This is a genomic window from Streptomyces sp. NPDC004065 (assembly GCF_044903565.1).
Classification (GTDB): Bacteria; Actinomycetota; Actinomycetes; order Streptomycetales; family Streptomycetaceae; genus Streptomyces.
The window spans coordinates 1-56345 of the sequence record NZ_JBJDQT010000005.1; the positions used below are offsets into that span (position 1 = coordinate 1).

The window sequence follows — 56345 nt, forward strand, 5'->3', positions numbered from 1 at the left end:
GAATTGAATTCGGGCACGCCGAAATCTTTCCCACTGGGAGGCCGTACTGAGGTGTGGTGTGCCGCGTGTGCGGCGGAAGTCGCTGCCGCAGAACCCTTCCGGTCCCGTGACAACCCGAAGAACCCTACGGACGCCCACAGGCCGTGTCAAGCCCCTGCCCGGGTCCGCTGAGCGGCGTACTGTGGTGGACGTGATGACGCGTACGTGCACCCAGAACTGGTGGGCCGCCTGACCGGCGGCCGCGCTCTCACGTACGCATGCAACGGCCGCCGCCTCGGCGGCCGTTCTCGTTTCCCCCTCCAGGACTCCGAGGGGCGGCCCGCCGGGACGGGCGGCCTCGATGGGGAGATGGAGTGGAGTGGAGATGACGCGAGTCTTCAGCGGGGTCAAGCCGACCGGGCATCTGACGCTGGGGAACTACCTGGGAGCCCTGCGGCGGTGGGCCGAGGTGGACCAGCACCGGTCCGAGGCGCTGTTCTGCGTGGTGGACCTGCACGCGCTGACCGTCGAACACGATCCCGCCCGGGTGCGAAGGCTCAGCCGGCAGGCGGCGACCCTGCTGCTGGCGGCCGGGCTGGATCCGGCGCTGTGCACCGTGTTCGTGCAGAGCCATGTCGACGAGCACGCACGCCTGTCCTACCTGCTGGAGTGCGTGGCGACGGACGGCGAGATGCGGCGGATGATCCAGTACAAGGAGAAGGCGGCCCGGGAGCGGGCGCGCGGCGGGAGCGTGCGGCTGTCCCTGCTGACGTATCCGGTGCTGATGGCGGCGGACATCCTGGCGTACGGGACGGACGAGGTGCCGGTCGGCGAGGACCAGACGCAGCACGTGGAGCTGGCCCGCGACCTGGCGGTGCGGTTCAACCAGCGCTACGGGCACACGTTCGTGGTGCCGAGGGCCACGCGCCCGCAGGTCGCGGCGCGGGTGATGAACCTTCAGGAGCCCGCCTCGAAGATGGGGAAGTCCGACGACTCGGGGCCGGGCATCGTCTATCTGCTGGACGAACCCGACGTCGTGCGCAGGAAGATCATGCGGGCGGTGACCGACAGCGGCCGGGACGTCGTCTACGACAGGGAGGCGCGGCCCGGGGTCGCCAACCTGCTGGAGATCCTCGCCGCCTGCGAGGGCGGCGACCCGGAGCGGCTCAGCGGTGCCTACGACTCGTACGGGGCCCTGAAGAAGGACACCGCGGAGGCCGTGGTCGAGCTGCTCGGGCCGGTGCGGCGGCGGCACCGGGAGCTGTGCGCGGACCCGGCCGGGGTGGACGCGGTGCTGCGGGAGGGCGCGCGCCGGGCCAGGGAGATGGCGCGGCCGACGGTGGACGCGGCGTACCGGGCGATCGGGCTGCTGGCCGCCTGAGGCAGCCTGTCCGCCGGAGAGGCCTGTTCGCCCGCGGCTGGCCGCCCGCCGGAGGGGCCGGTGGGCGCCCGGGCCGGGCGCCCCCGGTGCCGGCGGCGTCAGTTGTTGCCGGAGGCCAGCTCGCGGCTGCGGTCGCGGGCGGCCTCCAGCGCGGCGATGAGCGCGGCGCGCACTCCGTGGTTCTCCAGCTCGCGGATGGCGTTGATCGTCGTACCGGCCGGCGAGGTGACGTTCTCGCGGAGCCTGACGGGGTGCTCGCCGCTGTCGCGGAGCATCACCGCGGCGCCGATCGCGGACTGCACGATCAGGTCGTGGGCCTTGTCGCGGGGCAGGCCGAGCAGAATGCCCGCGTCGGTCATGGCCTCGACCAGGTAGAAGAAGTACGCGGGGCCCGAGCCGGACAGGGCGGTGCAGGCGTCCTGCTGCGACTCCGGGACGCGGAGCGTCTTGCCCACGGCGCCGAAGATCTCCTCGGCGTGCGCGAGGTGGCCGGCGGTGGCGTGGGTGCCGGCGGAGATGACGGACATGGCCTCGTCGACCAGGGCGGGGGTGTTCGTCATGACGCGCACGACCGGGGTGCCGGCGGCCAGCCGCTCCTCGAAGAACGCGGTGGGGATGCCCGCGGCGCCGCTGATCACCAGGCGGTCGGCGGGGACGTGCGGGGCCAGCTCGTCCATGAGGGTGCCCATGTCCTGGGGCTTGACCGTGAGGATCAGGGTGTCGGCGGTCTTGGCGGCCTCCTGGTTGGTGACCGGGGTGACTCCGTGGCGGCTGCGGAGTTCCTCGGCGCGCTCCGGGCGGCGGGCGGTGACCAGCAGATCGGCGGGGGACCAGCCGGCGCGGATCATTCCGCTGAGGAGGGCTTCGCCGATCTTGCCGGTGCCTAGGACGGCGACTTTCTGGGTCATGGGTTCATCCTCGCACCGGCGGTGCGGCGGACGGCGGACCGTCCGGCTGACGGACAGGGGTTCGCGCGGTGCGGCCGCCCCCGGCCGGGTGTGCGGGCGCGTCCGCCCCCGCCGCCGGACGTCGTGCGGGCGCGTCCGCCCCCGCGGCCGGGTGTGGTGCGGGCGCGTCCGCGGCCGTCACGCCGTCCGGCGGCGCAGTGTCGCCGCGCCGAGGCCCAGGACCAGGACCGCGCAGCCCGCCACGATCAGCACGTCCCGCAGGAACGTCGCCGTCATGTCCGTGTGGTGCAGGACCTCGTTCATGCCGTCGACCGCGTAGGACATCGGCAGGACGTCGGAGACGGCCTCCAGGACCGGGTGCATGTTGGCGCGGGCGGTGAACAGGCCGCACAGCAGGAGCTGGGGGAAGATCACCGCCGGCATGAACTGGACGGCCTGGAACTCGGAGGCCGCGAAGGCGGAGACGAAGAGGCCGAGGGCGGTGCCGAGGAGCGCGTCGAGCAGGGCGACCAGCAGGAGCAGCCACGGTGAACCGGTGACGTCCAGGTCGAGGAGCCACAGGGCCAGGCCGGTGGCCAGGGCCGACTGGACGATCGCGAGGGCGCCGAAGGCGAGGGCGTAGCCGGCGATGAGGTCGCCCTTGCCGAGCGGCAGGGCCAGGAGGCGTTCGAGGGTGCCGGAGGTGCGCTCGCGCAGGGTGGCGATCGAGGTCACCAGGAACATGGTGATCAGCGGGAAGATGCCGAGCAGCGAGGCGCCGATGTTGTCGAAGGTGCGCGGGCTGCTGTCGAAGACGTAGCGCAGCAGGACCAGCATCAGGCAGGGGACCAGCAGCATCAGGGCGATGGTGCGGGGGTCGTGGCGCAGCTGGCGCAGGACGCGGGCGGCGGTGGCGGTGGTGCGGGCGGCGCTCAGGGCGCGGGACGGGGTCTGCGCGTGGTGGTGGGCCTGCCCGGTGGTCGTCGTGGTGCTGCTCATCGTGCTGACTCCTTGGTGCGGCCGGCTGCGACCGCCTCGTCGACCAGGTGCAGGAAGGCCGCCTCGACGGTGTCGGCGCCGGTACGCGAGCGCAGGGCGTCCGGGGTGTCGTCGGCCAGGATCTCGCCCTCGCGCATGAGCAGGAGGCGGTGGCAGCGCTCGGCCTCGTCCATGACGTGGGAGGAGACGAGGAGGGTGGCGCCGCGGGTGGCGGCGATGTCGTGGAAGAGGTTCCACAGGTCGCGGCGCAGGACCGGGTCGAGTCCTACGGTCGGCTCGTCGAGGACCAGCAGTTCGGGGGAGCCGAGCAGGGCGACGGCGAGGGAGACGCGGCTGCGCTGGCCGCCGGAGAGGTTGCCGGCGAGGGCGTCGGTGTGGCTGGTGAGGTCGACGTCGGCGATGGCCCGGGTGACGTCGTCGTGGCGGCGTGCGGCCGCGGCGCGGCCCGGGTCGAGGATCGCGGCGAAGTAGTCGAGGTTCTGGCGGACGGTCAGGTCGTCGTAGACGGAGGGGTCCTGGGTGACGTAGCCGATGCGGGTGCGCAGGGTGGGGTGGCCGGCGGGCCGGCCGAGGACCTCCAGGGTGCCGGTGACCTTGGCCTGGGTGCCGACGATCGACCGCATGAGGGTGGACTTGCCGCATCCGGAGGGGCCGAGCAGTCCGGTGATCTGCCCGCGCGGGACGGCGAAGTCGAGGCCCCGCAGGACCGTGCGGGGGCCGCGTACGACGGTGAGGCCCTCGGCACGCACGGCGTCCGGTGCCGGCGCCGACGCCGGCGGACCAGGGTTATTCATCATGTGCTGATTAACTCGCGCGGCACCGGTCGCCGTCAAGGGCCGGGGGGCTCAGGGCTTGGCCGCGAGGAGGAGCAGCAGGTCGTACGTCTCCTCGACGGCGCCGTCCGGGAACGCCCTCAGCAGGTGCGCGCGCTCCTCGGCGAGGAAGGCCGCCCGCCGCTCCTCGGGGCAGACCAGGAAGGCCGAGTGGCTGCCCACGTTGGCGAGGTGGGTGTCGAGCGGGACGCGACGGCTCCACCGGATGACGCGCCTGGTGAAACGGAACCGTCCGGAGGGGTCGGCCCGGTCGGCACGGGCGCCGGCCGCGCCCTTGGGGGCGGGGGCGTCGTCGAGGCCGAAGAACCGGGCGACGCGGCGGCTCTGCCCCGCGATCCACTCGACGTCGAGGGCGTCCGTGTTCCACCACAGGGCCAGCGCGCCGCCCGGGCGCAGGACCCGCAGCGCCTCCGGCACGGAGCGCGCGGGGTCCGTCCAGTGCCAGGACTGCGCGTAGGTGAGCAGGTCGGCGCAGCCGTCGGCCAGGGGCAGCGCGTCGCCGTCGCCGCGCACGACGGGAAGGCCGGGGTGGGTGCGGCGGAACTGGACCGCCATGCCCTCGCCCGGTTCGACGGCCACCACCCGGGCGCCGCGCCGGTGCAGGAGGGCGGTCGCGATGCCCGTGCCGGCGCCGATGTCCGCGACGCGCGCGCCGGCCAGGGGGCGGCCGGTGAGTTCCTCGAGCGCGTCGAGCAGCGCGGGCGGGTAGGAGGGGCGGTTCGCGGCGTACTGGGCCGCGGCGGCGTTGAAGGAGTGGGCACGGGCACGGTCGGTGCGCGCCGGGGAGTCGGACCCCGGGGTGGGGGTGGCGGGTGTGGTGGGGGTGGCGGGGGTGACGGATGCGGTCGTCGTCATGCACCCATGGTGCGCTGCGAAAGGGGGCATGGGGAGGGGCGGGGGCAAGGGGCGTCCGCCACTTGCGGCTCCCGGCTCGGCGGCCGCCGCGCCTCGCGCATCGCTCGTCGCGTGACGCGTGTTGCCCGCCGCGCGTCCCGTGCCGGGCGTTGCCCGCCGGGCCGGCCTGCCCAGCTCACCCGCCCGGCCGGCCCGCCGCGGTCAGGAGCGGCGGCGCTTGCGCGGGTTGCCCGAGCGGCGGGTGGTCCGGCGTTCGTACTGCTCGCGGGCCTGCCGGTACTCCTCGCGGTGGAGTTTCTCGCCGGGGGCCTCGGTGAGGGAGCGGAAGAAGTAGGCCAGGAGGGAGCCGACGAAGCCGATGGCCAGCAGGCCGCGCAGGGAGGCCTGCCGCTCGGGGTCGGGGCGCCTGCTGAAGCCGTCCCAGGTGTGGCGGAAGGCGAGCGCGCTGCAGACGGCGAACATCACGACGACCAGGGCCATGACGAAGGCGCCGGAGTCCGCGATGCGGAGCCCCTCGTAGGCGAAGCGGAGCACGAGGCAGGAGGCCGCGGCGGCGGCGAGCGAGCCGGCGGCGACACCGATCCGGCGGGCGGTGTAGCCCTTGTCGTGGTCCACCCAGGTCGTGCCGAAGAAGCGCAGGGGCTCGGGGCGGGGTCCCGCCGGGGACGCGGGGGAGCCCGCGGGGGTCTCCGGGGTGCCGTTCTCGTCGCTCACGGGACGATTATGGCTCCGGCGGCTCCGCGGGCTCCGGGCGGGATCAGCCGCAGCGCGAGGTGACGTAACCGTCGCTGCCGGTGTGGACGTAGGCGTCGGCCACGTACTGGCCGCTGCCGATGTTGTCCCAGATGTTCGACGTGCCGTACGTGCCGGTGACCCGGGTGCCCGGGGTCTGGCAGTAGATCGGCACGGAGGCGCCCTCGGGCAGCACCCGCACGATGCCGTAGCCGGTTCCCGGGCCGCTGCGCACATTGACCCGGACGCCCGGTGCCACCGGGTAGTACCGCACGGCCGCGGCGGCCGCGGCCACGGCGGTCCGCGCCTCGTCCCCGGCCCTGTCCCCGTCCCCGCCCCGGTCCCTGACTTGCTCGACGTCCTCGACAGACATGGACATACCTCCCCCGTTGAGCCCCATGACCGCCATGGGGTCCCGTTGATTCCCTCCCATCACACACCACTAAACACCTGTACGGAATTCGCACCCCGGCGCCAGCAGGCCGCCTCGGTCCCGTCCGGGCCATGGACTAGGCTCCGTCCGTCGCGCGCGCGGACGAACAGCACGGGGGTGGTCATGACGCCACAGCGCAACACCGGAGCGGGCGCGGAAGCGGAACTTCCGGAGTACGCCGGTCACTACCGCCTCGAGTCGTGCCTCGGCTCGGGTGGCATGGGAGTGGTGCACCTGGCCCGGAGCACCTCGGGAATGAAGCTCGCGGTCAAGGTCGTACATGCCCAGTTCGCCCGGGACCCCGAGTTCAGGGGGCGGTTCCGGCAGGAGGTGGCGGCGGCCCGGCGGGTCAGCGGCGCGTTCACCGCGCCCGTGGTCGACGCCGACCCGGAGGCCGAACGGCCGTGGATGGCCACCCAGTTCATCCCCGGGCCGACCCTGTCCGAGCAGGTGAAGCGGAACGGGTCCATGGCCCCGGCCGAGCTGCGCCGGCTGATGGCCGGGCTGGCCGAGGCGCTGCGCGACATCCACCGGGTGGGCGTGGTGCACCGGGACCTCAAGCCGAGCAACGTCCTGCTCGCCGAGGACGGTCCGAAGGTCATCGACTTCGGCATCTCCAGGCCGACGGACAGCGAACTGCGCACCGAGACCGGCAAGTTGATCGGGACACCGCCGTTCATGGCGCCCGAGCAGTTCCGGCGGCCACGCGAGGTCGGTCCGGCGGCCGACGTCTTCGCCCTGGGCTCGGTGCTGGTGCACGCGGCCACCGGGCGCGGCCCGTTCGACTCGGACAGCCCGTACATCGTGGCCTACCAGGTGGTGCACGACGAGCCGGACCTGACCGGCGTACCGGGAAACCTGGCGCCGCTCGTGCTGCGCTGTCTGGCCAAGGAGCCCGAGGACCGGCCCACGCCCGACGAACTCATGCGGGAACTGCGGTCGGTGGCGGCCTCGTACGACACCCAGGCGTTCATACCGGAGCAGCGCGTGTCGGGGACCCCCGAGGGCGCGGGCTGGGCCGGGTCAGGGTCCGGGTCCGGCGGACGGGGGCGGGCCGGCGGGTCGGCGGGGGCCAGCGGGCACGCCCAGCCCTACGGTCCCATGGAGCCCGGCAGTCACGCGGGGCCGGGCGGGCTCGCGGGGGCCGACGGTGACGCGGGGGCCGACGGTCGGGCGGGGTCCGACGGACTCGCCGAGTCGGGCAGGTCGGGCGGTCCGGGCGGGCTCGCGGGTGCTGCGCGGCCCGGGGAACCGACGGGCGGTGACGAGCCGGCGGGGCAGGAGGGCGGCTCCGCCGGGCAGACGGGTGGCGCGGGGGTCCGGTGGCCCGGCGGCGGGTCGCGCGGGCGGCGGCTGGCACTGGCCGCCGGAGCGCTGGTGCTGGTCGTGGGCGGAAGCCTGGCCTCGGTCGAGCTGCTCGACGGCGCCGGTCCCGCGCGCGGCGCGGCGTCGGGGAGCACCCTCCCCGGGGCGACCTCCGCGGCCTTCCACGGGTGGGTGGCCGCACCGGTCTCCGGCGGCCAGGGCGTGCCCCACTGCTCGCTGGGCGCGGGCAAGCTGGTCTGCGCGCGCGACGGGCTGGTCTACGCCCTCGATCCGGCCGACGGCCGCCTGCTGTGGCGGCACGCGGTGACCCGTGCCGTGCGCGGGACGCCGCCGGTCGTCGCGGGCGGCCTGGTGCAGCCGATGCTCGACCACGGCCGGCGTCTGGAGGCGCTGGACCCCGCATCCGGCAGGCCGCGCTGGCAGCGGAACGTTCCGGCATACCGCGGGATCCGGTACGCGGGCGGCATGCTGCTCCTCTCCGGGGACGACGGCACGGTCCGGGGCGTGGACCCGGCGTCGGGCGCGACCAGGTGGAGCCGGCGGGTGCCGGTGCCGGGCCCTCTGAACTTCTCGGCGTTCCCCGGCGATCCGCTGGCCTACGCGGCCGGCACCTCCGACGACGGCTCGGCCACCCGGATCGTCGCGGTGGACCCGCGGACGGGCCAGGTGCGCTGGGAGGCGCGGCTGCGCGGCACGCTGACGCCCGTGGGCAGCAGGGCCGGCTCGCTCGTCCTGCTCGCCGCCGAGCGGAGTTCCGGCTACGGCCGGGTGGACGCCGTGGTCCGCTACGACCCGGCCACCCGGGCGTCGGTCCGGGTCACGCTGTCCGTGCCCCGCGACTCGGTGCAGGCGGGCGTGCACGGAGACGTCGTCCACCTGCTCGGTGCCGGCGGCTCGCTGGACGCGGTCGACCTGTCCGCGCGGGCGGTGCGATGGCGGCTGGAGACGTCCGTGAGCCGGGGTTCGGCGCCGGTCGCGGACACCCGCCATGTGTACTTCACCGCGGGCGACGGTCGTCTGCTGGCCGTGGACGGCCGCACCGGCGCCCTGGCCGGGCAGACCCGGCCGCGGCTCGGGGCCCACGCGGACCGGGTGGCCGCCTCGCTGCCCACGCCCCTCGTCGCCGGCGGCCATGTGTACGCGGCCGCCCCGGACGGCAGCGTCTTCGCGGTGGACGGACGCGATCCGTCCGGCTGGTGAGCCGCGGCGGCCGGCGACAGGCACCGGGCCCGCGGCACCCGAGGCAGACCCCGGACCCGCCTGACCGGTGACATGCGCGGAACCCCCGGCCCCGTGGCAGGCGCGGGGCCCGACGCACCCGTGACACGCGCGCAGGGCCCGACGGACCCGCGGCATGCGAAGGACCGCCGCCCCATGACACCCGCGGGGCCCGCCGCACCCGCGGAACCCGCCGCACCGCGACACGCACACAGGCAGCCGGCCCCGCGGCACGCGCAGACCCCAACGCCCCCGTGCCGCGCGCGGGCCCGCCCCGCCCGGTCCGTGACGCGCGGGGGCCGCTCCCGTCCGACAGGAGCGGCCCCCACGCGGTCCCGGACCGGTTCAGCCCAGCTTGGACACGTCCCGCACGGCGCCCTTGTCCGCGCTCGTGGCCATCGCGGCGTAGGCGCGCAGGGCGGCCGACACCTTGCGGTCGCGGTTCCTCGGGGCGTACCGGCCGCCCAGGGCCTGCTCGCGGCGGGACAGTTCCGCCTCGTCCACCAGCAGCTCGATGCTGCGGCCCGGGATGTCGATGCGGATGCGGTCGCCGTCCTCGACGAGGGCGATCGTGCCGCCGGAGGCCGCCTCCGGGGAGGCGTGGCCGATGGACAGGCCCGAGGTGCCGCCGGAGAAGCGGCCGTCGGTGATGAGTGCGCAGGCCTTGCCCAGCCCGCGGCCCTTCAGGTAGGAGGTCGGGTAGAGCATCTCCTGCATGCCGGGGCCGCCCTTGGGGCCCTCGTAGCGGATGACGACGACGTCGCCCTCCTTGACCTGCTGGGTGAGGATCTTCTGGACGGCCTCCTCCTGCGACTCGCAGACCACGGCCGGGCCCTCGAAGGTCCAGATCGACTCGTCCACGCCCGCGGTCTTCACCACACAGCCGTCGACCGCCAGGTTGCCCCGGAGGACGGCCAGGCCGCCGTCCTTGGAGTAGGCGTGCTCGACGCTGCGGATGCAGCCGTTCTCGGCGTCGTCGTCGAGGGCCTCCCAGCGCTCCGACTGGGAGAAGGCCTCGGCCGAGCGGACGCAGCCGGGGGCGGCGTGCCACAGCTCGACCGCCTCGGCGGACGGGGAGCCGCCGCGCACGTCCCAGGTCTTGAGCCAGTCGGCGAGGGAGGGGCTGTGGACCGCGTGCACGTCCTCGTTGAGCAGGCCGGCCCGGTGCAGCTCGCCGAGCAGGGCGGGGATGCCGCCGGCCCGGTGCACGTCCTCCATGTAGTACGTACGGTCCTTGGCCACGTTCGGGGCCACCTTCGCCAGGCACGGGACGCGCCGCGAGACCGCGTCGATCTGCTCCAGGCCGAAGGGGACGCCGGCCTCCTGGGCGGCGGCCAGCAGGTGCAGGATCGTGTTGGTCGAGCCGCCCATGGCGATGTCCAGGGCCATCGCGTTCTCGAAGGCCGCGAAGGTGGCGATGGACAGGGGCAGGACCGTGTCGTCGTCCTGCTCGTAGTAGCGGCGGGTGAGGTCCATCACCGTGCGGGCGGCGTCGACGTAGAGCTGCTTGCGGGCGGTGTGGGTGGCCAGGACGGAGCCGTTGCCGGGGAGGGACAGGCCGATCGCCTCGGTCAGGCAGTTCATCGAGTTGGCGGTGAACATGCCGGAACAGCTGCCGCAGGTCGGGCAGGCGTTCTCCTCGATGCGCAGGATGTCGGCGTCGGAGACCTTGTCGTTGGCGGCCTCGGCGATCGCGTCGATCAGGTCGAGGGTGCGCACCGTGCCGTCGACCAGGGTCGCGCGGCCGGCCTCCATGGGGCCGCCGGAGACGAAGACCGTCGGGATGTTCAGGCGCAGGGCGGCCATCAGCATGCCCGGGGTGATCTTGTCGCAGTTGGAGATGCAGATCAGCGCGTCGGCGCAGTGCGCCTCGACCATGTACTCGACGCTGTCGGCGATCAGGTCGCGGGAGGGCAGCGAGTACAGCATGCCGCCGTGGCCCATGGCGATGCCGTCGTCGACCGCGATCGTGTTGAACTCGCGCGGGATGCCGCCCGCCTCGCGGACCGCCTCGCTGACGATCCGGCCGACCGGCTGGAGGTGGGTGTGGCCGGGCACGAACTCGGTGAAGCTGTTGGCGATCGCGATGACCGGCTTCCGGCCGATGTCCGCACCGGGTACACCGGAGGCGCGCATAAGGGCGCGGGCGCCCGCCATGTTGCGGCCGTGGGTGACTGTGCGGGACCTCAGCTCGGGCATCGTCGCTCGCTCCTTCGGAGAGTTCTGCCGGGCGGTCCTGCCGGGAAGTCGTGGAGTCTGGCAGGGCGGCAGAGTTCTGACTCCGTCGAGCGTACGCCGCTCATCCAGGGGTCGGGACGCGGTGTCCGGAATGCGGGACGCGTGTCTCGTCCCGGCGGGCCTCGGGGGGCGCGGTCGGGTGGCCGGGCCTGGTGCGCGGCCAGGTGGCCGGGGCTCGGGGCGCGGCCAGGTGGTGGGGCCTCAGGGCGCGGTCAGGTGGCCCTGCACCACCGGCGCCACCCTGGCGATGATCTGCTCCACGTCCGCCGACGCCAGCGGCTCCACCTTGATCACGTACCGCAGCATCGCGCACCCCACGAGCTGGGCCGCGGCCAGCTCGGCGCGCAGCTCCGCGTCGGGCAGGTCCAGCGAGGCCGCGATACGGCGCAGCAGCTGGGAGGCGATCAGCCGGCGGAAGACGGCCGCCGCGGTCTCGTTGTTCACCGCGGAGCGGACGATGGCGAGCAGGGGCGTACGGGTGGTGGGGTTCTCCCAGACGCCGAGGACATAGCGGGAGAGCCGCTCGCCCACACCCTCGAGCGGGCCGTCGGCGAGCGCTTCCGGCGCGCCGAGGGCGGGCGCGAAGGCGACCTCGATCGCCGCGGCGAAGACCTGCTCCTTGGTGCCGAAGTAATGGTGGACGAGGGCGGAGTCGACCCCGGCGGCCTTGGCGATGCCCCGGACCGACGTCTTGTCGTAGCCGCGCTCGGAGAACTCCTCCCGGGCCACGGCGAGGATGTGGTCGCGGGTGCCGGAGGCCTCCTCGCGCCGGGGGCGGCCGCGGCGGCGGACGGTGGCGCCGGTCATCGGTCCACCTTCACGCCGGACGCCAGGTGCAGCCGCGTGAACGCCAGCGCCTCGGCCAGGTCGGCCTCGCGCTCGGCACTCGACATGGCCCGGCGGGTGTTGACCTCGATGACGACATGGCCGTCGAAGCCGGACAGGGCGAGACGTTCCAGCAGCTCGGCGCAGGGCTGGGTGCCGCGGCCCGGCACGAGGTGCTCGTCCTTCGCCGATCCCCGGCCGTCGGCCAGGTGCACGTGCCCGAGGCGGTCGCCCATGCGGTCGACCATCTGCAGGGCGTCGGTGCGGGCGGTCGCGGCGTGGCTGAGGTCGATCGTGAAGTGCCGGTAGTCGTCCTTGGTGACGTCCCAGTCGGGGGCGTAGGCGAGCATCTCGCGGTCGCGGTAGCGCCAGGGGTACATGTTCTCCACGGCGAACCGCACGTCCGTCTCGTTCGCCATGCGCCAGACGCCGGCCACGAAGTCCCGGGCGTACTGCCGCTGCCAGCGGAAGGGCGGGTGGACGACGACCGTGCCCGCGCCGAGCTTCTCCGCCGCCGCCCGCGCGCGCTGGAGCTTGACCCACGGGTCGGTGGACCACACCCGCTGCGTGATCAGCAGACACGGGGCGTGCACGGCGAGGACCGGGACGCGGTGGTAGTCGCTGAGCCTGCGCAGCGCCTCGATGTCCTGGCTGACCGGGTCGGTCCACACCATGACCTCGACGCCGTCGTACCCGAGGCGTGCGGCGATCTCGAAGGCCGTCGCCGTCGACTCCGGGTACACGGAGGCCGTCGACAGGGCGACCTTCGCATCCGGAACGCGCACGACTGGCTCTGCCATGGGGGACAGGTTACGGGGTGTGCTCGGCGAGTGCGGGGCGCCCGGGCGCCGTTGTGAGATTCGCCGCGCACGTCCGTGCACGGGCGCGGCGGACTCGCGGGGCGGGGCGCCGGAGCGGGGCGGGCACGCGCGGGGCGGGCGGGCGCGGGGGCACGCGCGGGGCGGGGACGCGGGCGGGGTGGCGTCGGTACGGGGTGGCGTGGGTACGGGGCGCAGGCCCCGGGGGGAGGGCGGGCGCGGGAGGCCGGGCGGGTGGGCCGGGGCCCGGACGGGCCGGGGCCCGCCGGCGTGTGGGCCGGCCGGTGGCGTACGGCGGCGGAGGGGCGCGGGCGGAAACCGGCCGCGCCCCTCCCCAGGACCGGTCCGCTCAGGCCGTGCCCATGTGGTCCAGGCGCCGCAGGATCACGCCCTCGCGCAGGGCCCACGGGCAGATCTCCAGGCGCTCCACACCGAACAGGTCCATCGCGGCCTCGGCCACCAGCGCGCCCGCGAGGAGCTGGCTCGCGCGGCCGTCGGAGACGCCGGGCAGCTCGGAGCGCTCCTCGGCGGTCATGCCGGCCAGCCGCGGCACCCAGGCCTCCAGGGACTCGCGCTTCAGCTCGCGCTGCACGTACAGGCCGTCGGCCGAGCGCGCCGCCCCGGCCATGCGGGCGAGCTGGCGGAACGTCTTGGAGGTGGCGACCACGTGGTCGGGGGCGCCGAAGCGGCTGAACTCGCCGACCGTCCGCGCGATCTCGGTCCGCACATGGCGGCGCAGGGCCCGTACGTCCTCCGCGTCGGGCGGGTCGCCGGGCAGCCAGCCGACGGTGAGCCGGCCCGCGCCGAGCGGCAGGGACACCGCCGCGTCGGGGTCCTCGTCGATGCCGTAGGCGATCTCCAGGGAGCCGCCGCCGATGTCCAGGACCAGCAGCTTCCCCGCCGACCAGCCGAACCAGCGGCGGGCGGCGAGGAAGGTGAGGCGGGCCTCCTCCTCGCCGCTGAGCACCTGCAGCCCGATGCCGGTCTCGGCCTGCACGCGCGCGAGGACGTCGTCGGCGTTGCGGGCGTCGCGCACGGCGGAGGTGGCGAACGGCAGCAGGTCCTCCACGCCCTTGTCCTCGGCGGCCTGCAGCGCGTCCTGGATCACCGAGATCAGCCGGTCGACCCCGTCGGAGCCGATCGCGCCGTCCTCGTCGAGGAGTTGGGCGAGCCGCAGCTCCGCCTTGTGCGAGTGCGCGGGCAGCGGGCACGCGCCGGGGTGCGCGTCGACCACCAGCAGATGCACCGTGTTCGAACCCACGTCGAGGACACCGAGTCTCATGTACGGAACGCTACTGCCCCCCGGGCCGTCCTCCGCCCGCTTCGGCCGGGACGGGACGGTCCCGCGGGGGGCACCGGGCGACTTACCCTGGACGGGTGCCAAAGACGAAAAAGGCGAAGACCGAAAAATCGGCGAACCCGACGAAACCGGCGAAAGCGGTGAAGTCGAACGGGAAGGACTCGGAATCCGACGAGAAGGGACTCGACTTCGCGCGCGCATGGGTGGAGTTCCCGGATCCGGCGGACGACGAGCAGGTCTTCCGCTGTGATCTGACATGGCTGACCTCTCGCTGGAACTGCGTGTTCGGCAGGGGCTGTCACGGCATCCAGGAAGGACGCGCGGACGACGGGTGCTGCACCCTGGGTGCCCACTTCTCCGACGAGGACGACGAGAAGCGGGTGGCGGAGCATGTGGCCCGGCTCACCCCGGACATCTGGCAGAACCACGCGGAGGGCACGCGGGGCGGCTGGGTGTCGGAGGACGACGAGGGCTCCCGGCAGACCCGCCCCTTCCAGGGGTCCTGCATCTTCCAGAACCGGCCCGGCTTCCCCGGCGGCATGGGCTGCTCGCTGCACATCCTGGCGCTGCGGGAGGGCCGCGAGCCGCTGGAGACCAAGCCGGACGTGTGCTGGCAGCTGCCGATCCGGCGCACCTTCGAGTGGATCGACCGCCCCGACGACACCCGCGTCCTGCAGGTGTCGATCGGCGAGTACGACCGCAGGGGCTGGGGCCCGGGCGGTCACGACCTGCACTGGTGGTGCACCTCGGCGACCTCGGCGCACGGCGCGGGCGAGCCGGTGTACGTCTCCTACCGGGCCGAGCTGACCGAGCTGATGGGCAAGGCCGGCTACGACCGCCTGGCCGAACTGTGCGAGGAGCGGCTGGCCTCGGGGCTGCCCCTGGTGGCACCGCATCCGGCGGACCCCGCCTGACGGTCGCACCGCACCCACGGACGTCTCCGGACCGGCGTCCGGCGTCCGGCGTCCGGCACGGACCATCCGCAGGCGCCCTAACGATCGTGGCGATCGCGACGATCGGCGCGGTCGGCGCGGTCGGGACGGTCATGACGGCTGGGGCCATCGGGACGATCGGGACGGCTGGGGCCGTCGGTACGGTCGGGACCGCTGGGGCCGACGGGACGGTCGTGACGGTCCGAGGGGCTCGGGTCACCGGAGTCCGAGGGCGGCGGGGACGAGCCGCCCGGGCCGGACGGGGACGGGTCGGTCGCGCTCGGCGTGGGGGTCGGGTCGGGCGAGGGCGGTGGGCCGCTCGGTGACGGGCCGGCGGTGCCCGGGGAGCCCGTGGAGGCCGGTGCCGGGTGCGTGGCGGACGCCGGGGGCGGTTCGGCGGAGCGGCTCGGCACCGGGGCGGAAGAGGCGGGCGCGCTGCCCCGGCCCTCGATGGAGACCACGGCTCCGGCGGGCGCGATCGCCACACGGGCGCTCCAGTGGCCGGACGGCTCGCGCAGATGGTCGACGTACACCCTGATCGTCAGTGACTCGCCCGGCTCCAGCGTGCCCGAGGAACGGCTCAGGTACAGCCAGGACGCCCCGGTGGTGGCGGACCAGCGGACCGGCTCCGGGCCCGCCGCGCGCAGCGTCACGAGCGTGGTGTCGCCGTCGTTCGAGGCGGACACGCTCAGGTGGCCGCGCCGGTGGCCGCCGCCGGGGACGCTGAGGACCTCCACGGAGACTTCGGTCCCGGTCCCCGTGCCGAAGCCGGCGCCCGGCCCCGGGCGGGCGTTGCCCGCGTTCTCGTACCCGCCGCCCGTGTCCGCGTCGCCGGCGGCGCCCGGATCGCCCGCGTGCGCGGTCGCGGAGGGGCCGCCGTCGCCCTCGCCCACCGGGGCGCCGCGGTAGGCGGCCCACAGCGCCAGCACCGGCGCGGCGACCACGGTGGCCACCACGGTCGTCGTGACGGCACGCGCGCGCAGCCGGTCCCTGCGGGCCGCGTGGTCCCTGGGGTCCATCGGGAAGCCCTCCCGGTCCAGCCGGGGCACGGCGCCCCGCGCGCGCGAGTGGTGCGCCATCGCCATGTGCAGGGCCGCGCGGGGCGCGGGGACGAGGGGCAGCTCGGCGGGGGTGACCGTGGCGCCGGGCCAGCGGCCGGGGAGCGCGCGCCCGGCGGTGCGGCGGCAGCGCGGACAGTCGTCGACGTGCCGGACCAGCTCGCGCCGCAGCGCCGGGCTGAGCACGAGCCCCCCGTCCCCGGTGAGGGCGGTCACGCCCGGGCAGGAGCCGGTCTCGACCACGGCGAGGGCCGCGCGGGTGCGCTCGACCTCGCAGGCGGCGGAGGCGAGCAGTTCGCGGGTCGCGGCGGCGTCCAGGCCGAGCACGGCGGCGACCTCGTGGGATGCGAGGTGGTGCCGCACGGCGAGCTCGAGCGCCTCCCGCTGCTCCGGGGTGGTGCCGGCCGCCTCCGGCCACGCCAGCAGGGAGAGTTCGCGCCGGTGCTCCTGCCGTGTCTCGTCGGAGACGGGCGGGGCGGCGCCGGCGGTGGCGGCGGGGCCCCCGGTGTGCTGCCGGACGGGACGCCGGCGGTCGCCGCCGTGCCGGCCGCCCCCCGCGGCGTGCGTGGCCGGACGTTTCTGCTTGGCCTCGGCCAGCTTGCGCCGGCAGGCCCAGCGGGCCAGCGCGTACAGCCAGGCACGGCGCCGTGCGGCGGCCTCGGGGACGCGCTGCCCGCGCCGCTCGGCGAACGCCAGCGCGTCCCCGAGCGCGGCCGTCGCCGCCTCGTGGTCGCACAGCACGGACAGGCAGTAGGTGAACAGGCCGTCCAGATAGGGGTCGTAACCGGCGGGCGGGCGCTGGGCCAGGGTGCGCGCGGCAGCGCGGTCGCGCGCCTCGCGGTGCGTCCGGTGGGCACCGGTCGTGCGGGTCGAGGTCTCCGTACTGCTGCTCATCACCTGTGCGACCGTAGGCGGCGAGGGATCGTCCGCTCTTGTCCCTTGAGCACTTTTAATTCGTACGGGTGAAACGATCCCTCATAAGGGGACAGGAACCTTCCGTTCCGTGGCTCGTTGGCTCGCGCGGCCCCTTACGCCGCCCCTCCACCGCCCCTGCACGGCCCCTCCGCCGCACCTCCGCGACCTCCGCGCGTCCCTCTTCCCGGACGGCCGGGGCCCGGGTTGTCAGTGCCTGCGGCTACGGTTTCGTCCATGGCCACCCGTACCAAGACCGCCAAGGACCGCCCGTCCTACCGCTGCACCGAATGCGGCTGGCAGACGGCCAAGTGGCTCGGCCGCTGCCCGGAGTGCCAGGCCTGGGGCACGATCGAGGAGTACGGCGCGCCCGCGGTCCGTACGACGGCGCCCGGCCGCGTCACCACCTCCGCCGTGCCCATCGGCCAGGTGGACGGCCGCCAGGCGGCCGCCCGCTCCACCGGGGTGCCCGAACTCGACCGCGTCCTCGGCGGCGGACTCGTGCCCGGCGCGGTCGTGCTGCTCGCGGGCGAGCCGGGCGTGGGCAAGTCCACCCTGCTGCTGGACGTGGCGGCCAAGTCCGCGAGCGACGAGCACCGCACGCTGTACGTCACGGGCGAGGAGTCCGCGAGCCAGGTGCGGCTGCGCGCCGACCGCATCGGCGCCATCGACGACCACCTGTACCTGGCCGCCGAGACGGACCTGGCCGCCGTCCTCGGCCACTTGGACGCCGTGAAGCCGTCGCTGCTCGTCCTCGACTCGGTGCAGACCGTCGCCTCGCCCGAGATCGACGGCGCGCCCGGCGGCATGGCGCAGGTGCGGGAGGTGGCGGGCGCGCTGATCCGCGCCTCCAAGGAGCGCGGGATGTCCACGCTGCTGGTGGGCCACGTCACCAAGGACGGCGCCATCGCGGGCCCGCGCCTGCTGGAGCACCTCGTCGACGTCGTGCTGCACTTCGAGGGCGACCGGCACGCGCGCCTGCGCCTGGTCCGCGGCGTCAAGAACCGCTACGGCGCGACGGACGAGGTCGGCTGCTTCGAGCTGCACGACGAGGGCATCACGGGCCTGGCCGACCCCAGCGGGCTCTTCCTGACCCGTCGCGACGAACCGGTGCCCGGCACCTGCCTCACGGTCACCCTGGAGGGCCGCCGCCCCTTGGTCGCCGAGGTGCAGGCGCTCACCGTGGACTCGCAGATCCCCTCCCCGCGGCGCACCACGTCGGGCCTGGAGACCTCACGGGTGTCGATGATGCTGGCCGTGCTGGAGCAGCGGGGGCGGATCAGCGCGCTGGGCAAGCGGGACATCTACTCGGCGACCGTCGGCGGCGTGAAGCTGTCCGAGCCGGCCGCCGACCTCGCGGTGGCCCTCGCCCTGGCGTCGGCGGCCAGTGACACCCCGCTGCCGAAGAACCTCGTCGCGATCGGTGAGGTCGGCCTCGCGGGCGAGGTCAGACGGGTCACGGGGGTCCAGCGCCGGCTCGCCGAGGCGCACCGTCTGGGCTTCACGCACGCCCTCGTTCCGGGCGACCCGGGCAAGGTCCCGGCGGGAATGAAGGTGCTGGAAGTGGCGGACATAGGGGACGCGCTGCGGGTCCTGCCGCGCTCCCGTCGCCGAGAGGCCCCGCGGGAGCCGGAGGACCGCCGGTAGACTTTGCCCTGGTCTCGCCCGTCCGTGCGAACGAAGTGTGCGAAACGGGAGCGCCAGAAGAACCTGCGACCGGAGGAGTGCAGTGGCAGCCAACGACCGGGCGGCAGCTCCCGGAAAGTCCGGCGGGAGTTCCGGTGCCGATGGCCTGATGCGCGCCTCACTGAGCGCCGTGGCACCCGGCACGGCCCTGCGGGACGGTCTGGAGCGGGTGCTCCGCGGCAACACCGGCGGGCTCATCGTGCTCGGCTCCGACAAGACGGTCGAGGCGATGTGCACGGGCGGTTTCGTCCTCGACGTCGAGTTCACCGCCACCCGGCTGCGGGAGCTGTGCAAGCTGGACGGCGGCATCGTGCTCTCCTCGGACCTGTCGAAGATCCTCAGGGCGGGCGTGCAGCTGGTCCCGGACCCGACGATCCCGACCGAGGAGACCGGCACCCGGCACCGCACCGCGGACCGGGTGAGCAAGCAGGTCGGTTTCCCGGTCGTCTCGGTCTCCCAGTCCATGCGGCTGATCGCCCTCTACGTCGACGGGCAGCGCCGGGTCCTGGAGGACTCCGCGGCGATCCTGTCCCGCGCCAACCAGGCCCTGGCCACCCTGGAGCGCTACAAGCTCCGCCTGGACGAGGTCGCGGGCACGCTGTCGGCGCTGGAGATCGAGGACCTGGTGACGGTCCGGGACGTCTCGGCGGTCTCGCAGCGCCTGGAGATGGTGCGCCGCATCGCCACCGAGATCGCCGAGTACGTGGTGGAGCTCGGCACCGACGGGCGTCTGCTGGCGCTCCAGCTCGACGAGTTGATCGCGGGCGTGGAACCCGAACGCGAACTGGTCGTCCGGGACTACGTGCCCGAGCCCACCGCCAAGCGCTCCCGCACCGTGGACGAGGCGCTCGCCGAACTCGACGCGCTCACCCACGCCGAGCTGCTGGAACTGTCCACGGTGGCCCGGGCGATGGGCTACACCGGCTCGCCCGAGACCCTCGACTCGGCGGTCTCGCCCCGCGGTTTCCGGCTGCTGGCCAAGGTGCCGCGGCTGCCCGGCGCCATCATCGACCGCCTGGTCGAGCACTTCGGCGGCCTGCAGAAGCTGCTGGCCGCGAGCGTCGACGACCTGCAGACGGTGGACGGCGTCGGCGAGGCGCGGGCACGCAGTGTGCGCGAGGGCCTGTCGCGGCTGGCCGAGTCGTCGATCCTGGAGCGCTACGTCTGACGCGGTACGCCGGCGCTCGCGCGGCTCCCGGCGCTCCGGGCGGCTCCCGCCGCTCCCGCCGGGGCGGCTCCCGCCGCTCCCGCCGGGGCGGGGCGCGGCCGGCCGGCCCCGCGTCTCAGTCCGCCGACAGCACGAACGAGGTCTGCAGCTTGCCGTGGCCGGGGACCCGTGCCTGCACCAGGTACGTGCCCGGGCCGGCCGAGCCCGCCGGAGGCGTCGCGCACTGCGGGGCGCTCGGCCTGCGGTCCCACTGCACGGTGTACGTGATGCCGCTGCCGGCCGGCACCCGGAACAGCAGGCTCCCGGCGGTCCTCGGGCAGTCGGCGGAGGACCAGTAGTCGTCCCCGCTGCCGGCCTTGGTGACCGTCACCACCGCGGACTTCGGGCCGAGGTCCACCTTGCAGTCCCCGCCCGAGGAGTTCTTCGCGGTCAGCTCGAACACGGGCTTCTGCCCGGGGGCGTAGGAGTTGCGCACACTGCGCAGGGTCAACTTGACCGCGCTCGTGGTGCAGTTGGGCAGTGTGGTGCCGACCGGCAGCACGGCGCCCGCACCGCCGCCACCCGCGCCGCCACCCGCGGCACCGCCGCCCCCGCCTCCGGCCGGCCCGCCGGACGCGGACCCCGCCCCGGAGCCGGCACCGCCCGGCGCGCCCGAGCCGCCGGAACCGCCCGGCGCGGACCCTCCCGAGCCACCGCCGCTCGACTCGTCCCGGCCGCCCGGATGCTGACTGATCGCCGGACCGGACCCGGAGGGCCCCGGCGTGATGGTCGAGGGGGAGGGATTCTTGCCGTCGGCACCGCCGCCGTTGTCCTTGCGGCCCCCGCCGCCCGCCGTGACGATCCACGTGATCAGCAGCGCCAACAGGGCGACCACGGACAGCAGCACGACCCTCCGTCGCCAGTAGATGGAGGGGGGAAGCGGCCCAACGGGTGTACGCAGAGATCCCACGGCCCAAACTGTACGAGAGATCGTGGCCTTCACCGGCCCCACCCGCCGCGTGGAGCGCAACTTTTCCCGATCATCATCACGGCAACGTCCTTACGCGCACCCCCTTGCAAAGAGCGTGACCACGTCCGCACGCTCCGTCACCGCGCGGCCCGCACGCCGCGTCCCGCGGCCTCCCACGGCGGCCCCTCTCCGCGTGGCAGGATCGGAGGCGTCATGACTGCGCCCACACTGCCCCCACACAGCAGCCCCGCCGCCCCGACCGGCCCCGCCACCGAGCCCCCCGGCACCGCGCTCGGGGCGACCCTGCACGCCCAGGTCATCGGCTGGTTCGACGAGCACGCCCGCGACCTGCCCTGGCGCCGCCCCGAGGCGGGCGCCTGGGGCGTGATGGTCAGCGAGTTCATGCTCCAGCAGACCCCGGTCAGCCGGGTCCTGCCGGTCTACGAGGAGTGGCTCGGACGCTGGCCCCGCCCCGCCGACCTGGCCAAGGAGGCGCCGGGCGAGGCCGTCCGCGCCTGGGGCCGGCTCGGCTACCCGCGCCGCGCCCTGCGCCTGCACGGCGCCGCGGTCGCCATAACGGAACGGCACGGCGGCGACGTGCCCACCGAGCACGCGCAACTGCTGGCGCTGCCCGGCATCGGCGAGTACACGGCCGCGGCGGTCGCCTCCTTCGCCTACGGCCAGCGGCACGCCGTACTGGACACCAACGTCCGGCGCGTGCTGGCCCGCGCGGTCACCGGCGTGCAGTACCCGCCCAACGCCACCACCGCCGCCGAACGCCGGCTCGCCCGCGCCCTGCTGCCCGAGGAGGAGGGGACCGCCGCCCGCTGGGCCGCCGCCTCCATGGAACTCGGAGCGCTGGTGTGCACGGCGAAGAACGAGTCCTGCCACCGCTGCCCGATCGCCGCGCACTGCGCCTGGCGGCTCGCGGGCAAGCCCGCGCACGACGGCCCGCCCCGCCGCGGCCAGACGTACGCCGGTACCGACCGTCAGGTGCGCGGCAAGCTGCTCGCCGTACTGCGGGAGGCGCACGCGCCGGTCCCGCAGACCGCGCTCGACCGGGTGTGGCACGAGCCGGTCCAGCGGGCCCGGGCGCTGGACGGGCTGGTCGCCGACGGACTGGTCGAGCCGCTGCCGGGCGGGATGTACCGGCTGCCACTGACCTGACGGCGGCCAACGGCCCCGGCGCGGGGACCGGTCGCCGCCACCGGACCCGGCTTGCGGACCGACCGCCGGTGCCGGAGTCGTGCCCGTGCGGCACGCCTGACGTCCGGTCACCTCACAGCCGTGTCACAGCTCCTGGGGGCGTCGCGGGCCTTCGTGTCACATCTCCGCGCGCCCCGGGGAGATGACCCCGGGGTGCAAATCATCCCCTACGAACCCATATAGGGACGGCCCCATTACCCCGTTCCCCCGCCCGTTACACAACTGACGTACAGCCGAGTGCCAGTCGCAGGCTGCTTCGGACAACGCCGTGACAACCCGTCCGTAACTTCGTTCGCGTGCCCGACCGGCACCGGACGACTGCCGACCACAGTCGTCCGCACCACAGGCTTTTGTGATCCGGCAGTACCCGGGTCGGATGAACGGGGAACGGAGGCGGTTGAACATGACGCAGGGAGAGGTGCTCGAGTTCGAGGAGTACGTGCGCACCCGTCAGGACGCGCTGCTGCGCAGTGCGCGCCGGCTGGTGCCGGACCCGGTCGACGCCCAGGACCTGCTCCAGACGGCGCTGGTGCGGACGTACGGCCGCTGGGAGGGCATCGCGGACAAGCGGCTCGCGGACGCCTACCTGCGCCGAGTCATGATCAACACACGGACCGAGTGGTGGCGGGCCCGCAAGCTGGAAGAGGTCCCCACCGAGCAGCTCCCGGAGGCGTCGGTGGAGGACGCCACCGAGCAGCACGCCGACCGCGCGCTCCTCATGGACATCATGAAAGTTCTCGCACCCAAGCAGCGCAGTGTCGTCGTGCTGCGACACTGGGAGCAGATGTCCACCGAGGAGACCGCCGCCGCCCTCGGCATGTCGGCGGGAACGGTCAAGAGCACGCTGCACCGGGCGCTCGCCCGGCTCCGCGAGGAGCTGGAGGCCCGCGATCTGGACGCACGCGCGCTGGAGCGTGAGGAGCGGGAGCGTTGCGCGGCCTGACCGGCCCCGGGCCCACCCGGGCCCAAGACACTCTTCAGGCGGCGATCACGGCAGTGGCCGTGCTCGCCGCCCTGGCCCTTTTGGTGTCCGCCTGCGGGACGGGCGGCACCGGCGCACGCGACGAGGGCCCGGCGCACGCCGACTCGGTGGCGGGCGCCGCGAGCAGCCCCTCCCCCAGCCCCGCCGACACTCCGCGACGGGTGGACGCCGTCCGGCTCATCAAGGCCGACCCGAAGGTCTCCCCCGCCGTCAAACGCGCGCTCAAGCCGTGCGTCGCGGACGAGTACCCCGTCGACGTCTCCTACGGCGACCTGACCGGCGGCTCCGTCGACGACATCGTGATCAATGTGCTGACCTGCGGGGACGCGGTGGGCGTGGGCGCCTATGTGTACCGGGCGCAGGGCAGCGGCTACCGCAGCGTCTTCCGCGCCGAGGAGCCCCCCGTCTACGCCGAGATCGACCGCGGGGACCTCGTGGTGACCCGGCAGGTGTACGAGAGGGGCGACCCGGTGTCGAACCCCTCCGGCGAGGACGTCATCACCTACCGCTGGACGCAGGGCAGGTTCGCCATGGAGTTCAGCACGCGCAACGAGTACAGCAAGGCCGTCGGGGGCGGGCCGTCCCCGGCGCCGGACAGCTGAGCGCGAGGGGGGGCCGGTGACGGCCTGCGGCCACCGTGGCGGGAGAATGCCGGCGACCACCGCGACGGGAGAATGCCGGCGGCGTGAACCGATCGGGTCCGCCGGTCCGATTCCAGGGTGAACCGGTCACGAGTGAACGCGAAGCGCCCCAGCGGCGTCCACACAGTGAGCGCACCGTGCGCGGGGCGTCCGCCGCGTCCGCCCCGTCACCGAGCGCCACCGCCCACGCCACCGCACCACGAGAAGCACACGAGGACTGAGAGCACCGGGATGGCAGAGCAGACCCACGTCCTGTTCGTCGAGGACGACGACGTCATCCGTGAGGCCACACAGCTCGCCCTGGAGCGGGACGGCTTCGCGGTCACGGCCATGCCCGACGGGCTGTCGGGACTGGAGGCGTTCCGGGCCGACCGGCCCGACATCGCGCTGCTGGACGTCATGGTCCCCGGTCTGGACGGGGTGAGCCTGTGCCGCCGCATCCGCGACGAGTCGACGGTGCCGGTGATCATGCTGTCCGCGCGGGCCGACTCCATCGACGTCGTCCTCGGCCTGGAGGCGGGGGCCGACGACTACGTCACCAAACCGTTCGACGGCGCCGTCCTGGTGGCCCGGATCCGCGCGGTGCTCCGCCGGTTCGGGCACGCGGGCGGTGCCCGCGCCGACGCCGGTGCCTCCCCGATGGACGGCGGGGTGCTGACCTTCGGGGACCTGGAGATCGACACCGAGGGCATGGAGGTGCGGCGGGCCGGGCAGCCGGTGGCGCTCACCCCCACCGAGATGCGGCTGCTCCTGGAGTTCTCCTCCGCGCCGGGCACGGTGCTGTCCCGGGACAAGCTGCTGGAACGCGTCTGGGACTACGGCTGGGGCGGTGACACCCGGGTCGTCGACGTGCACGTGCAGCGGCTGCGCGCCAAGATCGGCCAGGACCGCATCGAGACGGTCCGCGGCTTCGGTTACAAGCTGAAGGCCTGAGCGGGGCGGGCATGCGGGGCAGAACACGGCGCCGGATTCCGGGGCGGCTGGAGCGCGCGGACATCCGCACGGGACTGAGGTGGAAGCTCAGCGCGGCCATCGCGCTGGTCGGCGCGCTGGTGGCGGTGGCGCTGAGCCTGGTGGTGCACAACGCCGCCCGGGTGTCGATGCTGGACAACGCCCGCGACCTGGCCGACACCCGGATCCGGATCGCCCAGAGCATCTACGAGCGTCCCGGCCGCAAGCCGAACTTCGCCGACGCCAAGGTCGACGACCCGCAGCTGCCGGCCGCGCTGCGGCAGAAGGTCCGCCAGGGCCGGCGCGCCACCTACGTCTCCGACCACCGGGGCAACGTGCCCGACATATGGGCGGCCGTACCGCTGAAGGACGGGCACGTGCTGTCCCTGCACACGCACTTCACCGACCGCAGCACCAACATCCTCAAGGATCTCGACCAGGCGCTGGTCATCGGCTCGATCTCGGTCGTCCTCGGCGGCAGCGCGCTCGGTGTGCTCATAGGGGGTCAGCTCTCGCGCCGGCTGCGCAAGGCGGCCGCCGCGGCGAACCGGGTCGCCAAGGGCGAGACGGACGTACGGGTGCGCGAGGAGATCGGCGGTGTCGTACGGGACGAGACCGACGACCTGGCGCGCGCGGTGGACGCGATGGCGGACGCGCTGCAGCAGCGGCTGGAGGCGGAGCGCCGGGTCACCGCCGACATCGCGCACGAGCTGCGCACCCCGGTGACCGGGCTGCTGACGGCGGCCGAACTGCTACCGCCCGGCCGCCCGACGGAGCTGGTCATGGACCGGGCGAAGGCCATGCGCACGCTGGTGGAGGACGTCCTGGAGGTGGCCCGGCTCGACGGCGCCTCCGAGCGAGCCGAGCTGCAGGACATCCTGCTCGGCGAGTTCGTCGCCCGCCGGGTGGCCGCCAAGGACCCGGGTGTCGAGGTGCGGGTGGTGCACGAGTCGATGGTCACGACCGACCCGCGGCGACTGGAGCGGGTGCTGTTCAATCTGCTCGCCAACGCCGCCCGGCACGGCAGGCCGCCGATCGAGGTGACCGTCGAGGGCCGGGTCATCCGGGTGCGCGACCACGGGCCGGGCTTTCCCGAGAAGCTGCTCGCCGAGGGCCCGAGCCGGTTCCGCACCGGCAGCGCGGACCGGGCCGGGCGCGGCCACGGCCTCGGCCTGACCATCGCCGCCGGCCAGGCGCGCGTGCTGGGCGCCCGCCTCACCTTCCGCAACGTGCGCCCCGCGGGTGCCCCCGACCACATTCCGTCCGAGGGCGCGGTGGCCGTCCTCTGGCTCCCGGAGCACGCCCCCACCAACACCGGCAGCTACCCCCTCCTCCCGGGCCAGGGGGCCGACGGCGGACGATGACCGGCGGGCGGCACGGCCAGGTGCCCCACGGCGGGCTGTGACGGGCCGGCGCTCCCCTCGTGCGCGCCGGGTGCGCCGGGTGCGCCGGGTGCGGCAGTACGGCGGCACGGCGGTACGGCGGTACGGCTACGGCGAACCCCCGGGGCGGACACCTGCCGGGGGGCTTGCTCACGGGACGGGCGGCGGTCTCACCGCCCCCGGCCACTGCCAGGGCCGACGACGCGGCGGTCAGACCGCTTCCGTCACGCTCGCACGGGCCGTCGCGTCGCTCGCGGCGTCCTGGTCCCCGGGCTTGGCCGGAGCGGGGCCGGCGCCCTTGAGCGGTACTTCCTTGACGAAGAGCGCCGCCACCAGGACGATCACCGCGACCGCGGAGCCCAGCAGGAAGGCCGAGTGCGTACCGGAGGCCACCGCGTGCTGGTAGGCCTCCCGGGCCACCGCCGGGAGCTTCTGCAGGCTCTTGGCGTCCAGCTGCGCCGACTGCTCGGTGATCTTCGAGCCCAGGGAGCCGGCCCGCTCGGCCATCTCGTGCTGGACCCGGTTGTTGAACAGCGCACCCATGATCGCCACGCCGAAGGACGAGCCCAGCGTGCGGAAGAGGGTGGTGGACGAGGAGGCCACGCCCATGTCCCGCATCTCCACGCTGTTCTGCGCCACCAGCATGGTGATCTGCATCAGGCAGCCCATGCCGGCGCCGAGGACCGCCATGTAGAGACCGGAGGTCACCCGGGAGGTGCCGGTGTCCATCAGGGACAGCAGGTACAGCCCGGCGATCATCAGGACGCCGCCCGCGATCGGGAAGACCTTGTAGCGGCCGCTGCCGGTGGTGACCCGGCCGGCGATCAGCGACACGACCATCATCGCGCCGAGCATCGGCAGGAGCAGCAGACCGGAGTTGGTCGCGGACGCGCCCTGCACCGACTGCTGGTACAGCGGCAGGAAGAGCACCGCGCCGAACATCACGAAGCCGGTGATGAAGCCGATCAGCGACATCAGGCTGAAGTTGCGGCTGCGGAAGATGTGCAGCGGCACGATCGGCTCGGCGGCCCTGGTCTGCCAGAAGACGAAGCCGATGAGCGATACCACGCCGATCGCGGTCAGCTCCATGATCCGCGCGGAGGTCCAGGCGTACTCCGTGCCGCCCCAGGTGGTGACGAGCACGATGGCGCTGATGCCCACGGTCAGCAGCGCGGCGCCCAGGTAGTCGATCCGGGCCTGCGAGCGCTTCCTCGGCAGGTGCAGCACGGCACTGACCGCGACGAGCGCCACGGCGCCGAGCGGCAGGTTGATGTAGAAGGCCCAGCGCCAGCCCCAGTTGTCGGTGATGGTGCCGCCCACCAGCGGTCCGCCGATCATCGCCAGCGCCATGACGCCGGCCATCATGCCCTGGTACTTGCCGCGCTCCCGGGGCGGGATCAGATCGCCGATGATGGCCATCACGCCGACCATCAGACCGCCGGCGCCCAGGCCCTGGACCGCGCGGAAGCCGATCAGCTCGCCCATGTTCTGCGCCATGCCGCTCAGCGCGGAGCCGGCCAGGAAGATCACGATCGAGGTCATGAAGGCGCCCTTGCGCCCGTACATGTCGCCCAGCTTGCCCCACAGCGGGGTGGACGCCGCCGTCGCGAGGGTGTAGCCGGTCACCACCCACGACAGGTGCTGCAGACCGCCGAGCTCACCGACGATCGTCGGCATCGCGGTGCCCACGATCATGTTGTCGAGCATCGCGAGCATCATCGCGATCATCAGGGCGAGCAGGACGACCCGCACGCTCCTCGGCTGCTTGTCCGCGTCCCCGGGCTGCTCCGGCTGTCCCGCCGGTTCCGGCTGCCCTGGGTGTTCCGACTGCTCCGACCTCGTTTTCGCGGTGTCCGCCATCCGTCCCACTCCCCCAGCTACTCCCACTTACTTGCCGCCCGGCAAGTGACTACACTCCGGAAGGTAGACCGCCAACTAGCCGGGCGTCAAGTAAGTTTTGCCGGCCGGTCGGCAGGTAACCTCTCCGGGAGCGCGAGGAGCACGAGAATGGGCGGCACCATGGACGGCACCAGGCAGCAGCGCCGCGGGAACACCCGCCAGCGCATCCAGGACGTGGCGCTCGAACTCTTCGCCGAGCAGGGGTACGAGAAGACCTCCCTGCGCGAGATCGCCGAGCGCCTGGACGTCACCAAGGCGGCGCTGTACTACCACTTCAAGACCAAGGAAGAGATCATCGTCAGCCTCTTCGAGGACCTGACGCACCCGATCGAGGAACTGATCGAGTGGGGGCGGCGGCAGCCGCACACGCTGGAGACCAAGCAGGAGATCGTCCGCCGCTACAGCCAGGCGCTGGCCGGGGCGGAGCCCCTGTTCCGCTTCATGCAGGAGAACCAGGCGACCGTGCGCGAGCTGCGCATCGGGGACACCTTCAAGGACCGTATGCGCGGCCTGCGGGACATCATCATCGACCCGGAGGCGAGCCTGACGGACCAGGTGCGCTGCGTCAGCGCCCTGTTCACGCTGCACGCCGGGATGTTCGTGATGCAGGACCTCGAGGGCGACCCGGAGGACCGGCGCAAGGCCGTGCTCGAGGTCGCCATCGACCTGGTGACCCAGGCACACCAGGGCGCCCACAGGGACTGACGACACGGAACCGCCGCCCTGCGCCGGCATGCGGCGGGGCGGCGGTGCGATGCGCGCGGCATCCCGGGCTTGCGGGATCCGCGGACTCCGGCGGCTCCGGGACTTAGCGCCCTAGGGACGCCTCGAGGCTCCGGAACTCCGAGCCCATGGGGGCGCCTTCGGGGCTCCTGGACTCCGGGCCCATGGGGGCCTTCGGAGCTCCGGGAGTCCGGTCCTCCGGGCCTCCAGGGCTCCGGGTCAGACGGTCACGCCGTGGGAGCGCAGGAAGGCGACCGGGTTGACGGCGGAGCCGTAGTTCGGGGTGGTGCGGATCTCGAAGTGCAGGTGCGGGCCGGTGCTGTTGCCGGTGTTGCCGGACAGGGCTATGTGCTGACCGGTGGCGACGACCTGGCCGACCTTCACGTCGATGCGCGAGAGGTGCGCGTACTGCGAGTACTGGCCGTTGGCGTGCTTGATGACGATGGCGTTGCCGTAGGCGGGGCCGTCGCCGCCGCCGTAGGGGCCGGCCTTGACGACGGTGCCGCCGTGGGCGGCGACGACCTCGGTGCCGATCGGCACGGCGAAGTCCTGGCCGCTGTGCTTGTGCGCCCAGTGGCTGCCGCCCTGGTTGAAGCTGGCGCTGAGGGTGTAGTTCTTCACCGGGTCGACCCAGGCGGCGGCCGACTTGGCGACGGCGGCGGGAGCCGCCGTGGTCTCGGCGGCGGACGCTACTCCCGCACCCATGGCGACCGAGACGCCCAGGCCGGCGGCCAGGACGGCGGCGCGGGTACGGAGCTTGGTGGCACGGGCGGAACGGGACGTGGCGCGCTGGAACATCTAAACCTCTGCAGGTGGGGGACGTTGGGGGCCGCCTGGCAATGCCTTCGCCCGGCGGGCTCCACCTTGGTAACCCGGCCGCTCCCCGGACCTCAAACACCCCCACTACGACGGAATGTAGTAAGAGGGGACAGTGGCGCACGTCTCTTGACGAGCCTCCTATTTAGGACAAACCCCCTGTAGAGACCCCATGAGGGAGCATTTCGCCGCCCTAAATGTCCGATTTACGGATCCCCGTCCGGTACTAAGTGGCGTAGTACGGGACAAATCGCCTGTGCCCCACATCACCGGTGAGGCGGTTTTGGGCCCCTTGTCGTGTGACGGGGGTCATGTGGCGCCCGTCTCCACACAGTTACCGCCAAGTAATCGTGCAGACGCCTTCCCGCCACCACGTCGTTCGAGCATGCTCACATCAAAAGTTCGCCGCTCCACGACGCCGAGAGGACCCCCCACCCATGACCACAGGCACCTGGACGCGCCGCATCGGTACGACCGCCGTCGCCACGGTCGCCGCCACGGCCCTGGCCGTCCCCCTGGGCGCCCGGGCCGCGACGGACGCCCCGGCCTCCGCCACGGCGGGCGGAGCCCCGGCCACCGCGACAGCCGCCACGTCCGGGAAGGTCGACTACGCCACCTGGCAGCGCGACTGCCAGGCCGTGATGGACCAGGCGCTGCCGTATCTGCGGCAGCGGATCGCCGACGGCGGGGCGGGCGAGAAACGGGCCGTCGTCTTCGACATCGACAACACGACGCTGGAGACCGACTTCGGCTTCAGCTACCCCCAGCCCGCCAACCGGCCCGTGCTGAAGGTCGCCCAGTACGCGCAGGAGCACGGCGTCGCGCTGTTCTTCGTCACCGCCCGTCCCGGCATCGTCGAGGGACCGACGGAGTTCAATCTCGCGTACGACGGCTACCGCGTCGACGGGCTGTACGTGCGCGGCCTGCTCGACCTGTTCAAGGACGTCGCCGACTACAAGACGGCCAGGCGCGCGGCCATCGAGGCCAAGGGCTACACGATCATCGCCAACATCGGCAACAGCGCCACCGACCTCTCCGGCGGCCACGCCGAGAAGACCTTCAAGCTGCCGGACTACGACGGGCAGCTGTCCTGACGCACACAAAAGGGGCTGCCCCGGGACTCCAGGTCCCGGGGCAGCCCCTTCGGCGCGTGCCCGGCGTGCCGGCTACGCGTCCTTGCTCAGGTTCGGCCCGGCTCCGCCGGCCGCCTGCTCGATCGGCGGGACGTCCGGCAGCGCGGACTTCTCCTCGCCGCGGAAGGTGAAGGTCTTCTCCTCGCCCTCGCCCTCGGTGTCCACGACCACGATGTGACCGGGGCGCAGCTCGCCGAAGAGGATCTTCTCCGACAGCGAGTCCTCGATCTCGCGCTGGATCGTCCGGCGCAGCGGCCGGGCGCCCAGGACGGGGTCGTAGCCCTTCTTGGCCAGCAGCTCCTTGGCGGACTGGGAGAGCTCGATGCCCATGTCCCGGTCCCTCAGGCGCTCGTCCACCTTGCCGATCATCAGGTCGACGATCCGCAGGATGTTCTCCTGGGTGAGCTGCGGGAAGACCACCACGTCGTCGACGCGGTTGAGGAACTCGGGGCGGAAGTGCTGCTTGAGCTCGTCCGACACCTTGTTCTTCATGCGCTCGTAGTTGGTCTTCGTGTCACCCGAGGCGGCGAAGCCCAGGTTGAAGCCCTTGGAGATGTCCCGGGTGCCGAGGTTGGTGGTCATGATGATCACCGTGTTCTTGAAGTCCACGACCCGGCCCTGGGAGTCGGTCAGGCGACCGTCCTCCAGGATCTGCAGCAGCGAGTTGAAGATGTCCGGGTGGGCCTTCTCGACCTCGTCGAAGAGGACGACCGAGAACGGCTTGCGGCGCACCTTCTCCGTCAGCTGGCCGCCCTCCTCGTAGCCCACGTAGCCGGGGGGCGAACCGAAGAGGCGGGAGACCGTGTGCTTCTCGCTGAACTCCGACATGTCGAGGGAGATCAGCGCGTCCTCGTCACCGAAGAGGAACTCCGCGAGCGCCTTGGACAGCTCGGTCTTACCCACGCCGGACGGGCCGGCGAAGATGAACGAGCCACCCGGGCGCTTCGGGTCCTTCAGACCCGCACGGGTACGGCGGATCGCCTTGGACAGCGCCTTGACGGCGTCGTCCTGGCCGATGACCCGCTTGTGGAGCTCGTCCTCCATGCGCAGCAGCCGGCTGGACTCCTCCTCGGTCAGCTTGAAGACCGGGATGCCGGTGGCCGTGGCGAGGACCTCGGCGATCAGGTCGCCGTCGACCTCGGCGACGACGTCCATGTCGCCGGCCTTCCACTCCTTCTCCCGCTTGGCCTTGGCGGCCAGGAGCTGCTTCTCCTTGTCGCGCAGCGAGGCGGCCTTCTCGAAGTCCTGCGAGTCGATCGCGGACTCCTTGTCCCGGCGGACCGCGGCGATCTTCTCGTCGAACTCGCGCAGGTCCGGCGGCGCGGTCATCCGGCGGATGCGCATCCGGGAGCCGGCCTCGTCGATCAGGTCGATCGCCTTGTCCGGCAGGAAGCGGTCCGAGATGTAGCGGTCGGCCAGGGTGGCGGCCTGGACCAGCGCCTCGTCGGTGATGGAGACGCGGTGGTGCGCCTCGTACCGGTCGCGCAGACCCTTGAGGATCTCGATGGTGTGCGGCAGGGACGGCTCGGCGACCTGGATGGGCTGGAAGCGGCGCTCGAGGGCCGCGTCCTTCTCCAGGTGCTTGCGGTACTCGTCCAGGGTGGTGGCGCCGATGGTCTGCAGCTCGCCGCGGGCCAGCATCGGCTTGAGGATGCTCGCCGCGTCGATGGCGCCCTCGGCGGCACCCGCACCGACCAGCGTGTGCAGCTCGTCGATGAACAGGATGATGTCGCCGCGGGTACGGATCTCCTTGAGCACCTTCTTCAGGCGCTCCTCGAAGTCACCGCGGTAGCGGGAGCCGGCGACCAGGGCGCCGAGGTCCAGGGTGTAGAGGTGCTTGTCCTTGAGGGTCTCGGGCACCTCGCCCTTGACGATGGCCTGGGCGAGGCCCTCGACGACGGCGGTCTTGCCGACGCCGGGCTCACCGATCAGCACCGGGTTGTTCTTGGTACGGCGGGAGAGCACCTGCATGACCCGCTCGATCTCCTTCTCGCGCCCGATGACCGGGTCGAGCTTGGACTCACGAGCGGCCTGGGTGAGGTTCCGGCCGAACTGGTCGAGGACCAGGGACGTCGAGGGGGTGCCCTCGGCAGGGCCGCCCGCGGTGGCGGTCTCCTTGCCCTGGTAACCGGAGAGCAGCTGGATGACCTGCTGCCGCACCCGGTTGAGATCAGCGCCCAGCTTGACCAGGACCTGGGCGGCGACGCCCTCGCCCTCGCGGATCAGGCCGAGCAGGATGTGCTCCGTGCCGATGTAGTTGTGGCCCAGCTGAAGGGCCTCGCGGAGCGACAGCTCCAGGACCTTCTTGGCACGGGGGGTGAAGGGGATGTGGCCCGAGGGGGCCTGCTGGCCCTGGCCGATGATCTCCTCCACCTGCTGGCGGACCGCCTCGAGCGAAATCCCGAGGCTCTCAAGGGCCTTGGCGGCGACACCCTCACCCTCGTGGATCAGGCCCAGGAGGATGTGCTCGGTGCCGATGTAGTTGTGGTTGAGCATCCGGGCTTCTTCCTGAGCCAGGACGACAACCCGCCGCGCGCGGTCGGTGAACCTCTCGAACATCGTTAATCGCTCCTCAGAGCGGTCAGGCAGTGGGGGGAACTTCCCCTCCCTGTCCTTCCGCAGCTTAGTCCCGCAAGCGGGGACCGCTCATTCCAACTGCCGACACCGTCGATGGCCTCCTGACCCCGAACGCCGACATCTGCTCCAACCCGATGGTGCGAGACGATGTTCCCGCAGGCCAGGCAGTTACCCCAGTCGCCAGTACGCCGATGGCGAACGTGAGACTCCTGCGCCCGGGTACGGCCTGCGCGTCGCCCCCTCCCACTAGGGATGTCTTACCCGTACGGACTGACACTCCATGCCGCGCGCCCCCGTTCCCTCCGCTATGGGCGAACAACTTCGCGCCCCCTCCCCCACGCGCGCGCCCCCTTGCCCGGCACAGATCGTCCGCGCGCGAACACCCAGCGTAACCCTGGGGTGTGTCCGGCGGTTGCACCCTGCATGGTCGGCAGCCTCTCCTCCGTCCCGCTTCCGGTTCCCGTCCCCCGTCGGCCGCCCGGCCCCGGCGAGGGGGCGGTGCGGCACTGGTACGAGAACGAACTGGGGTGGCCGACGGTGCCCGGTTCACCGGTACGACTTGTGGTGGGCCACCGCTTCGACGTCCTGGACCTGCCGGTGGAGGCGGGCCGGGGGGCGCTGCGCCGTCTGGGTCCCGGTTCCCCGGTCGCCGTGCGGGCCGACCGGATGCAGTTGCTGGTGGCGGCGGGCGGCGCGGAGGAGGTGCCCGGGCTGCTGGAGTGGCTGGAGTGGGGCGCCGTGGACCTGGACCTGGTGGCGCTGGGCGCGGGCGCCCTCATGGACGCCCCGGCACCGCCCGGCGGGGTCACGACCTCCGGCGCGGGGACGGCGTCCAGCACGGGGACGGTGCGGGTGCCCGGGGCGCGACGGGCGACGGACGCGGGGTCCGGGCCCGGGTCCGGCGAAGGGCCGCGGCCCGGCGGGCGGTCCTGCCGCGGACCCGGCTGCGATCTCGGCTGCGGACTCGGCTGCGGACTGGGCGCGGGGCCCTGCCCCGGCGCGGGGCGTCGCGACGGCACGGGGCCCCGCCCCGGCGCGGATCCGGCCGGGGCGTGGGCGCCGGCGCGGGAGCGTCGCGGATCACAGGGGGCCGCCGTGTGGCTGCGGCCCCCCGAGCCCGGTCGCGAGGTCGAGGCCTCGCTGCCGGGGCTCTCGGCTGTGGGGGGACGTGCGGGCGTCCCCGATCTCGTACGGCTGGTGGACACGGCCGCCGCCGAGTGCCACCGGATCCGGCTGCGGCGCGCGTGCGCACAGCCGGTCGCGCTGTCCCGGTAGCCGCGGGGAGACCCTCGGCTTCCGGGCCCACGGCCGCCGTGTGTCAGCCGTTGGCCTTCTCGTACGCCTCGCGGATGGACGCGGGGACCCGTCCGCGGTCGTTGACCTCGTAGCCGTTCTCCTTCGCCCAGGCACGGATCTGCGCGGTGTCCTGGCTGCCGCCGGAAGCCGCGCGCGCCTTTCCACGGCCGCCCGAAGCGCGGCCTCCGGTACGCCGGCCGCTCTTGACGTACGGCTCGAGAAGGCCGCGGAGCTTGTCCGCGTTGGCGGTGGTGAGATCGATCTCGTAGGTCTTGCCGTCCAGCGCGAACGTCACGGTCTCGTCCGCCTCGCCGCCGTCGAGGTCGTCGACAAGAAGGACCTGAACCTTCTGTGCCACCGGATTTCCTTTCATCGATAACGTGAGGACCGGGGGGTGGTCGGCGTCCGCCGTTTAGCCGTCCCCTGTTATATGCAGTACTGCAGTACGTCGGAAAGCAAACCGCTTTTGCGGGAAAAACACAAACCCCTGGGGGAAGAGCGACCGCACACCCGGCCGGAAACATGCGCGTTTCGGACATAGCGAACCCGGGCAGGGCCGGACGGTGTGAATACGGCTTCCCCGGTCCGTGGATCCCGGACGCCCCTTGGCGATCACAGATGCAGAAGCATCCGGCTGTTGCCCAAGGTGTTCGGTTTCACTCGTTCGAGACCGAGGAACTCCGCGACGCCCTCGTCATAGGAACGCAGCAGCTCCGCGTAGACATCGGTGTCGACCGGCGTCTCACCGATCTCCACGAAGCCGTGCTTCCCGAAGAAGTCCACTTCGAAGGTCAGGCAGAAAACCCGGCGAACACCGAGCCAGCGCGCGGTCTGCAGCAACTTCTCCAGCAACTGATGGCCGACGCCCGCGCCCTTCAGGCCGGGCTTCACCGCGAGAGTGCGCACTTCCGCGAGGTCTTCCCACATCACGTGCAGTGCGCCGCAGCCGACGACCTCGGCGTTGTCGTCCCGTTCGGCGACCCAGAACTCCTGGATGTCCTCGTAAAGCGTCACGGTCGCTTTGTCGAGCAGGATGCGCTCGCGCGCGTACGCGTCGAGCAGCCGGCGCACCGCCGGTACATCGCCGGTCCTGGCCCGCCGGACGGTGACGGCTTTTGCGGTGACTTCGGGTTGCTCTGCGGACATGTGCGGACGCTATCGCCCGCGACCGCCCCGCGCCGACCCGGGGTTCTCGTCACGGGTTTCGGCCGTATCGGCCGCCGCGGCGCTATCGGCGGTATCCGCGCCGGCCGTGTCCGGGACTTCGCCGGTGACTTCGGTCTTCTCTTCGGGTGTTCCGCCCGGCGCCGTCGCGCCCGTTCCGCCGCCGGTTCCCCCCGCGGCGTCCTCGGTGAGGCCTCCGGTGGTTCCCTCGACGATGCGAACGGCGTCCCGAAGGGCCTGCCGCTGTTCATCGCTCATCATCCCGAAGAAGGCGACGAGAGCCGCGGCGGCGTTGTCGCTCTGGGACCAGGCGTCGTTCATCAGTGCGGCGGCGTAGGCGGCCCGGGTGGACACCGCCTCATATCGATAGGCCCGGCCCTCGGCCTCGCGGCGCACCCAGCCCTTGTGATGGAGATTGTCCAAAACGGTCATCACCGTGGTGTACGCGATGGACCGTTCCCGCTGAAGGTCTTCCAGGACTTCCCGAACGGTCACCGGGCGGTTCCACTTCCACACCCGCGTCATGACCGCGTCTTCGAGTTCTCCCAATGGGCGAGGCACAACTCAGCACAATAGTGGGAGACGGCGCACATGGCGTGCCGACGTGCGCTTTTTGTGACAGAAACGAACAAAAGGGACGTGCGGCACGGTGCGTGGCGCGCACGGCCGGGCGCACGGCGCGCACCGGGCCGTACGCCCGTCGGCGCCGGGGCCACCGCGGCCGGCCCGGCCGACCCGCCGGGCGGGTCCGGTGACGGTCAGGCGTCGGTGGAGACGGCCGGTCAGGCGTCGGTCGGGGCGGCGCCGCCGGAGGAGGCCCGCGGGCCGCCCTGGGTACGCGCGACGGCGGCGTCGACGGCCGCGTCCTCCTTGGCCTTGTTGGCGCCGCCCTGGGTCTTCACGATCACCCGGACGAGGCCGATGAAGAACGCGGCCATGACGACCGGGGGGAGCAGCGCGGAGACGTAGTCCATGGGTCCAGGGTAGCCAGGGCGGCGGGACAAACAGGGGCGGGGTGGCCCGGACCGCTACACCGCGGCGAGCCGCTGCTGCGGATCCCCGGACGGCGGCGCGGGCTTGCGGCGCGGGAAGACCTCGCCGGGCGTGGGGATGGGCCGCCGGGCGGGCTCGGGGGCCCCGGGGGCGGGCGCCGGGGACGGGGACGGCTGGGCGGGAGCGGGGCGCTGCCCGGGCTTCGGCGCGGGCTTCTTGGCCGGCTCCCCGCCGGAGGCCGCCGGCCACACCCGCCGCAGGGGGCTGCGGGAGGCCGGGACGGCGGCGGCCGTACGGGCGGTGGCCGGGCGGTACGGCATGGCGCCCGAGGGAGCCGCCGAGGGGGCGGGCACGCTCGCGCGCACGGGCCGGGAGCCGCCGTCCGCCCCTGCCTCCTGGCCGGTGGGCTGCCCGGCGAGGACACGGCAGCGGTGCAGCAGGGCGGCCGCGGCGGGGGTGCCGCGCAGGGCGCCCAGGGCGGCGAGGTCGTCGGAACCCGGCCGGAGACCGGCGTCCAGGGCCTCTTCGAGGAGCGCGAAGTAGCCGAGGGCGGTTCCGGGCAGGGCCTCGCGGTAGCGGGCGAGTTCGGCCTCCAGGAACGCGCGCGACCGGGCGCCCTCGTACAGCGCCTCGTCGAGCGACTCGGCGAGTCTGAGGCACTCCCGCAGGTCCTCGGCGCGGGCGGGACGGGCGTGAAGGGCGAGGGTGAGGGCGCGGCGGAGCACACGCAGCTCCTCCGCGCCGAACACCATGCCGCCGCGGGTTCCGTATGGCGTGGGCATAGGCCGACGATACGCGCTAATCAGACAAATTCGACATAAGACGCGCAGGTGACACGTGGGCACCCGGCGCGCGAGCACCCGCGCGCACCACGAGGACCCGCGCGGATGTCCGTGCGCGCGCAGGGAGCGCGACGCTCCGGCGCCCTGCACGGGCGTCGGCGCCCGGCGGAGACCAGGGCCCGCGGGGACGCCGGGCGGCCGCCGGTACGGCGGCGCGGGCGCAAGGGGCCGGTGCGGGGAATCCCGGCTGCCGTCCGGCGCACGTGGCGCACGCGCCGTGCCGCCTCCTCGTCCCGCCCCGCACAGGTGCGGCGCACGCGCGTGGGGCTCGTCGTGCGGCGGGGGCGGGGGCGCCCCGCGCTCCGACCCCGCACGACCCCCGCACGCGCACGCCGGCACGCGAGGGTCGGCGTGGGCACGGGTGCGGGAGCCGGCGGCTACGGGGCGCCGGGCCCGGAGGGCGCCCCGCGGAGGACACCCACGGGTGGTGGTCACCCGCGGGTGGTGGTCACCCGCAGGTGGTGGTCACCCGTGGGTGGCGGTCACCCGCGGGACACGTTGCGTTCGTAGACCAGGCGGAGGCCGATGAGGGTGAGCCACGGCTCGTGCTCGTCGATCACCGAGGACTCGCCGAGGACCATGGGGGCGAGGCCGCCCGTCGCGATCACGGTCACGTCGTCGGGGTCGTCGGCCAGTTCCCGGGCCATGCGGCTGACCACTCCGTCGACCTGTCCGGCGAACCCGTAGACGATGCCCGCCTGCATGGCCTCGACCGTGTTCTTGCCGATCACGCTGCGCGGCCGGGCCACCTCGATCTTCCGCAGCATCGCCGCCCGGACGCCCAGCGCCTCCACGGAGATCTCGATACCGGGCGCGATCACCCCGCCGACGTACTCCCCGCGCGCGGACACCGCGTCGAAGGTGGTCGCGGTGCCGAAGTCCACGACCACCGCGGGGCCGCCGTACAGTTCGGTCGCCGCGACCGCGTTGATGATCCGGTCGGCGCCGACCTCCTTGGGGTTGTCGAAGAGGATCGGCACGCCGGTCTTCACGCCGGGCTCGACCAGGACGGCCGGTACGTCGCCGTAGTAGCGCCGGGTCACCTCGCGCAGCTCGTGCAGCACGGACGGCACGGTCGCGCAGATGGCGATGCCGTCGATGCCGTCGCCCAGCTCGTCGCCGAGCAGCGGGTGCATGCCCATCAGGCCCTGCAGCAGCACGGCGAGCTCGTCGGCGGTGCGGCGGGCGTCCGTGGAGATGCGCCAGTGCTCGACGATGTCCTCCCCGTCGAACAGCCCGAGCACCGTGTGGGTGTTGCCCACGTCGATCGTCAGCAGCATGACCGGTACCTACTCCGCCTCGCGCAGGTCCAGGCCGATGTCCAGGATCGGCGAGGAGTGGGTGAGGGCGCCCACGGCGAGGTAGTCCACGCCGGTCTCCGCGTAGGCGCGGGCGGTCTCCAGGGTGAGCCGCCCCGAGGCCTCCAGCACCGCGCGGCCGTCGACGATCGCCACGGCCTCCTCGCACTCGACGGGCGTGAAGTTGTCCAGCAGGATCAGGTCCGCGCCCGCGTCCACGACCTCGCGCAGCTGGTGCAGGGTGTCGACCTCGACCTCGATCGGCACCTCCGGGAACGCCTCGCGCACGGCCTTGAAGGCCGCCGCGACGCCGCCCGCGGCCACCACGTGGTTGTCCTTGATCAGGGCGGCGTCCGACAGCGACATGCGGTGGTTGACGCCGCCGCCGCAGCGGACGGCGAACTTCTCCAGGGAGCGCAGGCCCGGGGTGGTCTTACGGGTGTCGCGCACCCGGGCCCTGGTGCCCTCCAGGGCGTCCGCCCAGGCGCGCGTGGCGGTGGCGATGCCGGACAGCCGGCACAGCAGGTTGAGCGCGCTGCGCTCGGCGGTCAGCAGGTCGCGCGTGCGCGTGGTGACCGACAGCAGCTTCTGCCCGGCGTGCACCCGGTCGCCGTCGTCCACGTGCCGCTCGACCTCGAACTCGTCGGTGCACACCACCGAGAGCACGGCCTCGGCGACGCGCAGGCCGGCCACCACGCCGGCCTCGCGGGCGGTGAAGTCGCCGGTGGCGACGGCGGTCTCCGGGATGGTCGCGACCGTCGTCACGTCCACGCCGTGGTCCAGGTCCTCCTGGATGGCGACGTTGGCGATGTCCTCGACCTCCACGGGGTCGAGGTGCGCCTCGGCCAGGAGCTGGGCGAGCGCGGGGTCGAGCCCGCACTCCAGGTACTCCTCGTCGGCGTCCGCGCCGCAGCCGCAGCCGTCGCCGCCGCAGCAGCCGCCGTTCGAGGCAAGGGGAAGTTCTTCGGGGCTCACTTGTGTCACTGCTCCTGGGGGCGGCGGGGCGCGGGGGCCTCGGGGCGGGTCGGGGGGAAGTCCGCCGTGTCCGTGGTGTGCACCACGGGCGTCCGGTCGGGGTTCAGCCGTACGACGATGTGGCGGCGCCAGTGGGCGTCGTCGCGCTCGGGGCGGTCCTCGCGCCAGTGGCAGCCGCGGGTCTCCTCGCGCAGCCGGGCGGCGGCCACCAGGACACGGGCCACGCACAGCAGGTTGGTGGCCTCCCAGGTGTCGACGCCGGGTTCGGCCGTCTTGCCGTTCTCCTCGAGGGCGCCGCGGGCCTCGGCGTGCAGCCGCTCGAGCTGCTCGGCGGCCCCGGCGAGGGACGCGCCGGAGCGCAGCACGCCCGCGCCCTCGGTCATGATCCGCTGGATCGCGAACCGGGCCTCGGGGGCGAGCAGGGGGTGCGCGGGCCGGTCGGTGTACGGCACGGGCCGCGGCACGCGCGCGTGCAGGCCGTTCTCCGACCGCTCGCGCGCGATGTCGGCGGCGATGCGCTCGGCGTAGACCAGGCCCTCGAGCAGGGAGTTGGAGGCGAGGCGGTTGGCGCCGTGCACGCCGGTGCAGGCCACCTCCCCGCAGGCGTACAGGCCGGGGACGGTGGTGCGGCCCCGGGGGTCGGTGCGCACGCCCCCGGAGGCGTAGTGGGCGGCCGGGGCGACCGGGACGGGCTCGGTGACCGGGTCGATGCCGTGGGCGCGGCAGGCGGCCAGGATCGTCGGGAAGCGGTGCTCCCACATCTCGGCGCCGAAGTGGCGGGCGTCGAGGAACATGTGCTCGGCGTCCTGCTCCTGCATACGGCGCATGATGCCCTTGGCGACGATGTCCCGCGGGGCGAGTTCGGCCAGTTCGTGCTGCCCGGTCATGAAGCGCACGCCGTCGGCGTCGACCAGGTGGGCGCCCTCGCCGCGCACCGCCTCGGAGACGAGGGGCTGCTGGCCCTCGGCGTCCGGGCCGAGGAACAGCACCGTCGGGTGGAACTGCACGAACTCCAGGTCGGAGACCTCCGCCCCGGCCCGCAGGGCGAGCGCCACACCGTCGCCGGTGGACACGGAGGGGTTCGTGGTCGCGGAGAAGACCTGGCCCATGCCGCCGGTGGCGAGCACCACGGCGGGCGCGTGCACGGCGCCCACGCCGTCGTGCTGGCCCTCGCCCATCACGTGCAGGGTGACGCCGGCGGTGCGGCCGTCGGCGTCCGTGAGCAGATCGAGCACCAGCGCGTTCTCGACGGTGCGCAGCCCGCGCGCGCGTACGGCCTCGACGAGCGCCCGGGAGATCTCCGCGCCGGTGGCGTCGCCGCCCGCGTGCGCGATCCGGCGGCGGTGGTGGCCGCCCTCGCGGGTGAGCTGGATGCCGCCCTCGTCGTCGGTGTCGAAGTGGGCGCCGGTGGAGATCAGCCGCCGTACGGCGTCGGGGCCCTCGGTGACGAGGATGCGCACGGCCTCCTCGTCGCACAGGCCGGCGCCCGCCACCAGGGTGTCGTCCAGGTGCTGCTCGGGGGTGTCGCCGTCGCCGAGGGCGGCGGCGATGCCGCCCTGCGCCCAGCGGGTGGAGCCGTCGTCCAGGCGGGCCTTGGTGACGACGACCGTCGTCAGGCCCGCGGCCTCGCAGCGCAGGGCGGCGGTCAGGCCGGCCACGCCGGAGCCGACGACCACCACGTCCGCGTCGATGGACCACCCGGGCGCGGGCGCGTGCAGTCGTATGCCTGTGCTGGTCACGAGGCGGCTCCGAGGGTTCCGAAGGTGAGGGGCAGGTTGTCGATCAACCGGGTCGTGCCGACCCGGGCGGCGACGGCGAGGACGGCCTCACCGGTGAAGTCGTCGCCGATCTCGGTGAAGTCGGCGGGGTCGACGAGGGCCAGGTAGTCCAGTTCGAGCGGCGGGGTCAGGCGCGCGGCCTCGTCCAGTACCTGCCGGGCGGCGGCGCGGACGGCGGCCGCCGCACCGGGGGACGCCTTGGCGACCGCGGCGGCGTCGGCCGCGGCGCGGGACTCCCCGAGCGCGCTGAGCGCCTCGGCGCGCGCCCGCGAGGAGGGCACCTCGCGGGCCCGGGCGCGCAGCGCCTCCTGGGCGGCGTGCCGGTCGCGGCCCGCGAACAGGGCCTGGGACAGCGCGAGCGCGGTGCGCCGCTCCGCGGGGGACAGGTAGCGGTTGCGGCTGGACAGGGCCAGGCCGTCGGCCTCCCGCACGGTCGGCACGGCGACGATGTCCACGCCGAAGTTCAGGTCGCGCACCATGCGGCGGATCAGGGCGAGCTGCTGGGCGTCCTTCTGGCCGTAGAGGGCGACGTCGGGGCGGGTCAGGTGCAGCAGCTTGGCGACGACGGTGAGCATGCCGTCGAAGTGGCCGGGGCGCGAGGCGCCCTCCAGCCGCGCGCCCATGGGGCCCGCGCCGATGCGGACCTGGGGCTCGCCGCCGGGGTAGACCTCCTCCACGGACGGCGCGAAGACGGCGTCGGCGCCCGCCTGTTCGGCGACCTTGAGGTCGGCCTCCAGGGTGCGCGGGTAGCGGTCCAGGTCCTCGCCCGCGCCGAACTGCAGCGGGTTGACGAAGACGGTGACCACGACCTCGCCCTCGGCGCCCGCGATCTCCCGCGCGGCGCGGATCAGGGCGGCGTGGCCCTCGTGCAGCGCGCCCATGGTCATCACGACGGCACGGCGGCCGGTGCGCGCGCGGGCGTGCAGCTCGTCGGCGGTGCGCAGCAGGGCTGTGGTCATCGGGCCTCTCCGTTCCCGGGCGCCGGGGTCACCGGGCGGCCCTCTTCTGCCGTGTCCGGGGCCACCCGGCCCGCGGGGTGCGCCGGGTGCCGGGGGTGCGCCGGATGCCGGGGGTGCGCCGGATGCCGGGGGTGCGCCGCGCGGGTCATCGGGCGTCCCCCTCGCCGCCGTCCCCCTCGCCGCCGTCCCGGCCGGTGCCGCGGTCCGGGCCGGTGCCGCCGTCCCGGCCGCTGCCGCCCGTACCGCCGCCGGCGACCGTGGCGTCGCCGCCGTCGGCGAGGACGTCCAGCAGGTCCTCGGCCAGTTCGGGCTTGAGCAGGCCGTGGGCGAGCGCCCGGTCGGCGGTGGCGCGGGCCATGGCCAGATAGCCGGCGACGGTCTGCGGGGCGTACCGGCGCAGCTCGCCGACGTGCGCGGCGACCGTTCCCGCGTCGCCGCGCGCGACGGGGCCGGTGAGGGCCGCGTCGCCGGAGCGCAGCGCGTTGTCCAGGGCGGCGCCGAGCAGCGGGCCGAGCATCCGGTCGGGCGCCTCGACACCGGCCTGCCGCAGCAGCTCCATGGACTGGGCGACCAGGGTCACCAGGTGGTTGGCGCCCAGGGCGAGCGCCGCGTGGTAGAGCGGCCGCATCTCCTCGGCGATCCACTCCGGTTCGCCGCCCATCTCGATGACCAGGGCCTCCGCGGCCAGCCGCAGCTCCTCGGGGGCGGTGACGCCGAAGGAGCAGCCGGCTAGCCGCTGCACGTCCACGGGGGTGCCGGTGAAGGTCATCGCGGGGTGCAGGGCGAGGGGCAGCGCGCCCGCGCGCAGGGCGGGGTCGAGCACCTTCGCGCCGTAGCGTCCGGAGGTGTGCACGAGCAGCTGGCCGGGCCGTACGGCGCCGGTCTCGGCCAGGCCCGCGACCAGCCGGGGCAGGGCGTCGTCCGGGACGGTCAGGAGCACCAGGTCGGCCCGGCCGAGCACCTCGGCGGGCGGCACCAGGGGCACCTCGGGGAGCAGCGACGCGGCGCGCCGTCTGGAGGCGTCGGAGACTCCCGAGACGGCCACCGGGCGGTGTCCGGCGAGCTGGAGGGACGCGGCGAGCGCCGGACCCACCCGGCCGGCGCCGACGACGCCGACGGTGAGCCGCGCGGGGCGGTCCCTGGGGTCTGGCTGATGGCTTGTACTCACGCGACGCTGGCCTTCCCGTTCCAGTCCGCTCCGGGTACCGGACGATTTCTCGTCATGTTAACGCTATCGGTTCCGGCGGCGTCCGGCCGTCCACAGGCTGTGGGTTTCGCCACGGAGCGGTCCCGGGCGTGCCGCGGACGGGAGTCGGCCCGTCCCCGGGCACGCCGGGGGGACGCAAGGGCACGCGCGGGCACGGAAATGGGCGTGCCCGTCCCGGCCGGTCCGCGCGATGATCCGGGCATGAGCGATACGGCGGGGCAGGACGCGGAACGGGACGAGCGCGTTCCGGAGGAACGGGGGCCGGAGCAACGGCGCTCGGAGGAGCAGGGGCCGGAGGAAGACGGGCGGGAGAAGGACGGCCCGGAGGGAAACGGCCCGGAGGAAGACGGGCGCGGTCGGCTGCGCGCCCAGCGCATGGAGGCGTTCCGCAGCGCGGAGCGTGTGCTCGCGCGCCCCGGGTTTCTGGGCTCGCTGCGGGAGCGGCTCGCGCTGCTGGACGGCGCGGCCGGCCTGCACGACCTCGACGAGACGGCGGACATGTACGGCAACGGCGTCGTCGAGGCCCTCGAGGAGCGGACCGCCCGCCTGCTGGGCAAGGAGGCCGCCGCCTTCTTCCCCACCGGCACGATGGCCCAGCAGGTCGCACTGCGCTGCTGGGCCGGCCGTACCGGGAACCCGGCCGTGGCCCTGCACGCCCTGGCCCACCCCGAAGTGCACGAGCGGCACGCCCTGAGCCAGGTCAGCGGCCTGCGCCCGGTACGGGTGACCGGCGAACCGCACTCGCCCACCGCGGCGGAGGTACGCGGCCTGGACGAACCCTTCGGCACGCTCATGCTCGAACTCCCCCTCAGGGACGCCGGCTTCGTACTGCCCTCCTGGGAGGAGCTCACCGAGGTCGTCGAGGCCGCGCGCGAGCGCGACGCGGTGGTGCACTTCGACGGCGCGCGCCTGTGGGAGTCCACCGCGCACTTCGGCCGGAGCCTGGCGGAGATCGCCGACCTGGCCGACAGCGTGTACGTGTCGTTCTACAAGTCGCTCGACGGCTACGGCGGCGCCGCTCTGGCCGGCCCGGAGGAGCTGGTGGAGGAGGCCCGGACCTGGCGGCACCGGTACGGGGGCAACGTCTTCCAGCAGTTCCCGACGGCCCTGTCGGCACTGGCCGGGCTCGAGCGGGAGCTGCCCCGCCTGCCCGGCTATGTGCGGCACGCGCGCGTGGTGGCCGCCGCGCTGCGCGAGGGGTTCGCGGCCGCCGGGCTGCCGTGGGCGCGCGTCCACCCGGCCGAGCCGCACACCCACGAGTTCCAGGTCTGGCTGCCGTACGGCCCCGAGGTGCTCGCCCGGGCCGCGATCCGCACGGCCGGGGAGACGGGCGCGATGCTCTTCGCCAACGGCTGGGACGCCCGGGGCCCGGACCTGTCCTTCACCGAGGTCTCCGTGCGCGCCGCCGGGCTGGAGTGGACGGCACAGGACGTGCGGGCGGCGGTCGCGGAGTTCGCCGCCCGGCTGCCCCGGGGGGAGTGAGGGCGGCCGGTTGTCAGTGGGGGCGGGCACGATGGGGGCATGAGCGTACGCATCGACATCGCGGGGCTGCGGCCGGAGAGGGTCGCCGTCGTGCCCTCCCCCCTGGCCGAACTCGGCATGGCGCTGCACGCGCTCTCCGAGCCGGGGCACCACCCGGGGCTGCAGGGCTGGGCCACGGGCATCACCGCCCGCCTGGACCCGCATCTGGCGGACCGCATGTGCGAGGCCGACTTCCTGTGGCGGTGGACGTTCTCCGACCTGTTCCTGCCGTACGCGGGCGTCCCGGGCGGGGCCGCGCTGCCGGGACCGGACCTCGCGCATGAGCTGGACCTGCTGGACAAGCTGTCCGACGAGCAGTTCGTGGACGCGGCCCTGGAGTTCACCTGCGCCCTGCCCTACGGCGCCCCGGGCGCCGGGCCGCTCGCCGACGCCGCGCTGCGCCGCCGCGTGCTGGAGGTGGCCGCCGCGCGCGGGCCGCAGCAGGTCCGCTTCAGCGAGCGGCTGCTGGCCGACCCGCCGCGCATCCGCACCTGGCTGCGGCAGTTCCTGGAGGACTGCGACGAGGCGTTCTTCGCCGAGACCTGGTCCCGGCTGCGGTACCAGCTCGCGGCGGACGCCCGGCACAAGACGGAGCTGCTGCGCCGCAAGGGCCTGGCCGAGGCGCTGGCCGCCGTGTCCCCCGCCCTGGCGCTGGACGAGGCGGCCGGCCGGATCACGGTCGACAAGCTCGGCGAGGGCCGCACCGCCACCGCGGACCGCGGCCTGCTGCTCGTCCCCACCAGCCTGGGCCGGCCGCATCTGATGGTCCTGCACCGGTACGGCTGGCAGCCGGTGCTGCACTACCCGGCCGGCTCGCCCGGGCTCGCCGCCCCGCCCTCGGTGGAGCAGCTGACGCTCCGCATGGCCGCGCTGTCCCACCCGGTGCGGATGCGGCTGTGCCGGAGCCTGGCCCGCACCGCGTTCACCACCGGCGAGCTGACCCGGGTGCACGGCATGACCGCGCCGGAGGTATCCCGGCACCTCGGCGTGCTGAAGAAGGCGGGCCTGGTCACCACCCGCCGCCGCGGACGGTACGTCTACCACCAGCTCGACGTGACCATGGTGGCCCGGCTGGGCAGCGACTTCCTGGAGGCCATCCTCCGCTGAGGCGAGTGGACGCACGCGCCGGGCTGTCCGGCCCGGGGGCTGGGCAGGCTCGGAGAGGGGCGGGCCCGGCACGGGCCGGGCGGGTCAGTCCAGGCGGATGTGCCGGATGCCGATCTTCGCCTGGCGGAGCCGGGTGCGCAGCGGGCCGCTGGTGTCGGGGCGGAGGGTCAGCCCGGCCAGGACCGCGATCCGGTCCGCGGTCTTCGGCACGGTCGAGTGGTCCGTCCACAGGTGCTCGGCGAACTCCGGCTCACGCAGCCGCTCGAGGCAGTGGTCGAGCTGCCGCACCGCCCAGGTCTCCCTGCCCAGCGAGGAGTTCTTCCCGGCGACGAACTGGAGGAGGTGCCCGAAGCCGCGCTCCCGCAGCCGCCGCAGCACGGTCTCGCGCTCCGCGAGCAGGGTGAAGTGCCGTACGTCGTGGCCGAGTTCACGCAGCCGGCCGACGGTCTCGGCGAACACCCGCGGATCGGTGACCGTCATGGGGGCGATCACCACGCCCTCGTGCGCGGTCAGCGTCAGGTCGAGCACCTCGACGACAGCTTGCCGCCAGGAGGCCAGCTCCTGGAAGTCCCCGCGCAGGTCCGGCGGCAGCATGCGGTGCAGGCCGAAGCCGGCGTGCTCGGGGTCGCAGACGACGCTGCCGGGCAGACGGCGCCGGATCTCGTGTGCGGTCTGTGTCTTGCCGCCCCCGAAGGGGCCGTTGATCCACAGGAGCATGCGGGAGACCCTACCGACGGCGCGCCGCCCGTGCGCGCGGACGGGCAGACCGACCGGGCGGACGGGTGTGCACGGGCGCGGACGGGCGGACGGGCGGACGGGCGGACGGGCGCGGACGGGCGCGGACGGGCGCGGGTGGCCGGGCGCGGACGGGCGCGGGTGGCCGGCGGTCCGGGCTCAGCCGTGTCCGCCGGCCCGGACGAGTCCCGTCTCGTAGGCGAGGACGACCACCTGCACCCGGTCCCTGAGCCCCAGCTTGGTCAGGATCCGCCCCACATGGGTCTTCACGGTCGCCTCCGACAGCACCAGCCGGGCGGCGATCTCCCCGTTGGACAGGCCCTGCGCGACCAGCACCATGACCTCGCGCTCGCGCTCGGTGAGCCGCTCCAGCTCCTTGTGCCGGTGCCGGCCTCCCCCGGTGGGCAGCATCGGCGCGAACCGGTCGAGCAGACGGCGGGTGGTGGACGGCGCGACCACGGCGTCCCCGCTGTGGACGGCGCGGATCGCGGCCAGCAGGTCGCCCGGCGGCACGTCCTTCAGCATGAACCCGGAGGCGCCCGCCTTCAGACCGGAGAACGCGTACTCGTCGAGGTCGAAGGTGGTCAGGATGAGCACCTTCGGCGGGTCGGGCTCCGAGCAGATGCGGCGCGTGGTCTCCACCCCGTCCAGCTTCGGCATGCGCACATCCATCAGCACCACGTCGACGGCGGTGGCGCGCAGCACCTGGAGGGCCTCGACGCCGTCGCCCGCCTCGGCGACGACCTCCATGTCCGGCTGGGCGGCGAGCACCATCCGGAATCCGGTGCGCAGCAGCACCTGGTCGTCGACGAGCATCACGCGGATCGTCATCGGGCTCCTCTTCCGTCGGTCGGGGGCGGTTTTGCCGGGGACGCGTCCCGGCGCGGGCGGGGCGTACGGCGGGGGGTACGGCTGTGTCAGTGCGCCGGTTTCAGCGGCAGCAGGGCGCTGATGCGGAAGCCTCCACCGGGGCGCGGCCCCGCGTCCAGGGTGCCGCCGACCATGCCCACGCGTTCCCGCATGCCGATCAGGCCGTGGCCCTGGCCGTCCGCGCCGCCCTCCTCGTACAGCTCGTGCGGGGCGCCCTTGCCGTCGTCCTCGACCAGCAGCCCGAGACCGTCGTCGAAGTAGACCAGGCGGACGCTCGCGCCCGCGTTCGGCCCGCCGTGCTTGCGGGTGTTGGTGAGGGCTTCCTGCACGATCCGGTACGCGGTGAGCTCCACGCCGCTGGGCAGCGGGCGCGGGGTGCCCTCGATCTTGAAGTCGACGGGCAGTCCGGAGCCCCGGCACTGCTCGACCAGCTCCTCGATCTGCTCCACGTCGGGCTGCGGCACGTACTCACCGCCCTCCTGGTGCTCGCCGGTGCGCAGCACGCCCAGCAGGCGGCGCATCTCGGCGAGGGCCTGGCGGCCGGTGGAGGAGATGGTCTCCAGGGCGATCTTCGCCTGCTCGGGCGCGGCGTCCAGGACGTAGGCGGCGCCGTCGGCCTGCACCACCATGACCGACACGTTGTGCGCGACGACGTCGTGCAGCTCCCGCGCGATCCGGGCGCGCTCGGCGGCGACCGCCACCTTGGACTGCGCCTCGCGCTCCTTCTCCAGGCGCGCGGCCCGCTCCTCCAGCTGCGCGAAGTAGGCCCGGCGGGTGCGCATGGAGTCGCCGAGCACCCAGGCCAGGGCGAACGGCACCGTCTGGAAGACGGCTATCGCCACGTTGCCGCCGACGCTCGTGTGCTGCTGCGGCCAGCGGATCTGCGCCAGGGTCGCCGCGCACAGCCCGCCGGCCAGCGCGAACCTCGAGGCCCAGCGGGCGCCGACCGCGGCGACCGTGTAGATGATCACCAGCATGGCGAAGTCGGCGACCGTCGTCTCCACGTCCAGCACCAGCTGGACCACGCCCGTCGCGGCCGCGAGCAGCAGCATCTTCTCGGGCATCCGGCGGCGCAGTGCGACCACCAGGCACATGACGACGGACACGGCCAGGGCGGCGGCCAGTGATCCGTGGTGGTCCGGCGCCCCGTTGACGCTCGTCACGCTCACGCCGGAGATCCCGAGCAGGACGAGGGCCCAGGAGCCGTCGACCCACATCGGGTGCCTGCGGAGGAAGTCATAGAGGCGCTGCACGTAACCCAGCGTAGGGAAGCGGAATAGGTGCAGGGGTCAACCGGAGGGCCGATCCGCGTCCCGGCCTCGTACTCCCCAAGGTGGATGCCGTGATCACCTGTGCGCCTAGTCTGCTGGGGTGGCCAAGAACACAGTGGGCGACGGCCCGGACGTATGGCGGGGCTGGCGGGAGGCGACGCGGGAGGCCCTGTACGGGCCGGACGGCTTCTACCGGCGCCCGGAGGGCCCGGCCGGGCACTTCCGCACCTCGGTGCACGTCTCGCCCCTGTTCGCGGCGGCGGTGGCCCGGCTGCTGTGCCGCGTCGACGAGGTGCTGGGCCGCCCGGCCGTGCTGGACTTCGTGGACATGGCGGCCGGCCGGGGCGAGCTGGCCGCCGGGGTGCTGACCGCGCTGCCCGCCGAGGTGGCGGTCCGCACCCGGGTGCACGCGGTGGAGATCGCCGCCGGGCGGCCCGAGGGTCTCGATCGGCGGATCGCATGGTCGGCGGAGCCGCCCCGGGCGGTCACCGGCCTGCTGTTCGCCAACGAGTGGCTGGACAACGTGCCGGTGGACGTGGCGGAGGTGGACCCCTCGGGTGTGGCGCGGCGCGTCCTGGTGCGGCGGGACGGGACCGAGCGGCTCGGCGCCCCGGTGACGGGCGCGGACGCCCGGTGGCTCGCCCGCTGGTGGCCGCTGCCCGCCGAGCCCGGACTGCGCGCGGAGATCGGCCTGCCCAGGGACACCGCCTGGGCCGGGGCGGTCTCCCGGATCAAGCGGGGCCTGGCGGTGGCCGTCGACTACGCCCACCGCCTCGGCGGCCGGCCGCCCTTCGGGACGCTCACGGGCTTCCGGGCGGGACGCGAGACGGCGCCCGTGCCCGACGGCTCCTGCGACATCACCGCTCACGTCGCCCTGGACGCGTGCGCCGCGCACGCCCCGACCGCGCTCCCCGGCGCCCGTCTGCTGACTCAGCGCGACGCCCTGCGCGCCCTCGGCATCACCGGCGCACGCCCGGCGCTTTCGCTCGCCTCCACCAACCCCTCGGAGTACGTGCGCGCCCTCGCACGCGCCGGGGAGGCCGCCGAGCTCACCGCACCGGGCGGACTCGGCGACTTCGGCTGGCTGCTCCAGCCGGTCGGCGTCACGCCGGACGACGCGACGGACGGCGCCCCGGCATGCGCCACCGACGGCGCTCCGGACGAGGCCGCGGGCGGCGCGGCGGGCGACGCCGTGGCGCTATTTGTCGATGTCGCCGACGACGAAGAACATTGAGCCGAGGATCGCCACCATGTCCGCGACCAGCGTCCCCGGCAGCAGCTCGGCGAGGGCCTGGATGTTGTTGTAGGACGCGGACCGCAGCTTCAGCCGGTACGGCGTCTTGTCGCCCTTGCTGACCAGGTAGTAGCCGTTGATGCCGAGCGGGTTCTCGGTCCACGCGTAGGTGTGCCCCTCGGGCGCCTTGAGGACCTTGGGCAGCCGCTGGTTGATCGGGCCCGGCTCCAGCTCGGCCAGCCGGTCCAGGCAGGCGTCGGCGAGGTCGAGCGCGTTGTGGGTCTGCTCCAGCAGGCACTCGAACCGGGCCAGGCAGTCACCCTCCTGCCGGGTGACCACCTTCAGCACGTCGGCCAGCTCGCCGTAGGCCAGGTACGGCTCGTCGCGGCGCAGATCGAAGTCGACCCCCGAGGCGCGCGCGATCGGGCCGCTCACGCCGTAGGCGTGCACGGCCTGCGGGGTGAGCGCGCCCACGCCCCGCGTGCGCCCCCGGAAGATCTCGTTGCCCAGCACCAGGTCGTCGAAGACGTCCATGCGCGAGCGCACGGCGGCCACGGCGGCCCGGGCTCGCGTGGCCCAGCCGGCCGGCAGGTCCTCCTTCAGGCCGCCGACCCGGTTGAACATGTAGTGCATACGGCCGCCGGAGACCTCCTCCATCACGTTCTGGAGGACCTCCCGCTCCCGGAAGGCGTAGAAGACCGGCGTGATGCCGCCCAGCTCCAGCGGATAGGAGCCGAGGAACATCAGGTGGTTGAGCACCCGGTTGAGCTCGGCGAGCAGCGTGCGCGTCCACACCGCCCGCACGGGGACCTCCATGCCGAGCATCCGCTCCACGGCGAGGACCACGCCCAGCTCGTTGGAGAAGGCCGACAGCCAGTCGTGGCGGTTGGCCAGCATGATGATCTGACGGTAGTCCCGCGCCTCGAAGAGCTTCTCCGCGCCGCGGTGCATGTAACCGATCACCGGCTCCGCGCGCGTGATGCGCTCCCCGTCCAGCACCAGCTTCAGCCGCAGCACACCGTGCGTGGACGGGTGCTGCGGTCCGATGTTGAGCACCATGTCGGTGCTCTCCGCGGCGCCGCCGATCCCGACCGTGGTCTCCGTCGTAGGAGTCATGGACACAGTCTCTCGTACGTACGCTTGCCCCATGGAGACGGGGAGCCGGGGAAACGAGGCGGTGACCGGCCACGAGCCCGGCTGGACCGGTCTGCCGCCGGGGCTGCTGCGCATGCGGCGGCTGCTGCTGGTGGTGTGGCTGGGGCTGCTCGCCCTGGCCCTCGGTCCGCTGCTCGGGCTGCTGGCGGGCCCGCCCTGGGCCGCGTTCGCCCTGTTGCCGCTGGCGCTGATGGCATGGGGCTGGGTGCTGCTGGGGCGCAACTGGCGGTCCTGGCGGTACACCGAGCGCGCCGACGAGCTGCTGATCAGCCGGGGCGTGCTGTGGCGCGAGGAGACCGTCGTGCCGTACGGGCGGATGCAACTGGTCGAGGTCACCTCCGGGCCCCTGGAGCGGTACTTCGGGCTGGCCACCGTGCAGCTGCACACGGCCGCCGCCGCGACCGACGCGACCATTCCCGGCCTCCACCCGGCCGAGGCGGAACGGCTGCGCGACCGGCTCACCGAGCTGGGCGAGGCCCGATCGGCGGGACTGTGACGGCGGCGGGGGACGGGGAGGCCACGGGCGAGGGCGCCCTGGGCCGGGACACCGTGGGCAAGGACGCCACGGGCGAGGGCACCATGGGGCCGGACGCCGTACGCCCGGACGACGCGCGCGAGGACGCCGGACCGGCCGCCGACGGGGGCGGCGCGGACGCCGTAGGGCCGGGCGCCGTGCCGGGGAAGCGGCCGGTGGCCGAGCGGCGGCTGCATCCCGTGACCCCGCTCCGGCGGGCGTGGGCGCCGGTCGCCGTGCTGGCCGGCTGGGCCGTGCACGACCCCGACCAGGCGCAGCGCCAGCTGACCAGGCTGACCACCACCACGCTGCTGCTCGGGATCGCGGTGCTCGTCCCGGCGGCCGCCCTCTACGGCTTCCTGTCCTGGTGGTTCACGCACTTCGCGGTGACCGACACCGAACTGCGCATACGCACCGGCCTGTTGTTCCGCCGCACCGCGCACATCCGGCTCGAGCGCATCCAGGCGATCGACGTGACCCGCCCGCTGCTCGCCCGGGTCGCGGGCGTGGCCAAGCTGAAGCTGGACGTCATAGGAACGGACAAGAAGGACGAACTCGCCTTCCTCGGCGAGGACGAGGCCAAGGCCCTGCGCGCCGAACTCCTCGCCCGGGCCGCCGGTTTCGCCCCCGACACCGCCGAGCGGGTCGGCGAGGCGCCCGCGCGGGAACTCGTCCGCGTCCCCGCGCGCGTGATCGCCGTCTCGCTGCTGCTGACCGGCGCGACCTGGGGCTCGCTGCTGTGCGCCCTCGTGGTGCCGCCGCTGCTGTGGCTGGCCACCCACAGCCTGTGGACGGTGCTCGTGACCGCCCTGCCCCTGGCCGGCGGGGCGGTCACGAGCAGCGCGGGGCGCTTCGTCGCCGCGTACGACTGGACGGTGAGCGAGTCCCCCGACGGACTGCGCGTCGACCGCGGCCTGCTGGACCGCACCCACGAGACGGTGCCGCCGGGCCGGGTGCAGACCGTACGGATCGTGGAACCGCTGCTGTGGCGGCGGCGCGGCTGGGTGCGGGTGGAGCTGGACGTGGCCGGGTCGTCGAACTCCCTGCTGCTGCCGGTCGCCCCGCGCGGAATCGCCGAGTCGCTGATCGCACGGGTGCTGCCGGAGGTGACCGTCCCGGACGCCGCCTCGCTCGTGCGTCCGCCGCGGCGCGCCGGGTGGTGCGCGCCGGTGTGGTGGCGGGGGTACGGATTCGCCGTCACCGGCACGGTGTTCGCCGCGGGGTACGGCCTGCTGCGGCGCCGGCTGGCGCTGGTGCCGCACGCCAAGGTGCAGAGCGTGCGTCTGACGCAGGGGCCCCTGGAACGCGCGCGGGGCGTCGCCGACGTGCACGTGGACACCGGGGCGAACAAGACGGTGACCGCACGGCTGCGGGACGCCGGGGAGGCGGCGCGGCTGCTGCGCGAGCAGGCCGAGCGATCGCGCACCGGCCGGCGGGACGCGCGGCCGGAGCGATGGATGACCTGAGGGCCCGGAGCCCGGGCGGCCCCCGGTGTCTCAGGAAGCCGCCGTCCTCAGGTTCTGCAGGTCGATCTGTTCCGTCTCGTCGTGCGCCGTCAGGTCGATGACCTGGCCGCCCGCCCGGGAGTGGACGTCGGCCGGCCTGTACTGCGACTCGGCCTCGGCCTTGTGCAGGGCGAGCGCCTCCTGGCCCACGACGTCGGCGAGGTCCTCGTTCCGCACGGCGTCCAGCGCGGCGGACGGCAACCCCTTCTGCGTGCCGAAGAAGTCGAAACCGCCCTCGACGACCGGGCGCCGGGCGGGCGCGGCCGGGACGACGGCCACCGCGGTCGGCACGGTGAAGTGCCCGGAGGGCCGCTGCACGGGCCCGGACGGCTTGGCGGCCGACGGGCCGTCACCGGCGCGCGGGGCCTGATCCGTCGTGGGGGTGGCGGCCGCGCGCTCGTGCGCGCCGGCCGCCCCGGGCTGCCCCTGCGGCTCGTCCTCCCGCTCGGGGGCCGCCCCGGCGCGGGCGTCCGCCCCGGAGGCGGTCTCCTCCACCGCTTCGGACCCGGTGTCCGCCGTCGCGCCGGCCGCATCGGCCCGCGCGGGCGCGTGGTCCTGGGCGGGCGCGTGAGCCTGGGCGGGGATGTCCGCCTTACCCGTGGCACCGGCCGCCGTCGGCCCCGCGGGCCCGGCCGGTCCGCCGGCGTCCGCCGCCTCGGCATCGGCCGCCGCCTCGGCGACCGTCGCTGCCCCGCCGTCCTCCGCCTTCGCCGCGGCCTCGTCCGCCGACACCTCCGCGTCCGCGTCCATGTCCACGTCCGCGTCCCGCACCGTCTCGTCCCGCGCGTCCGGCCCGTCCGGCGCCGGTGCGTCGCCGTCCGCGGCGAGCCGCGCCAGGGCCGCACCGGCCCGTAGGAAGAGCCGGGACCCTTCGGGGGAGAACACGGCGGGAGCCACGCCCGCCGGCTTCCCCGGCGCGGAACCGTCTCCGGCCTCCCCGGCCCCGCTGTCCGCGGCCCCGCCGTCCGAGGCCCCGCTGTCCGCCGCCCCGGTGCCGGCCGCGTCGGCGTCCTCGGCGTCCGCGTCCCCGGCCGGGCGTACGGCCCCCACGTCGCCCGCGTCCGCCGCGTCCGCGCCCCCGTCACCGGCGATGTCCTCCCGGTCGCCGCTACCGGCCGGCGCCGAGGGGCCGGACGTCAGCGCGGGCATCTCCGAACCGGCCTCTATCTCCAGCAGGCGGCGGCCCTCCAGCGCGCTGGCGCGCTCGGTCTCCGCCGTGGCGTACCGCCGCAGCAGCGCCGCGTGCTCGTTGCGCAGCCCCGCCAGCTCCGCCCGCTTGGCCCGCAGCTTCTGCTCCAGGCGGACCCGCAGTTCGCGCGACTCGTCGAGGTCGGCCTCGAGTTCGGCGAGCCGTTCCTCGAACCGCCACTCGTCGCTGGCACGCGCGCGCGTGAGGTCGGCGACCCGCCGGCCGGCCTGGGCGTCCCAGCGGCGCATGACGACCGCGCCGGCCACCGCCGTCGCCGCCGCGACCGCCGCTAGGGAGCGCAGCACCGTAGAGGCCGTGAACACCCACGGGCCGAGGGCGCACACGACGGAGACGCCGGCGATCGCCGAGGGAGGCAACAGCCTGTGCAAGGGCGGGGAATGGCGGTGACGTCCACGTGGCATGGCCAGAAACTTACCGCGAGTAGGCGAATCGTGGAGGGCCGCCCCGCAAAAAGACAGCCATGTCGAGACCTTGTTCCCGAGGTTTCCCCGACCGTTCCACGGGACCGTTCCACCGGACCGTTTCAGCGTTCGGTCAGCCGCCCGCTGATCCACTGCAGGGCCGGGGGAATCTCCCGCATCCAGGTGTGGAAGTTGTGCCCGCCGCTCTCCAGGATGATCGACGAGATCCGGGTCTTCTTCGTCGCCTTCACCGCGTCGATGAGCTTCAGCGTCGCCTTGTAGTTGCTCTCGCCGGCCTTGCTGCTGGTGACGAGCAGCGAGGTGTTCGGGGCGGGCAGGTGCTTGATGCTCCACAGCAGGTCGGCCCGGTTGCGCAGGGCCTCGTCGCCGTGGAACAGGTCGCCCGTCGTGGCGTCGATCGGCGCCTTGTAGTACGCGGACAGGCCCACGCCCGCGGCGTACACCTCGGGGTGGTGGACGGCGAGCTTCAGCGCGCAGTAGCCGCCCGTGGAGTCGCCCATGATGCCCCAGCTGCCGGGCTTCCTGCCGACCCGGTAGTGGGCGAGGACGGCGTCGGGCAGGTCCTTGGCGAAGAAGGACTCGGTCTGCGGCCCGCCCGGGATGTCCACGCACTCGGTGTCGCGCGGCGGCGCCACGGTCGGCCGCATCATCACCAGGATCATCGGCTGCATACGGCCGCTCCGGGCGAGGTTCTGGGCCGTGCGCGGGTACTGCAGCTTGCTGACCAGCGCGTGCGCGGTGCCCGGGTAACCGGTCAGGACGACCGCGGCGGGGAACGTCCGCGTGCGGTACTGCGGCTGGAAGTACTCCGGCGGCAGATAGACGTACGCCGAGGTGGCGATGCGCGTCGTACGCCCCAGGATGTCCACCTTCTGGATCTGGCCGGAGATCTGCGGTCGCGTCCCGTTGGACATCTTCAGCCGCTCCGTGCCGACGACCTGGAGGGGGCCGCCGCTGCCGCCGTTGGCCGAGTTGTCGACGACCACGCCCTGGTCGGTCTCCTGCCCGAACAGGTCGGCCCAGCTGGCGTAGAAGCCGAACGCCTGGTTGACGAACAGGCCGACGCAGGCGAAGATCGCCGCCTGCGTGGCCAGCAGGATCCCGGCGCGTCCGCTGACGGCCCGCCAGTTGCGGCGTGCCAGACGGGGCCAGAACCAGATCGTGGCGACGAACAGCATCACCGCGAACAGGACCGCCAGTACCAGCACCTTTTTACTCGTGAGACCCATGGGCTCTTTCCTGCCTGCACTTCCCGGCCGACCCGCCCCACGCCTCGTCGACGAGGGCTTTCCCCGGCCTTTTCCCGGCCTTTGAACCGACTTTCCGGCGGGGAGTGAACCTCTCTCCCCGAGACACCGTCCTAGAGGGCGCAATGCCGCCGGATGCCCGGATCGGCACCGGATTCAAGGTCTCTCGCAGAACTACGGGATGCGATGTCTGTCAGGATAGA

At 73.8% G+C, this 56345-nt stretch carries 49 protein-coding genes; 18 read left to right on the plus strand and 31 right to left on the minus strand.

Going from position 1 to position 56345, the window contains the following annotated elements:
- Window positions 1-364: 364 nt before the first annotated feature.
- Complete coding sequence (trpS, locus tag ACI2LW_RS08505; RefSeq protein WP_404730413.1) at window positions 365-1360, plus strand: tryptophan--tRNA ligase; 996 nt, start codon at window positions 365-367, stop codon at window positions 1358-1360.
- Window positions 1361-1458: 98 nt separating this feature from the next.
- Here trpS and proC read toward each other — a convergent pair whose 3' ends face one another.
- The 6 genes from proC to ACI2LW_RS08535 form a co-directional block, all read right to left on the minus strand.
- Window positions 1459-2268, minus strand: coding sequence for a pyrroline-5-carboxylate reductase (proC, locus tag ACI2LW_RS08510; protein WP_404730414.1), 810 nt, complete (start codon window positions 2266-2268; stop codon window positions 1459-1461).
- A 177-nt stretch (window positions 2269-2445) separates the two neighbouring features.
- Entirely contained in the window at window positions 2446-3246 is an 801-nt protein-coding gene (locus ACI2LW_RS08515) for an ABC transporter permease (protein WP_404730415.1), read from the minus strand.
- A complete protein-coding gene (locus ACI2LW_RS08520) occupies window positions 3243-4043 on the minus strand; it encodes an ABC transporter ATP-binding protein (protein WP_404730416.1) in 801 nt (266 codons plus the stop codon). Before ACI2LW_RS08520 ends, ACI2LW_RS08515 begins: the two co-directional genes overlap by 4 nt.
- A gap of 48 nt (window positions 4044-4091) precedes the next feature.
- Window positions 4092-4934, minus strand: coding sequence for a class I SAM-dependent methyltransferase (locus ACI2LW_RS08525; protein WP_404730417.1), 843 nt, complete (start codon window positions 4932-4934; stop codon window positions 4092-4094).
- Window positions 4935-5135: 201 nt separating this feature from the next.
- Complete coding sequence (locus tag ACI2LW_RS08530) at window positions 5136-5648, minus strand: EamA/RhaT family transporter (RefSeq protein WP_404730418.1); 513 nt, start codon at window positions 5646-5648, stop codon at window positions 5136-5138.
- A gap of 43 nt (window positions 5649-5691) precedes the next feature.
- The gene (locus ACI2LW_RS08535) at window positions 5692-6039 is read right to left on the minus strand and encodes an SH3 domain-containing protein (protein ID WP_404730419.1); all 348 of its coding nucleotides are present in this window, start codon (window positions 6037-6039) and stop codon (window positions 5692-5694) included.
- Between the two features lie 183 nt (window positions 6040-6222).
- Between ACI2LW_RS08535 and ACI2LW_RS08540 the strand changes: the two genes are divergently transcribed.
- Window positions 6223-8625 (plus strand): serine/threonine-protein kinase, encoded by a 2403-nt coding sequence (locus ACI2LW_RS08540; protein WP_404730420.1) that lies wholly within the window; start codon window positions 6223-6225, stop codon window positions 8623-8625.
- 363 nt (window positions 8626-8988) lie between these two features.
- Here the strand turns inward: ACI2LW_RS08540 and ilvD are convergent, their stop codons facing one another.
- The 4 genes from ilvD to ACI2LW_RS08560 form a co-directional block, all read right to left on the minus strand.
- Window positions 8989-10842: a dihydroxy-acid dehydratase gene (gene ilvD, locus ACI2LW_RS08545; protein ID WP_404730421.1), complete on the minus strand. Its 1854-nt coding sequence runs from the start codon at window positions 10840-10842 to the stop codon at window positions 8989-8991.
- A gap of 240 nt (window positions 10843-11082) precedes the next feature.
- Window positions 11083-11688: a TetR family transcriptional regulator gene (locus ACI2LW_RS08550; protein WP_404730422.1), complete on the minus strand. Its 606-nt coding sequence runs from the start codon at window positions 11686-11688 to the stop codon at window positions 11083-11085.
- Window positions 11685-12506 carry a sugar phosphate isomerase/epimerase family protein gene (locus ACI2LW_RS08555; RefSeq protein WP_404730423.1) on the minus strand — a complete coding sequence of 274 codons (822 nt, stop codon included), beginning with the start codon at window positions 12504-12506 and terminating at the stop codon, window positions 11685-11687. The genes ACI2LW_RS08550 and ACI2LW_RS08555 overlap by 4 nt, the downstream gene beginning before the upstream one ends.
- A gap of 367 nt (window positions 12507-12873) precedes the next feature.
- Window positions 12874-13806, minus strand: a complete 933-nt coding sequence (locus ACI2LW_RS08560; protein ID WP_404730424.1) for a Ppx/GppA family phosphatase — start codon at window positions 13804-13806, stop codon at window positions 12874-12876.
- A 95-nt stretch (window positions 13807-13901) separates the two neighbouring features.
- Between ACI2LW_RS08560 and ACI2LW_RS08565 the strand changes: the two genes are divergently transcribed.
- Complete coding sequence (locus tag ACI2LW_RS08565) at window positions 13902-14738, plus strand: hypothetical protein (RefSeq protein WP_404730425.1); 837 nt, start codon at window positions 13902-13904, stop codon at window positions 14736-14738.
- A 77-nt stretch (window positions 14739-14815) separates the two neighbouring features.
- Here ACI2LW_RS08565 and ACI2LW_RS08570 read toward each other — a convergent pair whose 3' ends face one another.
- The gene (locus ACI2LW_RS08570; RefSeq protein ID WP_404730426.1) at window positions 14816-16708 is read right to left on the minus strand and encodes a hypothetical protein; all 1893 of its coding nucleotides are present in this window, start codon (window positions 16706-16708) and stop codon (window positions 14816-14818) included.
- A 255-nt stretch (window positions 16709-16963) separates the two neighbouring features.
- On the opposite strand from ACI2LW_RS08570, the gene radA reads away from it, so the two are divergent.
- Both radA and disA read left to right on the plus strand, forming a co-directional pair.
- Window positions 16964-18373 carry a DNA repair protein RadA gene (radA, locus tag ACI2LW_RS08575; RefSeq protein WP_404730427.1) on the plus strand — a complete coding sequence of 470 codons (1410 nt, stop codon included), beginning with the start codon at window positions 16964-16966 and terminating at the stop codon, window positions 18371-18373.
- An 82-nt stretch (window positions 18374-18455) separates the two neighbouring features.
- Window positions 18456-19580 (plus strand): DNA integrity scanning diadenylate cyclase DisA, encoded by a 1125-nt coding sequence (gene disA / locus ACI2LW_RS08580; protein WP_404730428.1) that lies wholly within the window; start codon window positions 18456-18458, stop codon window positions 19578-19580.
- A 115-nt stretch (window positions 19581-19695) separates the two neighbouring features.
- Here the strand turns inward: disA and ACI2LW_RS08585 are convergent, their stop codons facing one another.
- Entirely contained in the window at window positions 19696-20529 is an 834-nt protein-coding gene (locus ACI2LW_RS08585) for a hypothetical protein (protein ID WP_404730429.1), read from the minus strand.
- Window positions 20530-20742: 213 nt separating this feature from the next.
- Here ACI2LW_RS08585 and ACI2LW_RS08590 point away from each other — a divergent pair, with 213 nt between their 5' ends.
- From ACI2LW_RS08590 to cseC, 5 genes are all read left to right on the plus strand, one after another.
- Entirely contained in the window at window positions 20743-21696 is a 954-nt protein-coding gene (locus ACI2LW_RS08590; RefSeq protein WP_404730430.1) for an A/G-specific adenine glycosylase, read from the plus strand.
- 442 nt (window positions 21697-22138) lie between these two features.
- Window positions 22139-22678 (plus strand): SigE family RNA polymerase sigma factor, encoded by a 540-nt coding sequence (locus ACI2LW_RS08595; RefSeq protein WP_404730431.1) that lies wholly within the window; start codon window positions 22139-22141, stop codon window positions 22676-22678.
- Window positions 22666-23319, plus strand: a complete 654-nt coding sequence (locus ACI2LW_RS08600; protein ID WP_404730432.1) for a hypothetical protein — start codon at window positions 22666-22668, stop codon at window positions 23317-23319. The genes ACI2LW_RS08595 and ACI2LW_RS08600 overlap by 13 nt, the downstream gene beginning before the upstream one ends.
- A gap of 270 nt (window positions 23320-23589) precedes the next feature.
- Complete coding sequence (gene cseB / locus ACI2LW_RS08605) at window positions 23590-24291, plus strand: two-component system response regulator CseB (protein ID WP_404730433.1); 702 nt, start codon at window positions 23590-23592, stop codon at window positions 24289-24291.
- Between the two features lie 11 nt (window positions 24292-24302).
- Window positions 24303-25673, plus strand: coding sequence for a two-component system sensor histidine kinase CseC (cseC, locus tag ACI2LW_RS08610; protein WP_404730434.1), 1371 nt, complete (start codon window positions 24303-24305; stop codon window positions 25671-25673).
- 228 nt (window positions 25674-25901) lie between these two features.
- Here the strand turns inward: cseC and ACI2LW_RS08615 are convergent, their stop codons facing one another.
- Window positions 25902-27551: an MDR family MFS transporter gene (locus tag ACI2LW_RS08615; RefSeq protein WP_404730435.1), complete on the minus strand. Its 1650-nt coding sequence runs from the start codon at window positions 27549-27551 to the stop codon at window positions 25902-25904.
- Window positions 27552-27698: 147 nt separating this feature from the next.
- Between ACI2LW_RS08615 and ACI2LW_RS08620 the strand changes: the two genes are divergently transcribed.
- Window positions 27699-28295 carry a TetR/AcrR family transcriptional regulator gene (locus ACI2LW_RS08620; RefSeq protein ID WP_404730436.1) on the plus strand — a complete coding sequence of 199 codons (597 nt, stop codon included), beginning with the start codon at window positions 27699-27701 and terminating at the stop codon, window positions 28293-28295.
- Between the two features lie 237 nt (window positions 28296-28532).
- Here ACI2LW_RS08620 and ACI2LW_RS08625 read toward each other — a convergent pair whose 3' ends face one another.
- Entirely contained in the window at window positions 28533-29111 is a 579-nt protein-coding gene (locus ACI2LW_RS08625; protein ID WP_404730437.1) for a M23 family metallopeptidase, read from the minus strand.
- A gap of 455 nt (window positions 29112-29566) precedes the next feature.
- Here ACI2LW_RS08625 and ACI2LW_RS08630 point away from each other — a divergent pair, with 455 nt between their 5' ends.
- The gene (locus tag ACI2LW_RS08630) at window positions 29567-30223 is read left to right on the plus strand and encodes an HAD family acid phosphatase (RefSeq protein WP_404730438.1); all 657 of its coding nucleotides are present in this window, start codon (window positions 29567-29569) and stop codon (window positions 30221-30223) included.
- A gap of 72 nt (window positions 30224-30295) precedes the next feature.
- Here ACI2LW_RS08630 and ACI2LW_RS08635 read toward each other — a convergent pair whose 3' ends face one another.
- Entirely contained in the window at window positions 30296-32821 is a 2526-nt protein-coding gene (locus ACI2LW_RS08635; RefSeq protein ID WP_404730439.1) for an ATP-dependent Clp protease ATP-binding subunit, read from the minus strand.
- Window positions 32822-33262: 441 nt separating this feature from the next.
- Between ACI2LW_RS08635 and ACI2LW_RS08640 the strand changes: the two genes are divergently transcribed.
- Entirely contained in the window at window positions 33263-34114 is an 852-nt protein-coding gene (locus ACI2LW_RS08640) for an SCO3374 family protein (protein ID WP_404730440.1), read from the plus strand.
- A gap of 43 nt (window positions 34115-34157) precedes the next feature.
- Here ACI2LW_RS08640 and ACI2LW_RS08645 read toward each other — a convergent pair whose 3' ends face one another.
- The 10 genes from ACI2LW_RS08645 to ACI2LW_RS08690 form a co-directional block, all read right to left on the minus strand.
- Window positions 34158-34493, minus strand: a complete 336-nt coding sequence (locus tag ACI2LW_RS08645; RefSeq protein ID WP_404730441.1) for an Lsr2 family protein — start codon at window positions 34491-34493, stop codon at window positions 34158-34160.
- 254 nt (window positions 34494-34747) lie between these two features.
- On the minus strand, window positions 34748-35281 hold the full coding sequence (locus ACI2LW_RS08650) for an amino-acid N-acetyltransferase (RefSeq protein ID WP_404730442.1): 534 nt from the start codon (window positions 35279-35281) through the stop codon (window positions 34748-34750).
- A 9-nt stretch (window positions 35282-35290) separates the two neighbouring features.
- Window positions 35291-35824 (minus strand): BlaI/MecI/CopY family transcriptional regulator, encoded by a 534-nt coding sequence (locus ACI2LW_RS08655; RefSeq protein ID WP_404730598.1) that lies wholly within the window; start codon window positions 35822-35824, stop codon window positions 35291-35293.
- A 257-nt stretch (window positions 35825-36081) separates the two neighbouring features.
- Complete coding sequence (locus ACI2LW_RS08660; RefSeq protein ID WP_404730443.1) at window positions 36082-36273, minus strand: hypothetical protein; 192 nt, start codon at window positions 36271-36273, stop codon at window positions 36082-36084.
- A gap of 54 nt (window positions 36274-36327) precedes the next feature.
- Complete coding sequence (locus tag ACI2LW_RS08665; protein WP_404730444.1) at window positions 36328-37074, minus strand: hypothetical protein; 747 nt, start codon at window positions 37072-37074, stop codon at window positions 36328-36330.
- A 542-nt stretch (window positions 37075-37616) separates the two neighbouring features.
- Window positions 37617-38414, minus strand: a complete 798-nt coding sequence (locus tag ACI2LW_RS08670) for a type III pantothenate kinase (RefSeq protein WP_404730445.1) — start codon at window positions 38412-38414, stop codon at window positions 37617-37619.
- Between the two features lie 9 nt (window positions 38415-38423).
- The gene (gene nadC, locus ACI2LW_RS08675) at window positions 38424-39407 is read right to left on the minus strand and encodes a carboxylating nicotinate-nucleotide diphosphorylase (RefSeq protein ID WP_404730446.1); all 984 of its coding nucleotides are present in this window, start codon (window positions 39405-39407) and stop codon (window positions 38424-38426) included.
- 5 nt (window positions 39408-39412) lie between these two features.
- A complete protein-coding gene (locus ACI2LW_RS08680; protein WP_404730447.1) occupies window positions 39413-41146 on the minus strand; it encodes an L-aspartate oxidase in 1734 nt (577 codons plus the stop codon).
- Entirely contained in the window at window positions 41143-42144 is a 1002-nt protein-coding gene (gene panC / locus ACI2LW_RS08685; RefSeq protein ID WP_404730448.1) for a pantoate--beta-alanine ligase, read from the minus strand. The genes ACI2LW_RS08680 and panC overlap by 4 nt, the downstream gene beginning before the upstream one ends.
- A gap of 145 nt (window positions 42145-42289) precedes the next feature.
- Window positions 42290-43312: a Rossmann-like and DUF2520 domain-containing protein gene (locus ACI2LW_RS08690; RefSeq protein ID WP_404730449.1), complete on the minus strand. Its 1023-nt coding sequence runs from the start codon at window positions 43310-43312 to the stop codon at window positions 42290-42292.
- A gap of 240 nt (window positions 43313-43552) precedes the next feature.
- On the opposite strand from ACI2LW_RS08690, the gene ACI2LW_RS08695 reads away from it, so the two are divergent.
- Both ACI2LW_RS08695 and ACI2LW_RS08700 read left to right on the plus strand, forming a co-directional pair.
- On the plus strand, window positions 43553-44833 hold the full coding sequence (locus tag ACI2LW_RS08695) for a threonine aldolase family protein (protein ID WP_404730450.1): 1281 nt from the start codon (window positions 43553-43555) through the stop codon (window positions 44831-44833).
- Window positions 44834-44872: 39 nt separating this feature from the next.
- The gene (locus ACI2LW_RS08700; RefSeq protein WP_404730451.1) at window positions 44873-45979 is read left to right on the plus strand and encodes a DUF5937 family protein; all 1107 of its coding nucleotides are present in this window, start codon (window positions 44873-44875) and stop codon (window positions 45977-45979) included.
- A gap of 84 nt (window positions 45980-46063) precedes the next feature.
- Here the strand turns inward: ACI2LW_RS08700 and ACI2LW_RS08705 are convergent, their stop codons facing one another.
- From ACI2LW_RS08705 to ACI2LW_RS08715, 3 genes are all read right to left on the minus strand, one after another.
- A complete protein-coding gene (locus tag ACI2LW_RS08705; RefSeq protein ID WP_404730452.1) occupies window positions 46064-46696 on the minus strand; it encodes an AAA family ATPase in 633 nt (210 codons plus the stop codon).
- 177 nt (window positions 46697-46873) lie between these two features.
- Window positions 46874-47545: a response regulator gene (locus ACI2LW_RS08710; RefSeq protein WP_404730453.1), complete on the minus strand. Its 672-nt coding sequence runs from the start codon at window positions 47543-47545 to the stop codon at window positions 46874-46876.
- Between the two features lie 86 nt (window positions 47546-47631).
- Window positions 47632-48837, minus strand: coding sequence for a sensor histidine kinase (locus ACI2LW_RS08715; RefSeq protein ID WP_404730454.1), 1206 nt, complete (start codon window positions 48835-48837; stop codon window positions 47632-47634).
- Window positions 48838-48955: 118 nt separating this feature from the next.
- Between ACI2LW_RS08715 and ACI2LW_RS08720 the strand changes: the two genes are divergently transcribed.
- Window positions 48956-50089 carry an SAM-dependent methyltransferase gene (locus ACI2LW_RS08720; protein ID WP_404730455.1) on the plus strand — a complete coding sequence of 378 codons (1134 nt, stop codon included), beginning with the start codon at window positions 48956-48958 and terminating at the stop codon, window positions 50087-50089.
- On the opposite strand, the gene ACI2LW_RS08725 is transcribed toward ACI2LW_RS08720, so the two are convergent.
- On the minus strand, window positions 50054-51205 hold the full coding sequence (locus ACI2LW_RS08725) for an NADH-quinone oxidoreductase subunit D (protein WP_404730456.1): 1152 nt from the start codon (window positions 51203-51205) through the stop codon (window positions 50054-50056). The two genes, ACI2LW_RS08720 and ACI2LW_RS08725, sit on opposite strands and share 36 nt — an antisense overlap.
- 31 nt (window positions 51206-51236) lie before the next feature.
- Between ACI2LW_RS08725 and ACI2LW_RS08730 the strand changes: the two genes are divergently transcribed.
- Window positions 51237-51740, plus strand: a complete 504-nt coding sequence (locus ACI2LW_RS08730) for a PH domain-containing protein (RefSeq protein WP_404730457.1) — start codon at window positions 51237-51239, stop codon at window positions 51738-51740.
- A gap of 83 nt (window positions 51741-51823) precedes the next feature.
- A complete protein-coding gene (locus ACI2LW_RS08735; RefSeq protein ID WP_404730599.1) occupies window positions 51824-53224 on the plus strand; it encodes a PH domain-containing protein in 1401 nt (466 codons plus the stop codon).
- 30 nt (window positions 53225-53254) lie between these two features.
- Here the strand turns inward: ACI2LW_RS08735 and ACI2LW_RS08740 are convergent, their stop codons facing one another.
- Both ACI2LW_RS08740 and ACI2LW_RS08745 read right to left on the minus strand, forming a co-directional pair.
- Complete coding sequence (locus ACI2LW_RS08740) at window positions 53255-54874, minus strand: hypothetical protein (RefSeq protein WP_404730458.1); 1620 nt, start codon at window positions 54872-54874, stop codon at window positions 53255-53257.
- A 122-nt stretch (window positions 54875-54996) separates the two neighbouring features.
- Window positions 54997-56124 carry an alpha/beta hydrolase gene (locus tag ACI2LW_RS08745; RefSeq protein WP_404730459.1) on the minus strand — a complete coding sequence of 376 codons (1128 nt, stop codon included), beginning with the start codon at window positions 56122-56124 and terminating at the stop codon, window positions 54997-54999.
- Between the last annotated feature and the right edge of the window lie 221 nt (window positions 56125-56345).

Coding starts and splice junctions, on each gene's coding strand:
- ACI2LW_RS08570 (WP_404730426.1), bottom strand. CDS start 16,708: ATGAGCAGCAGTACGGAGACCTCGACCCGCACGACCGGTGCCCACCGG.
- ACI2LW_RS08540 (WP_404730420.1), top strand. CDS start 6,223: ATGACGCCACAGCGCAACACCGGAGCGGGCGCGGAAGCGGAACTTCCG.
- ilvD (WP_404730421.1), bottom strand. CDS start 10,842: ATGCCCGAGCTGAGGTCCCGCACAGTCACCCACGGCCGCAACATGGCG.
- ACI2LW_RS08695 (WP_404730450.1), top strand. CDS start 43,553: ATGAGCGATACGGCGGGGCAGGACGCGGAACGGGACGAGCGCGTTCCG.
- ACI2LW_RS08735 (WP_404730599.1), top strand. CDS start 51,824: ATGGGGCCGGACGCCGTACGCCCGGACGACGCGCGCGAGGACGCCGGA.
- ACI2LW_RS08550 (WP_404730422.1), bottom strand. CDS start 11,688: ATGACCGGCGCCACCGTCCGCCGCCGCGGCCGCCCCCGGCGCGAGGAG.
- ACI2LW_RS08705 (WP_404730452.1), bottom strand. CDS start 46,696: ATGCTCCTGTGGATCAACGGCCCCTTCGGGGGCGGCAAGACACAGACC.
- ACI2LW_RS08560 (WP_404730424.1), bottom strand. CDS start 13,806: ATGAGACTCGGTGTCCTCGACGTGGGTTCGAACACGGTGCATCTGCTG.
- ACI2LW_RS08745 (WP_404730459.1), bottom strand. CDS start 56,124: ATGGGTCTCACGAGTAAAAAGGTGCTGGTACTGGCGGTCCTGTTCGCG.
- trpS (WP_404730413.1), top strand. CDS start 365: ATGACGCGAGTCTTCAGCGGGGTCAAGCCGACCGGGCATCTGACGCTG.
- ACI2LW_RS08650 (WP_404730442.1), bottom strand. CDS start 35,281: ATGTCCGCAGAGCAACCCGAAGTCACCGCAAAAGCCGTCACCGTCCGG.
- ACI2LW_RS08635 (WP_404730439.1), bottom strand. CDS start 32,821: ATGTTCGAGAGGTTCACCGACCGCGCGCGGCGGGTTGTCGTCCTGGCT.
- ACI2LW_RS08730 (WP_404730457.1), top strand. CDS start 51,237: ATGGAGACGGGGAGCCGGGGAAACGAGGCGGTGACCGGCCACGAGCCC.
- ACI2LW_RS08710 (WP_404730453.1), bottom strand. CDS start 47,545: ATGACGATCCGCGTGATGCTCGTCGACGACCAGGTGCTGCTGCGCACC.
- ACI2LW_RS08660 (WP_404730443.1), bottom strand. CDS start 36,273: ATGGACTACGTCTCCGCGCTGCTCCCCCCGGTCGTCATGGCCGCGTTC.
- radA (WP_404730427.1), top strand. CDS start 16,964: ATGGCCACCCGTACCAAGACCGCCAAGGACCGCCCGTCCTACCGCTGC.
- ACI2LW_RS08620 (WP_404730436.1), top strand. CDS start 27,699: ATGGGCGGCACCATGGACGGCACCAGGCAGCAGCGCCGCGGGAACACC.
- ACI2LW_RS08515 (WP_404730415.1), bottom strand. CDS start 3,246: ATGAGCAGCACCACGACGACCACCGGGCAGGCCCACCACCACGCGCAG.
- ACI2LW_RS08525 (WP_404730417.1), bottom strand. CDS start 4,934: ATGACGACGACCGCATCCGTCACCCCCGCCACCCCCACCACACCCGCC.
- ACI2LW_RS08740 (WP_404730458.1), bottom strand. CDS start 54,874: ATGCCACGTGGACGTCACCGCCATTCCCCGCCCTTGCACAGGCTGTTG.
- ACI2LW_RS08640 (WP_404730440.1), top strand. CDS start 33,263: ATGGTCGGCAGCCTCTCCTCCGTCCCGCTTCCGGTTCCCGTCCCCCGT.
- ACI2LW_RS08670 (WP_404730445.1), bottom strand. CDS start 38,414: ATGCTGCTGACGATCGACGTGGGCAACACCCACACGGTGCTCGGGCTG.
- cseB (WP_404730433.1), top strand. CDS start 23,590: ATGGCAGAGCAGACCCACGTCCTGTTCGTCGAGGACGACGACGTCATC.
- ACI2LW_RS08590 (WP_404730430.1), top strand. CDS start 20,743: ATGACTGCGCCCACACTGCCCCCACACAGCAGCCCCGCCGCCCCGACC.
- ACI2LW_RS08655 (WP_404730598.1), bottom strand. CDS start 35,824: ATGACGCGGGTGTGGAAGTGGAACCGCCCGGTGACCGTTCGGGAAGTC.
- ACI2LW_RS08700 (WP_404730451.1), top strand. CDS start 44,873: ATGAGCGTACGCATCGACATCGCGGGGCTGCGGCCGGAGAGGGTCGCC.
- panC (WP_404730448.1), bottom strand. CDS start 42,144: ATGACCACAGCCCTGCTGCGCACCGCCGACGAGCTGCACGCCCGCGCG.
- ACI2LW_RS08725 (WP_404730456.1), bottom strand. CDS start 51,205: ATGACTCCTACGACGGAGACCACGGTCGGGATCGGCGGCGCCGCGGAG.
- ACI2LW_RS08555 (WP_404730423.1), bottom strand. CDS start 12,506: ATGGCAGAGCCAGTCGTGCGCGTTCCGGATGCGAAGGTCGCCCTGTCG.
- ACI2LW_RS08615 (WP_404730435.1), bottom strand. CDS start 27,551: ATGGCGGACACCGCGAAAACGAGGTCGGAGCAGTCGGAACACCCAGGG.
- ACI2LW_RS08630 (WP_404730438.1), top strand. CDS start 29,567: ATGACCACAGGCACCTGGACGCGCCGCATCGGTACGACCGCCGTCGCC.
- ACI2LW_RS08625 (WP_404730437.1), bottom strand. CDS start 29,111: ATGTTCCAGCGCGCCACGTCCCGTTCCGCCCGTGCCACCAAGCTCCGT.
- ACI2LW_RS08595 (WP_404730431.1), top strand. CDS start 22,139: ATGACGCAGGGAGAGGTGCTCGAGTTCGAGGAGTACGTGCGCACCCGT.
- ACI2LW_RS08535 (WP_404730419.1), bottom strand. CDS start 6,039: ATGTCTGTCGAGGACGTCGAGCAAGTCAGGGACCGGGGCGGGGACGGG.
- cseC (WP_404730434.1), top strand. CDS start 24,303: ATGCGGGGCAGAACACGGCGCCGGATTCCGGGGCGGCTGGAGCGCGCG.
- proC (WP_404730414.1), bottom strand. CDS start 2,268: ATGACCCAGAAAGTCGCCGTCCTAGGCACCGGCAAGATCGGCGAAGCC.
- ACI2LW_RS08665 (WP_404730444.1), bottom strand. CDS start 37,074: ATGCCCACGCCATACGGAACCCGCGGCGGCATGGTGTTCGGCGCGGAG.
- ACI2LW_RS08520 (WP_404730416.1), bottom strand. CDS start 4,043: ATGATGAATAACCCTGGTCCGCCGGCGTCGGCGCCGGCACCGGACGCC.